The sequence below is a fragment of the Streptomyces sp. NPDC028991 genome, assembly GCF_055564775.1.
Map to the genome: position 1 here is coordinate 339380 of NZ_JBVHVP010000003.1, position 56027 is coordinate 395406.

Genomic DNA, 56027 nt, shown 5'->3' on the forward strand with positions numbered 1-56027 from the left:
CCGCCTCCGTTCACCGTGCGGTGGCCCGCGTCGCACTGACCGGACGCATCGGCAAGCCGCTGATCACGCTGCACGGCGATCTGGACGCGCTGCTGCCGCAGGCCGCCGACTCCGACGTGTACGCGCGCATGATCGACGCCAGGGGGCGAGGCAAGCTGCACCGCTACTACACGGTCGAGGGCGGCACGCACGTCGACGGGCTGTACGACACCTATCCCGACAGGCTGCGGCCGATCCTGCCCTGCTTCCGATCAGCCTTCGACGCACTGACCGCGTGGGTGGAGCGGGACACCCCGCCACCCGCGGACCACACGATCGGCAGGCCCGCGGACGGCGACGTGGTCGGCTCCTGCGCCCTTACGGAGGCGGCCGAAACGCGGCGTCAGCTCCTCAACGGCCGATCTCCTTGCGTGTCACTCGGCGCAGCTTGCGCCGCTGTGCCGGGTCGAGGGTGAGATACGCGGCGGCCGGGACTCCCAGAACTATCAGCAGGGCGGCCCACCAGGGCAGCCAGATCAGCAGGATGAGCCCGGCCGCCACTCCCCCCGCTGCGACTTTCGCGTTCTTCGACATGGTGTCGCCTCCTTCGCGGCCACTGCCGCTCTCTGTCCTGAAAACGGACCCGCGCTCCCGACGGTTCCGTACCGCGACCCTGAGACGTCCCTGAGGCCGGACCCTTACGCACCCCTGAGAGACCGTCGGCGCCCCCGTCCGCAGAGAGCACCTCCTCATCTGAATAGTGACCCACACCACGCCTCGGCCACACCCCGCGGCCTTGGGAATCATGTACAGTCAGCGACCGCATCCCTGGCTAGTCAAATTTGAGGAATACGTCATCGCTGCGCAGACCACCCTTCCGGCCACACCCTCCGAGATTGCCGAACTCTCCCGCTGCTGTGCCGTTTTCCTGCCCGGCGATCCCGCCCGCAGCGGCAGAGTCGCGTTCTGGCGGCCCGACGGCGAGGCTCCCGTGACCGTCTCCTCGGCGACCATGGAAAATCTGACGGTCGCGCTGCCCGACGCTGACGGCGTGCGTACGGCCGCCGTGCCCGCGGCGCTGCTGCCGGTGCGGGCGGCGCTGCCGATTCTCACGCGCGCGCGTGAGAACGCGGACGGCCACCGGGCGACCGTCTTCTGGGGCGCGGTCGCCGTGGAGGCGCTGCACCTCGTGGCCCGTGGCCTGCTGCTGCCCGGCCTGTCCGCGACCGACCACGACGCCTGGCGCGCGGGTCCGCTGGGCGCGGAGGAAACCGAACGGGTCCGTCATCTCGCCGCCGCCACGCCGCCCGAGGCGCACGCGGTCCCGTTCGACGACGCCGAACCCCTGCGGCTGCCCGACCCTGAGCGGCTGGTCCGCGCCTTCCTGGACGCGGTCGCCGACACGCTGCCCCGTTCCCCCGCCGCCGAACTCGTCACGGCCGCGCCCGCCTACGCCGCGCGGAAGCCGCAGCGGCTGCCCGAGCTGCGCGAGTGGGCGGCCGATGTCGCCGCGGGACACGACACGGGAGTACGGCTGTCGCTGCGGGTCGAGGTGCGGGGCCTGTCGGACGTGGCTTCCCAGGAGGCTCGACCCGCGTTCCGGGCCGTGCTCCAGGTGCACGATGTGCACGATCCCGCACTCGTCGCGGACGCCGCCGAGGTGTGGGCCGGGACCGTGGGAGACGCGTTCGGCACGCGCGCGCGGATGGACGCCCTGCTCGCGCTCCGCCGGGCGGCGCGGGCCTGGCCCGCGCTCACGCCGCTGCTGTCGGCCGCGGTGCCGGACGCCGTCGAGCTCGCCGACGAAGAGGTCACCGAGCTCCTCGGAGCGGGCGCCCTGGCCCTCTCCGGCGCCGGAGTCGACGTGCACTGGCCCAGGGAGCTGGCCCGTGACCTGACCTCCCGTGCGGAGGTCGGACCGCCCGACGACGAGCCGTCGCCGCGCACGGCCTCGTCGGACACCGGTCCGTCGTTCCTGTCCGCCGACGCGCTGCTCGCCTTCAACTGGTCGTTCGCCCTGGGCGAGCACCGGCTCACGCGCGAGGAGCTGGATCTGCTCGCCGAGGCCAACCGCCCCGTGGTGCGCCTGCGCGACCAGTGGGTGCTCGTCGACCCCGAGGAGGTCCACCGCGCCCGCAGCCGGCAGGACCGCAAGGTCACGCCCGTCGACGCCCTCGCCGCGGCCCTGACGGGTTCGACGGAGGTCGACGGGCGTCGTGTCGACGTGCGTCCCACGGGTTGGCTGGCGTCCCTGCGAGAACGACTCGCCGACCCCGAGGCGCAGGATGCCGTCGCGCAGCCCGCCGCCCTCGACGCCACGCTGCGCGACTACCAGCGGCGGGGACTGAGCTGGCTGGCGCGCATGACGTCGTTGGGTCTGGGCTGCTGCCTCGCCGACGACATGGGCCTGGGCAAGACCATCACGCTGATCGCCCTGCATCTGCACCGGCAGACCGACGAGTCCGCGGCCGGACCCACCCTGGTCGTCTGCCCGACCTCCCTCATGGGCAACTGGCAGCGCGAGATCGAGCGGTTCGCACCCGGCACCCCCGTACGCCGCTTCCACGGCACCCGGCGCGACCTGGAGGACCTCGCCGACGGCGAGTTCGTGCTCACCACCTACGGCACCATGCGGCTGGACACCGACCGGCTCTCCGCCGTGCCGTGGGGCATGGTCGTGGCGGACGAGGCCCAGCACGTGAAGAACCCGTACTCGGAGACCGCGCGGCAACTGCGTGCCATCGGCGCACGCGCGCGCGTGGCGCTCACCGGCACCCCGGTGGAGAACAACCTCTCGGAACTGTGGGCCATCCTCGACTGGGCCACCCCAGGGCTGCTGGGGCGGCTCGGCACCTTCCGCCGGCACTACGCAGAGGCCGTCGAGGGCGGTCAGGATCCGGCGGCAGCGGAGCGGCTGACGCGGCTGGTACGGCCGTTCCTGCTGCGACGCCGCAAGTCGGACCCCGGAATCGCGCCCGAGCTGCCGCCGAAGACCGAGACCGACCATCCGGTGTCGCTGACCGCGGAACAGACGGGGCTGTACGAGGCGGTGGTGCGCGAGGCGCTCACGGAGATCGCCGGAACCGGCAGCATGGCGCGACGCGGCATGATCGTGAAACTCCTGACGAACCTCAAGCAGATCTGCAACCACCCGTCGCAGTTCCTCAAGGAGGACCGGCCGGCCATCACCGGCCGGTCGGGGAAGCTGGAGCTGCTGGACGAGCTGCTCGACACCATCCTCGCCGAGCAGGCGAGCGTGCTGGTCTTCACGCAGTACGTGCAGATGGCACGGCTCCTGGAACAGCACCTGGCCGCCCGCGGCGTGCCCTCGCTCTTCCTGCACGGCGGCACGTCCGTCACGGCGCGGGAGTCCATGGTGCGGCGGTTCCAGGACGGTGAGGTCCCGGTCTTCCTGCTGTCGTTGAAGGCGGCGGGCACCGGACTCAACCTCACGCGCGCGGAGCACGTCGTGCACTACGACCGATGGTGGAATCCGGCCGTCGAGGCGCAGGCCACGGACCGTGCCTACCGCATCGGCCAGACCCGCCCCGTGCAGGTGCACCGGCTGATCGCCGAGGGAACCATCGAGGACCGCATCGCGGCACTGCTGAACCGCAAGCAGGACCTGGCCGACGCGGTGCTGGGAGCGGGCGAGGCGGCGCTCACGGAGCTGACGGACGAGGAACTGGCCGACCTGGTCGGGCTGCGAGGAGGTACCCGATGACCCGGTACGACGACGACACGGAGCGGACGTTCGCCGCGCTGCCGCCCGCGCACGGGCAGGGCTTCGCCCAGACCTGGTGGGGCCGGGCCTGGTTGAAGGCGCTCGAGGACGCGGCCATGGACGCGGCGCAGGTGAAGACGGGCCGTCGGCTCGCGCGCGCGGGAGCGGTCGGCGCGGTGTCCGTACGCCCGGGACGCATCACCGCGGTCGTGCACGACCGGGACCGCACGGCGCATCGGGCCGATGTCCTGCTGGAGCAGTTGTCCGACGCGCAGTGGGACCGTTTCGCCGACATGGCGATCGAGCGGTCCGGGCACGTCGCGGCGCTGCTGGACCGCGACATGCCGCCGCACCTCGTGGAGGACGCCGCGAGCGCCGGCATCGATCTGCTGCCGGGCCTCGGCGACTTGGAACCGGAGTGCGACTGCGGCGCCTGGGACCACTGCGGGCACACCGCGGCGCTCTGCTACCAGGTCGCCAGGCTGCTGGACCAGGACCCCTTCGTCCTGCTGCTGATGCGCGGACGGGCGGAGGACACCGTACTCGACGCCCTTCAGGCGCGCGGCGAGACGGCCGCAGAGGACGCCGTCTCCCGTCCGGAGGGGGTGGACGCCGCCGAGGCGTACGCGGCGGGGCACGTGCTCCCTCCGCTGCCCACCCTGCCCGGCCTCCGGGAGGGACCGGGTGCACCGCCCTCACTGGACACCGAGGGCGCACCGCCTACGGGCGTCGACCCGTCCGCTCTGGCCTTCCTCGCCTCCCGGGCCGCGGCGGAGGCGCATCGCCTGCTCGCCGAGGCCTTGCGGAGCGGACACGGCCGGCAGGCACTGTGCGTGGAACCGACCGCCTCGCAGGACGCGGTGCGCCTGGCCGCGGGCGACCCCGGAGCGGACGTGTTGCACCGCCTCGGCGACGGCTCGGGGCGCACCCGGGAGGCGCTGGCCACCGCCGTACGCGCGTGGCGGCTCGGGGGCGGAGTCGCTCTGTCGGTGCTCGAGGAGGAATGGACCGTGGAAGGCGACACGCTCGCACGCGCGCGTGCGGCACTCGAATCGGCCTGGGACGAGGACGAACGGCCGTCACTGCGCGCGCGGGCCAACCGGTGGTCCGTCGTCGGCGCGCCGCACCAGCTCCGTCTGGACCGCGACGGCCGGTGGTGGCCGTACCGCGAGGAACACGGTCGTTGGGTCCCGGCGGGCGGCGCCGCGCAGGACCCGGCGACGGCTCTGGCCACGGCGGCACTTGCGGCCGACGACGAGCCCTGACACCGTCCCGGCGCCGGCGTGACGTCGACGTGCCGTCGACGTGCCGTCGGCGGCGCGGACGCCGGGAGCCCGGCGAGGGACGACCAGCCCCCGCGGGCGCCGGTGCCGGGACTGGGCGAGGAACGGTGCCGACGGCCCGCGCGGATGCCGAGCCGTCCCGGCCTCGGGGAGATGCCTGACGGGGCGAGGCCACACGGCGAGGCCGGAGCAACGCCCCGACGGCGACAGCAACAGCAACAGCAACAAGATCACTTGCAGCACAGCAACAGCGACCGCAACCGCAACCGCAACCGCAACCGCAACCGCAACAACCGAACGCCCGGTGGTGCGGACTGTCTGGTGAAAGTCCCGCGGCCAGGACGAACGCCCACGGCCCCTCCCCGTCGGCCGCGGTGACGGACTCGCGGCCGCCACGGGGCCCGACGGCCCGACGGGCTCCGGCCTCACCCGTGAACCGGAGGGGGCCGGAGCCTTCGCACAGAGGAGGACCGCTCAGCGGGCGCCGACGAGGTGGTCCATGGCGAGCTGGTCGAGGTACTCGAAGGCCATGCCCCGGGCGGCGGCTGCGTCCACGTCGAAGGTGTCGTAGGCGGTCGGGTCGGCCAGCAGCGCCGCCAGGCCGTCCTCGGCGGTCGGCCGGGCCAGCTCGTCGAGCCGGGCCGCGGCCAGGGCCTCCCGCACCTGCGGGTCGGCACGGAAGGCGGCTGCCCGGTCCTTGAGGATCAGGTAGTTGCGCATGCAGCCGGCCGCCGAAGCCCATACCCCGTCGAGGTCCTCGGTCCGCGGCGGCTTGAAGTCGAAGTGCCGCGGGCCGGCGTACCCGGCGCTCTCCAGCAGGTCGACAAGCCAGAACGCGGCTCGCAGATCGCCCGCACCGAAGCGCAGGTCCTGGTCGTACTTGATACCCGACTGGCCGTTGAGGTCGATGTGGAACAGCTTGCCGGCCCACAGTGCCTGCGCGATCCCGTGCGGGAAGTTCAGCCCCGCCATCTGCTCGTGCCCGACCTCCGGGTTCACCCCGTACAGCTCCGGCCGCTCAAGCCGCTCGATGAACGCCAGCGCGTGCCCCACCGTCGGCAGCAGGATGTCACCGCGCGGCTCGTTCGGCTTGGGCTCGATCGCGAACTTGAGGTCGTAGCCCTGCTCGGTGACGTACTCCCCCAGCAGGTCGAAGGCCTCCTTCATCCGGTCCAGCGCGTCCCGCACGTCCTTGGCCGCACCGGACTCCGCGCCCTCGCGGCCGCCCCAGGCGACGTACACACTCGCGCCCAGCTCCACCGCGAGGTCGATGTTGCGGATGGTCTTGCGCAGCGCGTACCGGCGCACGTCACGGTCGTTCGCCGTGAACGCGCCGTCCTTGAACACCGGGTGTGTGAACAGGTTCGTCGTCGCCATCGGCACCTTCATGCCGGTCGCATCCAACGCCTGCCGGAACCGCTTGACGTGCTCCTCGCGCTCGGTGTCGCTCGACCCGAACGGGATCAGGTCGTCGTCGTGGAACGTGACCCCGTACGCGCCCAGCTCGGCCAGGCGCCGCACCGACTCCGCCGGGTCCAGCGCCCGCCGGGTGGCATCACCGAAGGGATCCCGGCCCTGCCAGCCGACCGTCCACAAACCGAACGTGAACCTGTCCTCGGGAGTGGGCTGGTAGTTCATTCCGTGACTCCTCACTCGCTGCCGATCGCTCGCCGCCGACTATTTCGTCATGGCGCTTTACAAATTAGTATGCACACACGTTCCTGGGAAGGGACAAGGTGTCCCCGAAGGAGTGGCATCCGCGTCACGAGTACCCCAGGAACCGCGAAACCCCTGTTCAGCGCAGGTCCCGTCCAGGCAGTCCAGTCAGATCCCGCAGAGCCGCGGAAGAGGGAGAGCCCGATGTCAGCAGCCGAGGGTCCGCTCGTCGTCGGCGTGGACACGTCCACCCAGTCCACGAAGGCGCTGGTCGTCGACGCGGCCACCGGCCAGGTCGTCGCGAGTGGCCAGGCCCCCCACACCGTGTCCTCCGGGGCCGGCCGCGAGAGCGATCCACGCCAGTGGTGGGACGCGCTGCGCGAGGCCCTTCACCAGTGCGGTGACGCCGCGCGGGAGGCCGCCGCGGTGTCCGTCGGCGGGCAGCAGCACGGTCTCGTCACCCTGGACGCCCAGGGCCACCCGGTGCGCCCGGCCCTGCTGTGGAACGACGTGCGCTCGGCCCCGCAGGCCCGCCGCCTGATCGATGAACTGGGCGGCCCCAAGGCCTGGGCGGAACGCACCGGCAGCGTGCCCAGTGCCTCCTTCACGGTCACCAAGTGGGCCTGGCTGGCCGAGCACGAGCCGGAGGCGGCCCGCGCGGCGAAGGCCGTACGACTCCCCCACGACTACCTCACCGAGCGCCTCACCGGTGAAGGGACCACCGACCGCGGCGACGCGTCCGGCACCGGCTGGTGGACGTCCGGCACGGAGGCGTACGACGAGGACACCCTCGCGCGCGTGGGGCTCGATCCGGCGTTGCTGCCCCGGGTGGTCCGGCCCGGCGAGGTGGCCGGCACCGTGCGCGACGGCCACGACCTGCCGTTCTCCAGGGGCACCCTGGTCGCCGCCGGCACCGGCGACAACGCGGCCGCCGCACTGGGCCTCGGACTGCGCCCCGGTGTACCCGTGATGAGCCTCGGCACGTCCGGCACCGTGTACGCCGTGTCGCGCCGACGGCCCGCCGACCCGACCGGCACGGTGGCGGGCTTCGCCGACGCGCGCGGCGACTGGCTGCCGCTCGCCTGCACCCTCAACTGCACCCTCGCCGTCGACCGGATCGCGACCCTGCTGGGCCTCGACCGGGAGGCCGTCGAACCCGGCACCGACGTCACGCTCCTGCCCTACCTGGACGGCGAGCGCACACCGAACCTGCCCCACTCCTCGGGTCTCCTGCACGGGCTGCGCCACGACACGACCGCCGGTCAGCTGCTCCAGGCCGCGTACGACGGTGCCGTGCACTCGCTGCTCGGTGCGCTGGACCTGGTTCTGGACACCGACGCGGACCCCTCGGCGCCGCTGCTGCTGATCGGCGGCGGGGCTCGCGGGAGCGCCTGGCAGCAGACCGTACGGCGGTTGTCGGGGCGTCCCGTCCAGATTCCCGATGCCAGGGAACTGGTCGCACTCGGCGCCGCGGCGCAGGCCGCCGGCCTGCTGACCGGCGAGGACGCGGCAGCGGTCGCCCGGCGCTGGAACACGGCCGCCGGACCGGTGCTGGACACGGTGGAACGGGACGAGACGGCGCTGGCCCGGATCACCGGGGTACTCTCCGACGCGGCACCGCTGCTGGAGCGGGAACACTGACTCGCGCTGAGGACACGTTCACGCGGCGGCGCCACCGACGGGCACCGTCACGGGCCGTTCCTGCGGTACGCCGCCGGCACGGGGCCGAAGTCGGTGGCGCGCCGGCGTGGATCTCGAACGACACACTGTCGGAGGGCCTGCCCATGGACCGCGACGGCGCTCGCCGCAGGAAGGCGTCCCCCGTCAGTCCGTGACCGACGCTCGCCGACGGAAGGAGTGCCTGTCCGTGGGACACGACTCGACGGCCACCGCCGAAGGGTGTTCCGAGGCGGGCCTCCGAGGGCCGTCGCCCACGGGCGCCCCGGCGCCGCCTCCGGGAGCGCTTGCGGGCACCCCCGTCGGCCACGTGGGCGAGGGACGGGATCGACCGACGACCGACCGAAGACGGACCGAAGACGGACCGAAGACCAACCGACGACCGACCGACAACCGACCGACGACCGACCGACGACCGACCGAGGACTGACGGAGGCATGACCGCACCGCCGAACGGAACAGACCCGGCCCGCCCCGGGCGTGCGCTGCCGGACACCCAGCAGGGGATGCGCCGCCGCAACCTCGCCAGGGTGATGCACACCGTCAGTGCCGAGGGTCCGTTGTCCCGGGCCGCCGTCGCCTCACGGATCGGCCTGACACGTGCGGCGGTGTCGACCCTCGTGGACGAGCTCATCCGCTCGGGCCTGCTGGAGGAGTTGGGTCCCGAGCGTCCCGGCCGGGTGGGACGACCCGGGTCGGCGCTGGCCGTCAGCCCGCAGGGCCCGGCCGGCATCGGAGCGGAGGTAGGCGTCGACCACCTCGCGGTCTGCGCGGTCGACCTGCGCGGCCGGGTGCGGTCGCGTGTCGTACGGTACGGCAGCAACAGGGGCCGCTCGCCGGAGCCGGTACTCGAGCAGCTCACCGACCTGGTGCGCCAGGTCGTTTCGGACGCGGAAACCGAGGGACTGTGGCCGGCCGGGCTCGCGGTGGCCGTGCCGGGTCTCGTCGCCCGGGACGCCGGCACCGTCGTGCGCGCTCCGAATCTGGACTGGCACGACGCTGACCTCGGCGCGCTGCTGCCGGGGGACCTGCCGCTGACCGTGGACAACGAAGCCAACTTCGGCGCGCTCGCCGAGCTCTGGCTGGGCGACGGCACCCCACGCGATTTCCTGCACGTTTCGGCCGAGATCGGCATCGGCGCGGCCGTGGTCGTCGACGGGCGGCTGCTGCGCGGTACCCGCGGATTCGCCGGCGAGCTGGGCCATGTGCCGGTCCGTCCGGACGGGCCGGAGTGCGCCTGTGGCGGGCGAGGATGCCTGGAGCAGTACGCCGGCGAGAAGGCGGTACTGCGCGCGGCCGGTGTGGAGCCGGGCGAGGATCGCGTCGGACTGCTCGCGGGGCGTGCCGCGGAGGGCGACGAGGCCGTGCGGCGCGCCCTGCGCGAAGCGGGCACCGCACTCGGTATCGCGCTGACCGGAGCCGTCAACCTGCTCGACCCCGAGAGTGTCGTGCTGGGCGGCGCACTCGCCGGACTCGCGCCCTGGCTGCTGCCGTCGCTGCGGGACGAACTGGCCCGGCGCACGGCTGGTCCGGTCTGCCCGGTCACGGTGTCGGAGCTGGGCCCGCAGGGGCCACTGCTCGGCGCCGCTCACTCGGTGGTGCGGGCCGTGCTGGACGACCCGGCAGTGGTGGCGGAACGCGCCTGAAACCGATCCGGTGCCGGACGCTGCGCGGACAACGGCGCACCGGTGCCGGCACCGACAGCCACAGCCACAGCCACAGCCACAGCCACAGCCACAGCCACAGCCATCAACAGCGTGACCATGGCGGCACCACTCCGTCGCGCGAAGCGGTCCGGTGCCCCCATTCCCCTCTCTCGTCACTCGTTCGAGTGAGCGCGTTGTCCACAAGGGCGGGGCCGTCCACGGAACGGCGCGGCGCCCTACTGCGCAACCCTCCCTGGCCGTACGGTGATTCGCGCGGACGCACCTGGCCAGACGGCGCAGACGTCCGCGTCAGCTCCGTCAGCGTTCCCTTCTCAGCCACGCACGTCGCACGGCTGATCCCCCACACCCAGGGGCCCGAGGGCCCCATCGACGAAAGGGCAGTTCCATGGAAAGGGAGAGGACAGCACCGGTTCCGACCAGGCGGCGGCTCCTGATGGGCGCCGCGCTCGCCACCGTCCCGTACGCCCTGCTCTCCGGCACGGGGGCCGCCGCGCGGCCCCGGGCCGTCGACCACCCCTCCGCCGAGTGGCAGCCGGCGAGCACGTCCAACTACACCCGTTCGAGCCGTCCCACGGCCTATCCCGTCGACTACGTGGTCGTCCACGTGACGCAGGAGACGTACGCCGACACCCTCTCCATCTTCCGCAATCCCGAGAAGCAGGTGTCCGCACACTACGTCGTCCGGTCGTCCGACGGTCACGTGGCGCAGTGTGTCCGAGAGGCGGACATCGCCTGGCACGCGGGGAACTGGGACTACAACACCCGCAGCATCGGCATCGAACACGAGGGGTGGGTGGACCGGCCCGAGTACTTCACACACGCCCTGTACGAACAGTCGGCTCGGCTCACCGCGGCGATCTGCACCAGATACGGCATCCCCAAGGACCGCACGCACATCATCGCGCACCACGAGGTACCAGGGAGTGATCACACGGATCCGGGACCTCTGTGGGACTGGACCCGCTACATCAGACTGGTCAACTTCGCCTGACTCGGGACGGGCCACCAGATCCCGGTGCTCCGGCTGGTCGAAGTGGTTGTCCGCGCGTATCCGCGGAGTGACGATGTCCCCCATCGCTTCTTCATCAGCATGAACGTCCATCACCGTCCGGGGAGGCCGAGTTGACTGATTCATGGCTGGCTCTGGAACCGGGGGCCGACCCCGTCGAGCGTGCGCGGACGCTGCGCCGGGCACACGAGACGTTCACCGAGGCGGGGACGGTGCAGCGGCCCGTACGCGCCGTGGTGGCGGAGTCGTGGCGGCGGTCGGTCCGGGCGGGCGTCGGCCCGGACGGCACGGCGAGTGTGGAGCTCATGGACGGTGACCTCGGCGCCTACCGGGCCGAGCATCCACTGGCGAGGGTGATGCCGGTGGTCCGGGAACTCCTGGGCACCTTCGCCGCCGACGGCGAGCATCTGCTCGCCGTGTGCGACGCGCACGGCAGGCTGCTGTGGGTGGAGGGGCATCCGGCCACCCGGCGCCGGGCTGGACGGATGAACTTCGTGCCGGGTGCCAGGTGGGCGGAGTCCGCGGTCGGGACGAACGCGCCGGGCACGGCGGTGGCCGTCGGCCGGCCTGTCCAGGTCTTCGCGGCCGAGCACTTCATACGGCGGGTCCAGCCGTGGACCTGTGCGGCGGCTCCGGTGCACGACCCCCGCACCGGGCGGGTGCTCGGCGCCGTGGACATCACCGGCGGGGACGGGCTGGCGCATCCGCACAGTCTGGGATTCGTCCAGGCGGTCGCGCGTGCGGCCGAGTCGCAGCTCGCGCTGCTCAGCCCGGGGCAGCCGCCGGCCGAGTCGGCCGAGCTGACCGCGTTGGGCCGTGACGAGGCGCTGCTGAGCGTGGACGGCCGCAGAGCCCGGCTGAGCCGGCGGCACAGCGAGATCGTCGTGCTGCTTGCCCACCATCCGGAAGGACTGACCGGGGACGAGCTGCTGTGCGCGCTGTACGAGGACGAGAGGGTGCCCCCGGTGACCCTGCGTGCCGAACTGGCCCGGTTGCGCGGAATTCTGGGGCACGGCCGGCTGGTGTCCCGGCCCTACCGGCTCGCGATGCCCGTCGAGTCCGACGCCACCGTGGTCGAGCGTCGTCTGCGGTCCGGTTCGGTCACGGCGGCCGCGACGGCGTACGCCGGTCCGCTGCTGCCCGGCTCCCAGGCTCCGGCGGTGGTGCGGCTCAGGCGCCGGCTGGCCGACGGTGTGCGTGCCGCGCTGATCTCCCGTCGCGATCCCGACCTGCTGGCCGACTGGGCGCACTCGCCATGGGGCGAGGACGATCTGGACGTGTGGCGTGCTCTGACCGCGATCCGGCCCACGGCGGCGGCCCGGTCCCGGCTCGCCGCGCTGGAGGCCGAACTGGCGGCGCCGAACGCGTGTGACCGCACGCCCGTGAGTGACGGCCGGAGACCGGGCTTCGGCCACCCGCGCGCAACGTCTCTGCAACGTCCCGCTCCATAGCGTCACGCGCAGAGCTGTCCAAGGGCGGGCAGCACTCGAAGAGGGAGGCAGACAGGATGACCCGTTACGCGGCGCCCGGCACCGAGGGCGCGATCGTCTCCTACCAGTCGCGCTACGACCACTTCATCGGCGGCGAGTACGTACCGCCGTTGCGCGGGCAGTACTTCGAGAACCCGTCACCGGTGAACGGTCAGCCGTTCACGGAGGTCGCGCGCGGTACGGCGGAGGACGTGGAGCGGGCGCTCGACGCCGCGCACGAGGCCGCCCCGGGCTGGGGCCGCACATCGGTGACCGAGCGTTCCGACATCCTGCTGAAGATCGCCGCTCGCATGGAGGCGAACGTGGAGCGGCTGGCGGTCGCCGAGAGCTGGGAGAACGGAAAGCCGGTGCGCGAGACGCTGGCGGCCGACATCCCGCTCGCCATCGACCACTTCCGCTACTTCGCGGGCGCGATCCGCGCCCAGGAGGGCTCGCTGGGCGAGGTCGACGACGACACCGTGGCATACCACTTCCACGAGCCGCTGGGAGTCGTCGCGCAGATCATCCCGTGGAACTTCCCGATCCTGATGGCGACGTGGAAGCTGGCCCCCGCCCTCGCCGCGGGCAACGCGGTCGTCCTCAAGCCCGCCGAGCAGACGCCTGCGTCGATCCACTACTGGCTCAGCCTGGTCGCCGACCTGCTGCCGCCCGGCGTCCTGAACGTCGTCAACGGCTTCGGCGCGGAGGCGGGAAAGCCGCTCGCGTCCAGCCCGCGGGTGGCGAAGGTGGCGTTCACGGGAGAGACCACCACCGGGCGGCTGATCATGCAGTACGCCTCGGAGAACATCAAGCCGGTCACGCTGGAGCTGGGCGGCAAGTCACCGAACATCTTCTTCGACGACGTCTGGTCCCGGGACGACGACTTCCGCGACAAGGCGCTCGAAGGCTTCACGATGTTCGCGCTCAACCAGGGTGAGGTGTGCACCTGCCCCTCCCGGGCGCTGGTCCAGCGCGGCTCCTACGCCGAGTTCATGGAGGCCGCCGTCGCCCGCACCGAGCTGATCAAGCCGGGCCACCCTCTGGACACCGACACGATGATCGGCGCGCAGGCGTCCAACGACCAGCTGGAGAAGATCCTGTCCTACCTGGACATCGGGCGGCAGGAGGGTGCCAAGATACTCACCGGCGGTGAACGCATCGAACACGACGGTGAGCTGAAGGGCGGCTACTACGTCCAGCCGACGATCTTCGAAGGTCACAACCGCATGCGGATCTTCCAGGAGGAGATCTTCGGCCCGGTCGTCTCGGTCACGCCCTTCAACGACTTCGACGACGCGATCAAGACCGCCAACGACACCCTGTACGGTCTCGGCGCCGGGGTGTGGACCCGCGACATGAACACCGCCTACCGCGCGGGCCGCGCGATCCAGGCGGGCCGTGTCTGGACGAACTGCTATCACGCCTACCCGGCGCACGCCGCCTTCGGCGGCTACAAGCAGTCGGGGATCGGCCGTGAGAACCACAAGATGATGCTGGAGCACTACCAGCAGACGAAGAACCTCCTGGTGTCGTACTCGCCGAAGAAGCTGGGCTTCTTCTAGACGCCGGCAACGGGCGCCTGGCCAGGGAAGATGCCCGGCAGGCGCCCTTCTCGGCACACATCCAGGGTCTGAGACGGACCTGCTTGTCGTCCCGTTACTCGCCCACGGTCCGTCGGCTTGACGACTGCGTCTGTTCGTCGAGGTTCTGGGCGAACTGCATCCAAGTTTCCGCGTACCGACGGGCCAGGCTCGCCACCAGGGCAGCGCAGTGCGGTGGGACCGCCGCGGTGAGGTCGGACCGCTGCTGCACACCGACGGCGTTCTGGTGCAGCAGCCGCAGCAGGTTTCGTCCCTCCTCCTTGTGGCGCAGGGACGGGTCGCGCCACAGCTTCTCCAGCACGTCGCGGGGATCGCGATCACCGAGATCACCGAGTGGGAACAACGCGCCCTCACGACGGTGTTGGAACGACTCGGCATCCGCCGCCGCCTGCCCGGACGTCGGCGCGCCCCGGCCGATGCCATTTACTGGACAGACGCCCGCGGCCGGCCGGCCCCACCAAGACTTCCCGCAGTCTTCTAGGCGCCCCCGCCCGGGGCGATCAGACCCGTCTCATAGGCGAAGACGACGGCCTGGACGCGATCGCGCAGATCCAGCTTGGACAGGATGCGGCCGACGTGGCTCTTGACCGTGGTCGGGCTCAGGAAGAGCCGGGAGGCCAATTCGGCGTTGCTGAGGCCGGTGGCGAGCAGGCGGAGCACCTCCAGTTCGCGCGGGGTCAGGCCGGAGAGGTCGCGGTGCCGCGCGACGGTCTGGGATTCGTCGTCGTCGGGCACGGCGAAGCGCTCGATCAGCCGACGGGTGATCGTGGGCGCGAGGAGAGCGTCGCCGGACTGCACCATACGCAAGGCGGACACCAGGCGTTCAGGGGTGACGTCCTTGAGCAGGAAGCCGCTGGCGCCGGCCGTTAGCGCGGCTTAGACGTACTGGTCGAGGTCGTACGTGGTGAGGATGATGACCCGGGTCTCCGACGGCCCGTCACCGCCGAGGATGCGCCGGGTGGCCTCGATGCCGTCCATCACCGGCATCCGGATGTCCATGAGGACGACGTCGGGCCGCGTGCGGCGCACCGCTGCGACGGCCTCGGCCCCGTCAGCCGCCTCGGCCGCCACCTCGATGCCGTCCGCAGCCAGAATCATCTGAAACCGGTGCGCACGAGGGCCTGGTCGTCGGCGATGACGGCGCGCAGCGGCGGCCGGTCCCCGGTCATGCCGCGCTCCGCGGGATGCGGGCGGTGACCCGGTAGCCGCCGTTCGGCGTCGGACCGGCCGGCAGTTCCCCGTCGTACACGGCCAGTCGCTCCCGCAGCCCCAGGTGGCCGCGACCGTTGCTCTCCACTGGCGGGGCGTCCTTCACGCCTCCTGTGTCTGTGATCTCGATGTCCAGGCAGTCGTCGGTGTATCCGATGGCGACGGACGCCTCCGCGCCGCGTGCGTGCTTGATCGTGTTGGTCAGTGCCTCCTGCACGACCCGGTACGCCGCGAGGTCCACCCCCGACGGCAGCGGTTCCGACGGCAGCGACACCCCGACGCTCACGGGCGTCCCGGTGGCCCGTACCCGGGCGACCAGCGCGTCGAGCTGCGCCAGCCCCGGCTGCGGCTCCAGTCCGTCGGGTCTCTCGTGATCCGGAGCCGCCAACAGGCCCATCACGTGCCGCAGTTCGGCCATGGCCGCCCTGCCGCCCGCCTCGACGGCCAACAACGCCTCCTTGGACTGCTCGGGCACTACGTCCATCACTTTGCGGGCCGCACCCGCCTGGATCACCATCACGCTGACATTGTGGGTCACGACGTCGTGCAGTTCGGCGGCAATGCGCGCACGCTCCTCCGCGACGGCCCGGCGCGTGGCCTCCTCCTGCGCCTGCTGCAGCTCGGTGACCCGGTCCCGGCTGGACGCCAGCCGCAGTTGCAGGAACCGGACGAGGCTGGCCAGCATCCCGGCCACCAGCAGCACGAATCCCGGGCTGGACCAGCCCGGGAGCAGGGGATCGGCGTTGCGGAACGCGTAACCGGAGAGCGCGGCGGCCATCACCAGGACGGCGATCGCCAGTATCCGGTAACGGCTGTACACGACCGCGCTGTAGGCGCCGACGACACAGGCCAGGACGGTGATCCAGGAGGCGGAGCCGCCGATGGCCAGCGCCGTGCCCAGCACCGTCACGAACGTGGCCAGCGGGAACCGGCGCCTCAGTCCGAGCGGCAGTGTCGACAGAATGACCATGGTCCAGGGGACGGGCGGAGCGTCTTCCTCCACGGGCGCCTGATCGGGGCCGGGCAAGGGCGGCGCCGGCACGCCGGTTCCGACGTCGATCCTGGGAGGGTTCACATCCACCGGCCCGTTACCGGGGTACCGCACCGCCACGTACAGGGCGACGGCGGTCAGCACGACCGCCACCACCACGTCCACGCGCACCGCCCGCTTCGACTGCGGGGCGGACTTCGCCTCGGGACGCAGCGCGTCGATGAGCTGGTGAAGCCGGCGGCGCCGGTCTTGCGTGTCCATCCGTGCATTGTGAGCCGCTCGCTGCCCGGTCCGCGTCCACCTGTCTGATCAGGGCATTGTCTCCGAGGCCTACTCCTCAGGTAGGACTCCCCGGCCGAATCATCCGCTGGGAGGGTCCGAGGTTGGTTCCGCGGCCGACGCGCCGCGCGGACGACAGCTTCTAAGTTCACAGGGTCGGCAACGGCATGTGTCTCTCGCGAGCGTAAGGACGGACAACCCGCATGGATCAAGTGATCGAGCTGGAAGGTGTGGCGAAGCGCTACGACGCCGCCGGTGCGCCGGCGCTCGGACCGCTCACGCTCAGCGTCGCCAGGGGCGAGGCCCTTGCCGTGACGGGCCCTTCCGGCAGCGGCAAGTCCACGCTGCTGAACCTCATCGCCGGCCTGGACAAGCCGACCGAGGGCTCCGTGCTCGTCGCGGGGCGGCGGATCGACCAGTTGAGCGAGCACGCCCTCGCCAAGTTCCGTCGCGAGCACATCGGCATCGCCTTCCAGTTCTTCAATCTCCTGGACGACCTCACCGTCATCGACAACATCCAGCTCCCGGCCCAGCTGACCGGGACGAATCGGCGCGCGGCCGCGGCCCGCGCGGGTGAGCTCATGGAGATGCTGGGCATCCAGAAGCACGCACGCGCCTACCCGGGCCGGCTGTCCGGAGGCGAGCGCCAACGGGTCGGCGTCGCCCGGGCGTTGGTCAACCGTCCCGAGTTGTTGCTGGCCGACGAGCCCACGGGTGCGCTGGACTCCGCCTCGGGCGCGGAAGTCCGCAAGCTGCTGAACGATCTTCACCGCGGTGGCCAGACCATCGTGCTGGTGACGCATGACCTGGCGCTGGCGGAGGCGTGTGCGAGCCGCACGATCCACCTGGTGGACGGTCACCTCGCCCTCGACACGTATGCGCAGGCCGTCCGATGAGCCTCTTCGGTAGTGGAGCGCTGGGCCGAGTCGTACGCTCCGGGGTCGGCCGGCGGCGGGTCCAGACTCTGGTGATCGCCGTGGCCACGATGATGGCCGTGGCCTCGGCCGTGGTGGCCGGGGCCCTGATGGTCGCCGCGGCCGCTCCCTTCGACGACGCCTTCAAGAAGCAGCAGGGCGCGCACATCACCGCGCAGTTCGATCCGGCCAGGACGAGTGCGGCGCAGTTGGAGCGCACCAAGAAGCTGGCCGGCGTCACGGCGAGCGCGGGGCCCTACGCGTCCACGGCGTTCCGCCCGGTGGACCAGTCGGGCTTCCGGATGCCGACGCTGACCGTGGTCGGGCGGTCCGGCGGGGACGCCGATGTCGACCGCGTGGAACTGAAGTCCGGCCGGTGGGCGCAGAAGCCCGGCGAGATCGTGATCGACGCGTCCTTCCAAGGCCCCTCCGTCGACATCGGCTCGACCCTCAGGGCGTCGGACACCCCGAACACCCCGCCCCTGTCGGTCGTCGGGTTCGCCGTGTCGGTCGGCAAGTCCGCCGACGCATGGGCGACCTCAGCGCAGGTCGACGCCCTGGCGGCGCTGGGCAACCCCCTCACGACGCAGATGCTCTACCGCTTCGACTCCGCGAGCACGAAGCAGCAGATCCTCGCCGACCGGGCAAAGCTCGCCTCCTCCGTGGGCTCCGGGGCGCTGCTGGGTACGCAGTCGTGGCTGGACACCAAGCGCGCCGCAGATCAGGGCGCGGCGGCGACCGTCCCGTTCGTGATGGCCTTCGGCGTGCTCGGCATCGCCATGTCGGTGATCATCGTCAGCAGTGTGATCAGCGGTGCGGTCGGCACCAGTCTGCGCAGGATCGGCATCCTCAAGGCCATCGGTTTCACTCCCCGCGAGGTCATCCGCGCGTATGTGACCCAAGCGCTGATCCCTGCCACGGTCGGCATCGCCCTGGGTGTCGTGCTGGGCAACCTGTTGGCGGTGCCGCTGCTGGCGGACACGGAGTCGGTGTACGGCAACGTCTCGCTGTCGGTGGCCTGGTGGGTGGATGTCGCGGTGCCGGCCGCCGCACTGCTCCTGGTGGGGCTCGCGGCGCTGATTCCCGCACGGCGCGCCGGACGGCTGAACACGGTCGAGGCCATCGCGGTCGGCCGGGCGCCGCGCCCGGGGCGCGGTCAGTGGGCGCATCGGGCCATGGGACGGCTGCCGCTGCCCCGGCCGGTGACGTATGGGCTCGCCACTCCCTTCACGCACCCGGTACGCGCCCTCGCGATGCTGCTCGCGGTGGCGTTCGGCACGGTCGCGGCGACCTTCGCGGTGGGACTGACCGCGTCCCTCAACGAGGTCGGCAAGTCGCAGGATCCCGAGAGCCGTGCCGCAGTCACGGTCACGACGGTCAAGCTGAACAACATCGCTCCCCCGCCCCCACCGCCTCCCGCGGGGGGTGGCGCCCCGGCAAGCCCGTCTCCCGTCGCCCCCAGCCCGGCCGGCACGTCCAAGCCCAAGGTGGCCGACCCGGCGAAGGTGCGGGCCGCCGTCAAGTCCGAGGCGGGGCTGGAGTCGTACTACGGCAAGCTCCAGACCGAAGTCGCCGTGGCCGGGGTCTCCGGCGCGGTGGAGGCCAGCCTCTACGAAGGCGACTCGCGCTCCGGCAGCTACGAGATGCTCTCGGGACACTGGATCACCGGGACGGGCCAGGTCGTCGTGCCCACGCGCTTCATGGAACGGACCAGCACCAAGGTCGGGGACACGGTGCGGATGACCTTCGAGAAGGAGAGCGCCGACCTGCGGATCGTGGGTGAGTCCTTCGACACCTCCGGCAATGAGCTGGAGGTCCACGCGGACTTGGCCAACTTCCCGTCGGCCCAGCCCGACACGTTCCTCGTCGACGTGAAGTCCGGTGTGTCGGCTGACGAGTTCGCCCGGAAGCTCGCGGCGGTGGTACAGCCGATGGGCGGTGACGCCACGACCGTCGGGGAATCGGAGCAGAGCGGCGTCATCCTCATCATGGACGCGATGGCGGTGCTGCTCACCCTCATGCTCATCGCCGTGGCCGGTCTCGGCGTGCTCAACTCCGTCGTCCTGGACACCCGCGAACGCGTCCACGACCTGGGCGTCTGCAAGGCGATCGGCATGTCGCCGCGGCAGACGGTGAGCCTCGTGCTCGCCTCGGTGTCCGCGATCGGCGTGGTCGGCGGGCTGCTGGGCGTGCCGGCGGGGTACCTGCTGCACGGCGTCGTCATGCCCGTGATGGGGCGCGCCGTGGGCACCGGTATGCCGTCCCCGGTCCTCGATGTGTACGGGCCGGTCGAACTGCTCCTGCTGGGGCTGGGCGGCGTCGTGCTGGCGATGCTGGGTGCGATGATCCCGGCCGGATGGGCGGCCAGGACCCGCACGGCCACGGCCCTGCGCACCGAGTGACGCCGGGCCCGACAGAGACAGCGTGGAAGGACAGCCCGGCCCAGGAAGGGCCGGGCTGTCCCCGTGCGTACCACTCGGAGCCGCGCGCAGAGTCACTCGGACTGCGCCGCCGGACGGGCCGGGCCTCTGCTCATCGGCAGAGGCCCGGGCGTCACCGAGCGGCCGTACGACGGCTCACGCGCGTCCTGCCCGCGCATACGCCGCAGCACGGGCCTGCCCTTCGGCCGCTGGTCGCTCTGGTCGCCCTGGTCGGCGAGCCAGCCCGCGAGTGCGGCCGGCGTGGGCGAGGTGAAGACCGTACGGATCGGCAGCTCCTCGCCCAGCACCGTACGCACTCGGCTGACCAGGCGCGTGGCCAGCAGCGAATGACCGCCGAGGGCGAAGAAGTCGTCGTCCACACCGACCGTCGGCAGGCCCAGCACCCGTGCGAACGCCTCGCAGAGGATCCGCTCCTGTTCCGTGGCCGGTTCCCGGCCGGCCCCCGCAGACGCCGCGACATCCGGCTCCGGCAGCGCCGCGCGGTCCAGCTTGCCGTTGACCGTCAGCGGAAGCGCGTCAAGGACCACGACCGCCGACGGCACCATGTACTGCGGCAGAGCCTGCGCGACGTGATCGCGCACCGTCCGGCCGAGCGCGCTGTCACCGGCATCCGACCGGTCGCCCGCGGGCACGACGTAGGCCACCAGACGCCCCTCGCCCGACGTGAGCGGAGTGACATCGCGGTCGTGCACGCCATCCGGGCCCATGACGACCCGCACAGTCCGTACGCCGCGCTGGCCGGGGGCGTCGGCCGCGGCGGACGCCCTGGGCCGGGTACAGCTGAAGCCGGCCGTGCTGTACCTGCAGCTCTGTCTGTACGGCCCGACGGAGCGGCAGGCGTCACGGAACGGCCGGCCCCTGGTCTCCGACCGGCATCCGCTGATCGATCCGCTCGCGTATCTGCCGATGTTCGCCTGCGCGGAACGGGAGGACGATCCCGGCGCGGACGTCGAAGCTTGGTGGCGCGGGCAGGAGCCCCGGGGCGCCCGCGCTGTACGCGACTGGCTCGTCGCCCGTACGGCCGGCGCCGACCCATGGCCGCTGGGCACCGACCTCCTGTACCGGGCGACGAGGCCGCCGCAGGACGTACTCGACCATTTGAGCCGCTCGTTCGGCGTGACGCTGCCCAACGCCGTGGTGTTGCTCGACCTGCCCGTCGAGGACGCCCTGGAACGGACCAGGGACCGGAAGAGCGGGGGCGAGTTGCACGAGACGGCGGACCTGTTGTCGCTGGCCCGGCAGCACTACGACACCGCTCTGGCCTGGCTGTCGCGAGCCCGGCCCGAGGTGTCCGTGCACCGTGTCGACTGCCGCGGCCGCACCGCCGCCGAGGTGACCGAGGCGGTTCACGCAGTGGTCACCCGTGAGGGAAAGGACAGAGCACGGCGCTGAGACCTCCGCCGCGGTTCGGGCACTCACACAGTCAAGATCCGGTTCTTCTGATGCCGCACGGGCGGGGTGCCGCGGCAGGAGACAGGCGTGCAGCAGCCCCCTCCCGTCGTCCTGCTTGGATGTGTACGGCGACGGAGGTTCGGCGGTGGCGCGCGAACGCCGACAGGGGGCGACCGCGGCCGGGATTGACCCTCGACCTGGTCAAGGGCTCAGGGTTGCGGACGTGGAGAGTGAGATGCGCAGCATTGGGGAGATGGCCCGCGACAGCGGACTGGGCGTGAGCGCCCTTCGGTTCTACGACCGTGCCGGTGTGCTGGTCCCCGCCTGGGTGGACCCGGTGAGCGGCTACCGCTGGTATGCCGCCGAGCAGCTCGACGAGGCTCGGCTGCTGGCCCGGCTGCGGCGGGCGGGCATGCCGTTGGCGGATATCCGGCTGGTGCTGGCCGGCTGGTCCAGTGCGGACACCGACCTGGTGCGCGGGCTTCTCCGGGCGCACCTGCGCCGCCTCGAGGCGGGGCTGGCCGATGCCCGCGGCGAGTTCTCCACGCTCCGAGCAGCACTCGATCGCAGGGAGAAGCCCATGGCTGTTTCGCCGTCCACCGCCACCGCCACCGCCACCGTCCGCCTGTCCGTCCCCGCGTCCGAGTTGGCCGCCGCGCTGGACGCGGTCCGTTTCGCGGCCGGTGCCGATCCCGAACTCCCGATGCTCGGCGGGGTCCTGTTCGACGTGGAGGGCGACGCGCTCCACCTCGTGGCCACCGACCGGTACCGGATGGCCGTCGCGCGCGCGAGTGCCGCCGGACACGACGGGGCGCGGGCGCAGGTCATCGTGCCCGCCCCGCTCGCCGACGCGATGCGCCCGCTGCTGAGCGGTGACGAGCCCGTCGGCTTCACCGTGGACGTGACCGTGGACGGTGACCGGGTGACGCTGGAGGCCGGGGACCGCCAGGCGGCCGGGCAGTGCCTCGCGTACGACTTCCCCGACTACCGTCGGCTCGTCCACCTTCCCTCCGGGCGACGTGCCCTCATCGACGTGTCCGCCTTCCGTGAGGCGCTGGAGACCGGCCCCGTCCGCGCGAGCGACATGCGCGAGGGGGAAGACGCGGCGCACGGCCTCAGCGTGCTCCGGGTCGTCGACGACGGCACGGTGACCGTCTGCGAGGACGGTGACGACGATCCGGACAACGTCGCCGTCAACCGCGGGTTCCTGCTGGACGCGCTCGCCGCCGGGGGCCGGGACCGGCTGGTCCTGGAGTTCGGCGCCCCGACGGCGCCCCTGGCGATCCGCCGGACGGACGACGAGACGACGTTCTCACTGCTGATGCCGGTCCGCCTGGACGGCTGACGGCCGGGTGCCTGTCCCGACGGGGCGGGCACCCCGAGTACCGCCCCCGCCTCACCGGCCTCGCCACCGCCCTCCGCGAGGTCCTGGTCCTCGCCCCCGTCTCCACCCGTACGGGCTCTTCGCCGAGCCGGTCCTCACGGCGACCGGGCAAGGAGCGCCCTTCGAACCCCGCAGAGCCCGGCCGAACCCGACCATGCCCCGCCAGCCCCATCGAACCCCGTCGGCTCCGCCAAGCCCCCACCGCCCCACCGAGCCCCACCGCCCCACCAAGCCCGCCGATCCCTACCGAGCCCCGCCAAGCGCGCCGATCTCGAACGCCATGGCGATCTGCCCGCCGAGCCGAGCAGATCACCGTAGTATCGGATGATCTCGTGGTGGGGGGAGGCGGGCATGGGCAGGCAGCGTCCCGGTACGCCGACGCTGGAGGAGGTGGCCGCCCTCGCCGGTGTGGGACGGGGCACCGTCTCGAGGGTCATCAACAACGCGGACGGCGTGCGGGACTCGACGCGCCGTGCGGTGCAGCAGGCCATCGCCGAACTGGGGTACGTCCCGAATCTCGCGGCGCGTTCCCTGGCCGGGCACCGCGCGGACGCCATCGCACTGGTCATGACGGAGCCGGACTGGCGGCTGTTCGGGGAGCCGTTCTTCACCGAGATCGTCCATGCGGTCGGCGACGCCCTCACGGACACCCCGGTGCAGTTGCTGCTCACCCTGGTCCGTACGGACGCCGAGCGGCAGCGCTTCGTGGAGTACGCACGCGGCGGACGGGTGGACGGCGTGCTGTTGATGTCCGTGCACGCCGAGGATCCGCTGCCGGACATGCTCGCCAAGGCGGGCCTGCCCACCGTCATGCTGGGGCGGCGTTCCGGCGACGAAAGCGTCACGTACGTCGACGCCGACAACGCCGGCGGCGCGCGCGGCGCCGTCACACACCTGCTGGACGGCGGCAGGATCACGATCGGGGCCATCGGCGGCCCGCCCGACATGTACGTCGCCCAGTGCCGGTTGCGCGGATACCGCGAGGCCCTGGAGCTGGCGGGCGTCGAGGCCAGGCCGTCGCTGGTCGTCGAGGGCGGCGACTTCACGGAGGAGAGCGGGCACCGGGCGGCGGCCGAACTGCTCGCCCGCCATCCGGATCTCGACGCGGTGTTCGCCGCCTCGGACACCATGGCCGCCGGGGCGCTGAACGCGCTGCGCGCGGCGGGCCGACGGGTGCCGCAGGACGTCGCGGTGATCGGTTTCGACGACTTCCAGCCGGCCCGGCCCACGGATCCGCCGCTGACCACCGTCCGGCAGCCGTTGGAGGAGATCGGCCGCACGATGGTGCGGCTCCTGCTCGAGGAAATGGAGGACTCCCCCGTCGCCTGGCGGCACGTCATCCTCCGCACGGAACTGGTGCTCAGGGACTCCGCCTGAGCAACCCGCCCGAGGAGCCGCCCGAGGAGCCGGCCGGGAGCGCTCCCGGCACCCACGGCTCTCACCTGGGGCTTCGAGATTCCTTCGACAACACCCGCACGCACAGTCTTGTCAGGAACATGCGCCGCTTCTAAAGTCACCGGCAACCGGTAAGTGGGAGCGCTCCCATCAGTGGGGAGTTGGGAGCGCTCCCGCACCGGCCCCTCCTTCCCCCGCACCCTCAGGAGAGGCCCCCATGCGACCGTTACGCCCCCAAGCCCGCACCCCGATAGGCCTCTTGGGCGCACTGCTCGCGACCTTCGCCGTCGTCGCGTCGCTCCTGACCGCGGCGGCGCCGGCCCAGGCGGACACGACGATCTGCGAACCGTTCGGAACGACGACGATCCAGGGACGCTACGTCGTCCAGAACAACCGCTGGGGTTCCAGCGCCACCCAGTGCGTCACCGCCACCGACGCCGGCTTCCGGGTCAGCCAGGCCGACGGCTCGGTGCCCACCAACGGGGCGCCGAAATCGTACCCGTCGGTCTTCAACGGCTGTCACTACACGACCTGTTCGCCGGGCACCAACCTCCCCGCCCGCCTCGACACCATCTCCGAGGCGCCCTCCGGCATCTCGTACAGCTATGTCGGCGACGCCGTCTACAACGCCTCGTACGACATATGGCTGGACCCGACTCCCCGCACCGACGGGGTGAACCGGACCGAGATCATGATCTGGTTCAACCGGGTGGGTCCGATCCAGCCCATCGGCTCCCCGGTCGGCACGGCCACCGTGGGCGGGCGGGCCTGGGAGCTGTGGACCGGCAGCAACGGCGCCAACGACGTGCTGTCCTTCGTGGCCCCGTCGGCGATCACCGACTGGAGCTTCGACGTCATGGACTTCGTCCGGGCGACCGTCGCACGCGGACTGGCCGAGGACGACTGGTACCTGACGAGCGTCCAGGCCGGTTTCGAGCCGTGGCAGAACGGCGCCGGACTGACCGTGAACTCCTTCTCCTCGACCGTCGAGACCGGCGGCGACCCCGGCACCCCCGACCCCGGAGGCCCCGGCGACCCAGCGGCGTGCGAGGTGACGTACGGCACGAACGTCTGGCAGAACGGCTTCACCGCGGACGTCACCGTCACCAACACGGGCACAGCCCCCGTCGACGGCTGGCGGCTCGCCTTCACCCTGCCCACCGGCCAGCGGATCACCAACGCCTGGAACGCCTCCCTCAACCCGTCCACGGGCGCCGTCACGGCGACCGGCATGGGACACAACGCACGGATCGCTCCGGGCGGCAGCCTGACGTTCGGCTTCCAGGGCACCCACAGCGGCGCGTTCGCCGAGCCGGACGGCTTCGCCCTGAACGACGCCTCCTGCACCACGGCATAGCGGCCGCGCACCACCCACCGCCCCCCTCGCCCGTCCGGTCGACGCACCCTCCCCGGACGGGCGAGGGTTCCACCTGACTGTCATGAACGGACCGCTCACCGAACGGACCGCTCACCGAACGGGCCACTCACGATCGGAAGACCCGGCACGCGGAAACCGGAAGACCCAGCACCCGGAAACAGGAGACCCCCTATGGCTCGACGCAGCAGACATCTCCCCGGATACATCTCCCTCGCGGCGGTACTGGCCACCCTGCTCAGCGCACTCGGCGTGACCTTCCTGCTCGGACAGGGGCGGGCGGACGCGCACGGCGTGGCGATGATGCCGGGCTCGCGCACCTATCTCTGCCAGTTGGACGCCAAGACCGGCACCGGTGCCCTTGACCCGTCGAACCCGGCGTGTCAGAGCGCCCTCGACCAGAGCGGTGCGACGGCGCTGTACAACTGGTTCGCCGTGCTCGACTCCAACGCGGGCGGACGCGGCGCCGGTTACGTGCCGGACGGCACTCTGTGCAGCGCCGGCGACCGGTCACCGTACGACTTCTCCGCCTACAACGCCGCCCGCGCCGACTGGCCCCGGACGCACCTGACGTCCGGCTCGACGATCCAGGTGAACTACAGCAACTGGGCCGCCCACCCGGGTGACTTCCGGGTCTACCTCACCAAGCCCGGCTGGTCGCCCACGTCCGAGCTGGGCTGGGGCGACCTGGAGCTGATACAGACGGTGACCGACCCGCCCCAGCAGGGCTCGGCGGGCGCCGACGGAGGCCACTACTACTGGGACCTGGCGCTGCCCTCGGGCCGCTCGGGTGACGCGCTGATCTTCATGCAGTGGGTGCGTTCGGACAGCCAGGAGAACTTCTTCTCCTGCTCGGACATCGTCTTCGACGGCGGCAACGGCGAAGTGACCGGCATCGGCGACTCGGGCGGCACCCCGACGACCCCGCCGCCCACGACCCAGCCTCCTACGACGCCGCCGCCCACCCACTCCGGTTCCTGCATGGCGGTCTACAACGTGGAGAACTCCTGGAGCGGCGGCTTCCAGGGCTCCGTCGAGGTGATGAACCACGGCACGGAGCCGCTGAACGGCTGGGCCGTGCAGTGGCGGCCGGGCGGCGGGACCACGCTCGGCGGTGTGTGGAACGGCTCGCTGTCCAGCGGTGACGATGGCACGGTCACGGTCCGGAACGTGGACCACAACCGGGTCGTGCCACCGGACGGCAGCGTGTCCTTCGGCTTCACCGCCACGTCCACGGGCAACGACTTCCCCGTGGGAACGATCGGCTGCGTGGCGCCGTAACGCGACCGGGGGAGGTGCCGCGCCCGGTCGCGCGGCGCCTCCCCCGGGCCTCCGGTGCGGGCTCCGACCTCACGTGCCGGTTACGAATCGCTCAACCTCTGGTTGCGGCGCGGTGATCGGGCGACGATGGTGCCATGACTCTGGCCCAGCACGCCTTTGAGCGGCTGCATGCCTGGCCCGACCTCGCCTCGGGTCCGGCCAGTTGCGGAACCGGACGGGCGCTGCGCTCCGTCCGCGAAGAGATCGTCCACTTCCACTCGGAGCGGGACGTGGACCTCCACCTCACCCAGCAGGCCATCCAGCGCTTCCAGTACGACCTCGGCGGCTCCAGCGCCATCCGCCTGGTCCCCGGCTCCCGGTGGGTGACCGTGCACCTGGACTGCGACGCGGACGTGGACCTGCTGCTGAGCCTGGTGAGCATCGCGCTGAAAGCACATCAGACCCGGCCCTCGACGGATCTGCCGTCGATGTGCAACTTCCACCGCGTCACCGTGCTCCCCCGCTCCACGGCCGGGGAGACCTGAGGGACTCCGACGGCGGCGCCCGCGCCGGAGGGGCACCGCCGCTCCCGGCCTCAGTGGTCCGCCGGCCGCTCCGCGCCGCGCCGCATGCCGGCCGCGGCGAGCACCGCGCCGAGCACGCACAGGACGCCGGTGACGATCACGGCCAGATGGACGCCGTTCAGGAAGGCCTGCCCGCTGCCCTCCACCACGGCGGCCCGCAGGCCGGCCGGCATGTCGCCGGAGACCGGTGCCACGCCCATCGCCACGGCGTCCTCGGCCTCCATCAGGCCGTGGGCCACGGCCGGGGGGACACCCGCGCCGGTCAGCTCCCCGGTGAGCGTGGCACCCACCCTGGCGCTGATCAGGGAGATCAGCACGGACGTGCCGAGCGCGCCACCGATCTGCAGGGTCGTGGCCTGCAGACCGCCGGCCACGCCGCCGTCCCGCACGGGGGCGTTGCCGACGATGGCGTCGGAGGAGGCGGCCATCACCATGCCGACGCCGAGGCCGAGCGCGATGAACGGCGGCCACATGGTGGCGTAGGGGGAGTCGGTCTGCCAGGTGAGCATGCCGAAGCAGGAGGCCGCCTGGAGGAGCATGCCCAGCGGCATGGTCAGCCGGGGCCCGAAACGCTGGGTGAGGGCCGCGCCCAGCGGTGAGGCGACCAGCGAGGCGAGGCTGAGCGGGAGTGTCCGCACGCCCGCCTCGACCGGCGTGAAGCCGCGCACGTTCTGCAGGTACAGCATGACGAAGAAGATCACGCCGAGCATGACGAAGAAGTTCAGCGCGGTGATGACCGCGCCGATCGTCAACGCACGGCTGCGGAACAGGCGCATCGGCAGCAGCGGGTGCTCGACGCGGGTCTCGTACCAGCCGAAGACGACCAGGAGCACGAGCCCGGCGGCGACGGCGCCCAGGGTGCCGGCGGAGGTCCAGCCCCAGGTCTCGCCCTTGACGACGCCGAAGACCACGGCGGGCAGGCCGAGGGCCAGCAGCACCAGGCCGGGAATGTCGAAGCGTTCCCGGCCGCCCGCCGCGTTGCGGCTCTCGGGCAGGACGAGGACGCCGAAGGCGATGGCGAGGACTCCGATGGGAGCGTTGACGTAGAAGACCGACTCCCAGTTGACGTGCTCCACGAGGAGACCGCCGACGATGGGGCCGAGGGCCGTCGCGACGGCGGAGACCATGGCCCATACGCCCACGGCCATGCCGAACTTCCCGGGCGGGAACACGGAGCGCAGCAGGCCGAGGGTGTTGGGCATCAGCAGTCCGCCGAAGGCGCCCTGGAGGGCGCGGAAGGCGACGACGCCCTCGATCGAGTCGGACAGGCCGATGGCGACGGAGGCGAGGGTGAAGCCGGCGACGCCCACGAGGTAGTGGGTGCGCCGGCCGAACCGGTCGCCGAGCTTGCCGCCCAGGATGAGGGTGGCGGCGAGCGCGAGCAGATAGGAGTTGGTCACCCACTGCAGCTGCGCGGTCGACGCGTGCAGGTCGCGGCCGATCTCGGGGTTGGCTATGGCGACCACGGAGCCGTCGAGCTGGACCATGAACAGTCCGAACGCGACGGCGAGGAGGGTCAGCCAGGGGTTTGACCGCAGCCGGCCGGCCACCGGCGGGGCGGGCTCGGCCGCGGGCATGACGGGGTGATCCACGGACGTGGACGGCATGGATGAGCCTTCTCTTCAGGTTCAGGGGGTGGTGCGCGGGAGGCTGGACGGCCCACCGGAGCGCGCGGCGGAGCGGCCCCCAGGAGCGCGTCAGGCCGGCCCGGGGCGCGACGGTGTGCCCCGGGCCGGCGGAGAGTGCGCGGGCCTCGCCCGGTCAGCGGGCGGCGGGGTGGAGGTGTCGCGTCAGTGCGTCGAGCGCGTCCAGGGCGGAGCCGAGCGCGCCCTGCTGGCCCTCGGTGAGGGAGGTCAGGGCGTGGCGGATGAACACGGTCTCCAGTTCCCGCACCTCGGACAGCCGCTCACGGGCCGTGGCGGTGAGGTGGAGGTGGGCGACCCGCTTGTCGGCGCTGTCCTGCCTGCGCTCCAGGTCACCCTGCTCGGTGAGCTGGGAGACCAGGGCGCTGACGTTGTTCGGCTTCATCAGCAGGGCCTCGGCGGCCTCGCGCACCGTGGCGCCCTCGCGCTGGGCGACGAACCGCAGCAGCGCGAGCCGGCCCTCCGGGGGCTTGGGGTGCGGGTACCGGGCGGCGACCTGTCGGTCCAGCGCCCTGTGCAGCGCGGGAAGGCATGCCGCGAGCCCGGAGGCCACACGGTCGATGTCCCGGCGAGGGGTGCTGGAGTCGGTCACCCGGACATGATAGGTATGAGCGGATAGGTATGTCAAAAGATATACGTCGCCCGCATGTCGGCAGAGGCGCAGGCCGGAAGGGGTGGAGCCGGGTGTGCAACCCACTCGCAACCTTCCCCGTGATGCCATGCAAGGCATGCGCGACACATACGAGGAGACGCCCCGCGTCGAGCTCACCGCCGAGGCGGCCCTGCTGCTGCGGCGGCTCCGCGAGGCGCACGGACCGCTGATGTTCCACCAGTCCGGCGGATGCTGCGACGGCAGCGCCCCCATGTGCTACCCGGCCGGCGAGTTCCGTACCGGCGGTGCGGACGTCCTGCTCGGGGAGCTGGTCGTCGAGGGCGTCGAGGAGCCGGTGGAGTTCTGGATGTCGCGCATCCAGTACGAGGCGTGGAGCCACACCCGGCTGACCGTCGACGTCGTCGCGGGCCGGGGCAGCGGCTTCTCACTGGAGGCGCCGGAGGGCGTGCGTTTCCTCATCCGATCCCGCGTCGTCGACGCATAGGCCGTCCCCCGGACCGCCAGGGCCTGGCGCGCTGCCCCCGAGGCGTACGTCATGTGACGGGACATCAGGGGGCGTGTGACCGATCGCTGGAGTTCCTCCTCACCACGACAGGACAGCACCGGCGACACTCGCCCCTGTCACGGTCTGAGACTGCCGACGATTTCCGCCGTCGCGGTCAGACCGCTGCTGATGGTCGGGGCGATGCTCGTGCTCGCCAGGTAGAAGCCGAGCAGCAGGCACACCAGTGCGTGCGAGACCTTCAGCCCTCCGTTGCGCAGGAAGATCACCGCCAGGACGGACAGCAACAGCACCACTGAGATGGAAACGGCCATCGTCAACCTCCTCCGCCACGTCCGCTTCGCGGCGTTCGGCCGCAAGTGTGGCGTAGCGGAGGGTTCGTCCGGGCGGCTGACCTGTCCTCCGAACGAGTGGTGTCCCGCCGGTCCTACGCGTCCCGGTGGGCGTCGAGGAACGTCTCGAGGCCGGCTAGGTCGTCGGTGTTGAGGTGGTCGACCCCGGCGGCGAGCAGTTCCGTCCACACGGCGTCCCGTGCGGGGCCCGCCACGTCGGGCGTGGCCCAGAACCGCACCCGCTGTCCGCGGGCGTGCGCCGCGCCGACGATGTCCCGCAGCTTGCGCCGCTCCGCCGCCGGAAAGGCGCCCACTCCCCGCCAGGTGAAGTTGAGCGTCCAGTTGTCGCTGATCAGCGGGATCAAGGAGGCCGGAGCCGAGCCGCCGAGGTCGGTGAGACGGCCGTCGTAGAAGGCGCGGCGCGTGCGCTGGGCCGCCATGGGCGCACGGGCCGCCCGGTCACCGGAGACCACCGCGGTGACCGCGCCGGGGAACACCCTTCCGTGGGCGTAGGTGGTGAACAGATGCCTGTAGCGGCGCAGATGCCGGTCGAGTTCGAGGTACGTCGACGATCCCTCGGTCTTGATGTCGATCAGGAGCTGCAGGGCGCGGCGGTCCCGCCGGTACACCCTGCCGTGGTGGGCGCGGACGCGGGCGGCGAGGGGGTCGAGGTAGAGGGACTCCAGAGTGCGGGACGGGTCGAGGCCCTCCGGGTCGTGGGCGACCAGGAGTTGGCCGTCGACCAGGTGGATGTCGGCCTCGACGCTGCCGAAACGGTGGTCGAGGGCGTCGAGCAGGGGACGGGGGTGCTCGTAGTCGTTGTGGGCGTGGGCTCGCCACAACGGGCGCGGCCCGTGCCTGCCCTCGTTCGCCAGCGCGGTGCCGGCAGGCAGGGCGACCGCGCCCGCGAGGGCGGCGCCGAGGGTGGTGAGGGCTCTGCGTCGGGTGGTGAGGGCCATGCTCTGCCTCCCTGGAAGTGCCGTACGGGACGCCTGTGAGTATGGAGTCCCGATGCCTTCAGGGAGCAGAGCCGTGCGGGGAGTTGGCCGGACCGCCGCCGGTCGTTCACTTCGCCGGGCCGGCGGGACAGGTGCCGGACACGGAAGTGCCCGCCCCGGGTGGGGCGGGCACTTCGCTTGTCGGGGGGGACGGGTCAGGGGGCCCGCAGGTCGACCAGTTCGGCCAGCGCCGCCCGGTGGGTGCCCGCCGCGCCGTAGGCGATCGAGTCGGCCTTGGCCCGCTTCAGGTACAGGTGGACCGGGTGCTCCCACGTCATGCCGATGCCGCCGTGCAGTTGCAGCGCCTCCTCGCCGGCGTGGACGGCGACCCGGCCCGCGTACGCCTGGGCCACGGCGACGGCCACGTCGGTGTCCTCGCCGGTCGCCAGCGCGTCGGCCGCGTTGCGGGCGGCGGCACGCAGGCCCGCGACCTCGAGCCACAGCCCGGCGAGCCGGTGCTTGAGTGCCTGGAACCCGCCGACCTGGCGATTGAACTGCCTGCGCTCCTTGAGATAGCGGACCGTCTCGGTCAGCAGCCAGTCGGCGAGGCCCAGTTGCTCGGAGGCGAGCAGACCGGCACCGGCCCGCAGGGCGCGCCGTACGGCGGGTCCGGCCTCGCCGAGCCGTCGCCCGGGCGCGCCGTCGAGAGTCACGCGTGCCACCGGCCGGGTCAGGTCCAGGGACACCTGCGGGGTGACGGTCACGTCGGCGGCGCGGACCGCGTACAGCCCCCCGTCGTCCGCGGGCACCAGCAGCACGTCGGCGACGGCCGCGTCGGCGATACCGGTCAACTCCCCGTGCAGGCGTCCCTCTTCGAGGCGCACGTGCGGTACGGCGGCGCCCGGTGCGACGTGCAGCCCGACGGCGAGCGCGGCGACGGTCGTCGCGGACGCCAGCTCGGTGAGCAGGTCGTCGGGCCCGCAGGCCAGCAGCGCCTCGGTGGCGACGACGGCACTCGTCAGATACGGCACCGGCGCGACCGCGCGCCCCAGTTCCTCGAGGACCACGGCGGTTTCCCGGTGGGTGGCACCCTGGCCGCCCAGCTCCTCGGGGATCAGCAGGCCCGCGAGGCCCATCGAGTCGGAGAGGGCCTTCCAGAGCGCCACGTCGTGCGCGGTGGCGGACTCGGTGCGGGCGATGACGCCCGCCGGGTCGCAGTGATCGGTGAGCAGGTCCCGGACGGCGGCGCGCAGCGCCTCTTCCTCCTCCGAGTAGAGCAGACCGGGTTCCGACTGTGCGCTCATCGGGCGAGGTCCTTCCATGCGACGTCCTTGTCGGTGCGCGGCTCGGCGGGCAGGCCCAGGACGCGCTCGGCGACGATGTTCAGCAGGACCTCGCTGGTCCCGCCCTCGATGCTGTTGCCCTTGGAGCGCAGGTAGCGGTACCCGGCGTCGCGGCCGGTGAAGTCCACGTGTTCGGGGCGGCGCATGGTCCAGTCGTCGTACAGCAGGCCCTCCTCGGCGAGGAGTTCGACCTCCAGCCCGCTGATCTCCTGGTTGAGGCGGGCGAAGTTCAGCTTCATGCCGGCGCCCTCGGGGCCCGGCTGGCCGGCCACCAGCTGCTGGCGCAGGCGTACGCCGGTGAGGCGGGCGACCTCGGCCTCGACCCACAGGCCGAGCAGCCGCTGGTGCAGGTCGTGGGTGCGCAGTTCGGGGCGTTCCCGCCAGGTCGCGGCGATCTTGCCGATCATGCCGCCCTCGCGGGGGATCGGGGTGCCGCCGATGGCGACGCGCTCGTTGTTCAGCGTGGTCTGCGCGACCCGCCAGCCGTCGCCGGTCTCGCCCAGGCGGCGGGAGTCGGGGATGCGGACGCCGCTGAGGAACACCTCGTTGAACTCGGCCTCACCGGTGATCTGGCGCAGCGGCCGGACCTCGACACCGGGGTCGGTCATGTCGCACACGAAGTACGTGATGCCCCGGTGCTTGGGCACGTCCGGGTCGGTGCGGGCGATGAGGATGGCCCAGCGGGCGAGGTGCGCGCTGGAGGTCCACACCTTCTGCCCGTTGACGACCCAGTCCTCGCCCTCACGGACCGCCCGCGTGCCGAGGGCGGCGAGGTCGGAACCGGCGCCCGGCTCGCTGAACAGCTGGCACCAGACCTCCTCGCCGGTCCACAGCGGGCGCAGAAGACGCTGCTTCTGCTCCTGGGTGCCGTACTGGAGGATGGTCGGGGCGGCCATCCCGAGGCCGATGCCGATGCGCCGGGGGTCGTTGTCGGGGGCGCCCGCGGCCGTCAGTTCGGCGTCCACGACGGCCTGGAGGGAGCGGGGGACGCCGAGCCCGCCGAGTCCCTCCGGGTAGTGCACCCAGGCCAGTCCGGCGTCGAAGCGGGCCCGGAGGAAGTCCAGGCGGTCGGTGGTGGCCGGTGGATGCGCGGCCAGCAGTTCCTTCGTACGGTGGCGCAGTTCCGCTGCGTCGGTCATGCGGCGGCTCCCTTCTCCAGCTTCTCCGGTACGACGGCCACCCGGCCGGTCGTCCTGCCGTCGGCGACGCGCTGCACGGCGTCGGCGGCCCCGCCGAGCGGTACCCGCTCGCTCACCAGCGGCTTGATCGCGCCCCGTGCGGCCAGCCCGGTGAGCTGTTCGTGGCAGTGCTGGACCAGCTCGGGGTTCTTGGTGTTGTACAGGCCCCAGTGCAGGCCGAGGACGGCGTAGTTCTTCACCAGGGCGTGGTTCAGCGCGGGGCTGGGGATGGTGCCGCTCGCGAAGCCGACGACCACGATCCGGCCCTCGAAGGCGACGACCTTGGCGGACTGGGCGTAGGCCTGGCCGCCCACCGGGTCGTAGACCACGTCGGCGCCCCGGCCGCCGGTGGCCTCCTTCACGGCGGCGACGACGTCCTCGCCGCGCCGGTCGACGACCACGTCGCAGCCCAGCTCGCGCGCGACGGCCGCCTTCTCGGGGCCGCCGACGACACCGATGACGGTGGCACCGGCGGCCTTGCCGAGCTGCACGGCCGCGCTGCCGACCCCTCCGGCGGCGGCGTGGACGAGCAGCGTCTCGCCGGCCTCCAGCCGGGCCCGGCGGTGCAGGCCGAACCAGCCGGTCTGGTAGCCGATGTGCAGGGCGGCGGCCTCGGCGTCGTCGAGGGCGTCCGGGGCGGGCAGCAGGGCGCGGGCGTCCGCGAGGGCGTACTCGGCGAAGCCGCCGTGCGGCAGCGCGGGGTTGGCGATGACGCGGCGCCCGTTCTCGGTCTCGCCGCAGATCTCCACGCCCGGTGTGAACGGCAGCGGCGGCCTGACCTGGTACTGGCCCCGGCACAGCAGGGCGTCCGGGAAGTTGATGTTCGCGGCGCGGACCCTGAGCAGGACCTGGCCGTCGCCGGGCGTCGGCGGTGCCACGTCCCCGAGGCGCATCACCTCGCCCGGCTCGCCGTTCTCGTGCACCTGCCATGCCTGCATGCGGGGCCTCCACCGACTGCGTCGTCCGACCGGGTCTCTCGCATACTAAGCGGTCGCTTGCCGATCAGGGAACAGGTCGCGGGCAGTCGCCGGGTCACAGCCGGTGAGCCGTCGCGCGGGCGGGGGCGAGCGGGCACGCGACTGCACCCGGCGGCCGGCCGGCCGTCACGACCGCGCCGCGGGCCGCGCCCGTACGTGCATGCGCTCCCCCTGCGGGCCGAACAGGCTGAGGAACTCCGCCGGCCCCTCCCCCGTCGACCCGAACCAGTGCGGCACCCGGGTGTCGAACTCGGCGGCCTCCCCCGCCGACAGCACCACGTCGTGGTCGCCGAGCACGAGCCGCAGCCTGCCGGAGAGGACGTACAGCCACTCGTACCCCTCGTGGGTCCGCGGGTCCGGCTCCTCCTGGCGCCGGGGCTCCAGCACCTTGAACGCCTGAAGCCCACCCGGCTGCCGGGTGAGGGGCCAGTGGGTGCGGCCGTGACGCACGATCGGCTCGGCACGCACCCGGGGGTCGCCGACCGGCGGGGCGCCGACGAGTTCGTCCAGCGGCACCTGGTGGGCCTGGGCGATCGGGAGCAGCAGTTCGAGACTCGGCTTGCGCAGGCCCGACTCCAGCCGCGACAGGGTGCTCACCGAGATGCCGGTCGCCTCGGACAGCGCGGCGAGGGTCACCTCCCGCTCCTTGCGCACCTGGCGGAGCCTTGGTCCGACACCGGCGAGAACGTCGTCTGCAGTCATGCCCTTATTGCAGTTCCGGCAAATGTATTTGTCAATCCCGTACCCTCCGAGAGACCTTCTACGTGGAGGTGGTCACCGTGACCCAGAACCTGAATTTGACCGACAAGTACGACGTGGTGGTGGTCGGCGGTGGTGCGGCCGGCCTGTCCGCCGCGCTCGTCCTGGGGCGCGCGCGGCTGCGCACCCTGGTCGTCGACGCCGGTGAGCCGCGCAACGCGCCCTCGGACCACATGCAGGGCTACCTGACCCGGGACGGCATGTCACCGGCCGAGTTCCTGGCGCTCGGCCGGGAGGAGATCGCGCGGTACGGCGTGGAACTCGTCCGCGACCGGGCGGTGGACGTGGAGCGGGGCGAGGACTTCGCCGTGGAGCTGGCCGGCGGTCGGACCGTGCACGCCCGGCGGCTGATCGTCACGACCGGGCTCCGGGACGAACTGCCGGTGGTAGCCGGTGTCGCCGAGCGGTTCGGCCGGGACGTGCTGCACTGCCCGTTCTGCCACGGCTGGGAGGTGCGCGACGAGCGCTTCGGCGTCCTCGCCACCAGCCCGCTCAGCGTGCACCAGGCGCTGATGGTGTCCCACTGGTCGCACGACGTGACGCTCTTCCTGCACACGGTCGCCGAGGAGGAGCTGGCCGACGACGATCTGCGCCGGCTGGCCGCGGCAGGTGTCAAGGTGGTTCCCGGCGAGGTCGCGGCCCTGCGGGTCGAGGACGACCGGCTGACCGGGGTCGGGTTGGCGGACGGCACGGTGCACGACCGCTCGGTGGTGTTCGTCGGCCCCAGGGCCGTACCCCGGACGGACCTGATGGAGCGGCTGGGCGCCGAGTTGCAGGAGACCCCGTTCGGGTCGTACCCCGTGGTGGACCCGACGGGCCGGACCAGCGTGCCCGGCGTGTGGACCGCCGGCAACGCCATGGGGTTCGGCGAGCAGGTCGTCCACGCGGCGAGCGGCGGCTACCGCGCGGCGGCGGCGATCGTCGGCGACCTGATCATGTCGGACCTGGACGCGGCCATCGCGGACTAGGTCCGTCGTTCGGATCAGGTCGCAGGAGTCGCAGGAGGGTGACGCAGCTGGTCGACGCAGCTCTCTTTGCCCTGATCGGCCCCCGCCGGCGTTGCCGACGTTCGTGATCAGCACACCTGGGCAGGGGACCGGGCACGCCCGACGCCGAGGTCCGGCACGGCCCGCCACGAGGACGCCGCCGACACCCCGGCAGCCGGGGGATGCCGGCACCGCGGCCTCGGTGCCCGTCCGCCGCGCCGCCGGGGTCAGCCCGGGGGCCGTCCGCCGCCCGGACGACGTGGGCGCTCGGCCGCGGGCCGCCCGGGGGTGCGGGCCGGCCCCGGCGGGCGTGTCGCGTCGGGCACCGCACCGGCGGACGCGGCGTACGGGCCGCGGGGGTGTGTCCCCGCCCTGCCCGGTGCACCATGGCTGCATGCTGCTCGCCCGGTTGGCCCAGGTGTCCCGGGAGGTCGCCGCCACCTCGGCGCGGTCCCGGAAGACCGCCCTGCTCGCGGAGCTGTTCCGGGAGGCGGAGGCGGCGGACGTGCCGATCGTCATCCCCTACCTGGCGGGGCGGCTCCCCCAGGGCCGGATCGGCGTCGGCTGGAAGGTGCTCGGCCGCCCGGTCGCGCCCGCCGCGGAGCCGACCCTGACCGTGCGTGAGGTGGACGCCCTGCTCACGCGGCTCGGTGCGGTGTCCGGCACCGGTTCGCAGGCCGAGCGGTCGCGTCTGGTCGGCGAGCTGATGGGCGCGGCCACCGAGGACGAGCAGCGCTTCCTGGTCGGGCTGCTCACCGGCGAGGTCCGGCAGGGCGCCCTGGACGCGGCCGCCGTCGAAGGCCTCGCCGCGGCGACCGACGCGCCCCCGGCGGACGTACGGCGGGCCGTGATGCTCGCCGGCTCGCTGCAGACGGTGGCCGAGGCCCTGCTCTCCGACGGGCCGGGCGCCCTGGAAGGGTTCCGGCTCACCGTCGGCCGGCCGGTCCTGCCGATGCTCGCCCACAGCGCCTCCTCGGTCGCCGAGGCGGTCGGCAAGCTCGGCCCAGCGGCCGTCGAGGAGAAACTGGACGGCATCCGCGTCCAGGTACACCGGGACGGCGACACCGTACGGCTCTACACCCGCACCCTGGACGACATCACGGACCGGCTCCCCGAGGTCACCGCCGCCGCCCTCGCACTGCCCGGCGAGCGGTTCATCCTGGACGGCGAGGTGATCTCCTTCGACGAGGGAGGCCGCCCCCGCTCCTTCCAGGAGACGGCCGGACGGGTCGGCTCCCGCACGGACGTGACCACGGCCGCGCGGGCGGTGCCCGTCTCCGTCGTGTTCTTCGACGCGTTGTCCGTCGACGGCCACGACCTGCTCGACCTGCCGCTGGCCGAGCGGCACGCGGAGCTGGCCCGGCTGGTCCCCGAACCGGCCCGGGTGCGGCGCACCCTGGTGCCCGGGCCCGAGGCGACGGGGGCCGCCGAGGAGTTCCTCGCCGAGACACTGAAGCGCGGTCACGAGGGCGTCGTGGTCAAGGGGCTCGACGCCTCCTACAGCGCGGGGCGGCGCGGCGCGTCCTGGCTGAAGGTCAAGCCCGTCCACACGCTCGACCTGGTCGTGCTGGCCGCCGAGTGGGGCCACGGCCGCCGCACCGGCAAGCTCTCCAACCTGCACCTCGGCGCCCGCGCCGCCGACGGCTCCTTCACCATGCTCGGCAAGACCTTCAAGGGCATGACCGACGCCCTGTTGACCTGGCAGACGGACCGCCTGAGCCGACTGGCCGTCGAGGAGCACGGCTGGGGCGTGACCGTACGCCCCGAACTCGTCGTGGAGATCGCCTACGACGGTCTCCAGCGCTCCACCCGCTATCCGGCCGGCGTCACCCTCCGCTTCGCCCGCGTGGTCCGCTACCGCGAGGACAAGCGCCCCGAGGAGGCGGACACGGTGGACACCCTGCTCGCCGCGCACCCCGAGGCGGCCCCGTGAGGCGCAGCGCGGGCCTCCTGCTGTACCGGCGCGCCCCCGGCCGGGGACTTCAGGTGCTCCTCGGCCACATGGGAGGCCCCTTCCACGCCCGCCGGGACGCCGGCGCGTGGACCGTCCCGAAGGGCGAGTACGAGCCCGCCGAGCCCGCCTGGGAGGCGGCGCGGCGGGAGTTCGAGGAGGAGCTGGGGCTGCCGCCGCCCGACGGCGAGGCCGTTGCGCTCGGGGAGGTCCGGCAGGCGGGCGGGAAGGTCGTCACGGCCTGGGCGGTCGAGGCGGATCTCGATCCGGCGACGGTCGTCCCCGGCACGTTCCGCATGGAGTGGCCGCCGAGGTCGGGGCGGACCGAGGAGTTCCCCGAGCTGGACCGGGTGGCGTGGTTCACCGTGGACCGGGCGCGTGAGGTGATCGTGAAGGCCCAGACCGCGTTTCTCGACCGGCTGGCTGAGCACTCGCCCTGACGGGCCCCGTCCGCGTTGCGGCACCCACCACGGCGGGTCAGGGTCGGAAGCACGAAAGCGCACCCAGGGAGGTCGGCCATGCCCATCGCGACGGTGAACCCGGCGAACGGCGAGACGCTCAGGACGTACGAGGCCATGGGCGAGGAGGAGATCGAGCGCCGGCTCCAGCTCGCGGAGGCCACCTTCCGCACGTACCGGACGACGGGGTTCTACGAACGGGCCGGGCTCATGCGCCGGGCCGCCGATCTTCTGGAGGCGGACCGGAAGGAGATCGGGAAAGTCATCACCACGGAGATGGGCAAACCGGTCAAGCAGGCCCGCGCGGAGGCCGCCAAGTGCGCCAAGGCCATGCGCTGGTACGCCGATCACGCGGCGGAGCTGCTGGCCGACGAGGAGCCCGCCGAGGCGGACGTGAAGGACTCCGGCGCCTCCCGCGCCCTGGTCCGCTACCGGCCGCTGGGCCCGGTGCTCGCGGTGATGCCGTGGAACTTCCCGCTGTGGCAGGTGATCCGGTTCGCGGCGCCCGCGCTGATGGCGGGCAACGTCGGGCTGCTCAAGCACGCCTCGAACGTGCCGCAGACCGCCCTCTACCTGGAGGACCTGTTCCACCGGGCGGGCTTCCCCGAGGGCTGCTTCCAGACGCTGCTCATCGGCTCGGCCGCCGTCGACGACATCCTGCGGGACGAGCGGGTGCGCGCCGCCACCCTCACCGGAAGCGAACCCGCCGGCCGCGCGGTCGCCTCCACCGCCGGGGAGATGATCAAGAAGACGGTGCTGGAGCTGGGCGGCAGCGACCCGTTCGTGGTCATGCCGTCCGCCGACGTGGACCGGGCCGCCCAGGTGGCGGTGAACGCGCGCACGCAGAACGCCGGGCAGTCGTGCATCGCCGCCAAGCGGTTCATCGTGCACACGGACGTGTACGACGCCTTCGTCGCACGCTTCACCGAGGGCATGAAGGCGCTGACGGTCGGCGACCCGATGGACGAGGGGACCGAGGTCGGCCCGCTCTCCAGCGAGCAGGGCGTGAACGACCTCGTCGAACTGGTCGACGACGCGGTGCGCGGCGGCGCGAGTGTGCTGTGCGGAGGCGAACGCCCCGACGGCCCCGGCTGGTACTACCCGCCGACCGTGCTGGCCGGCGTGACCCGCGACATGCGCATCCACCGCGAGGAGGCCTTCGGCCCGGTCGCCACGCTGTACCGGGCGGCCGATCTGGACGAGGCGGTGCTGATCGCCAACGACACGGACTTCGGGCTCAGTTCCAACGTCTGGACCCGCGACGACACCGACGTGGACCGCTTCGTACGGGACCTGGAGGCGGGCGGCGTGTACGTCAACGGGATGACCGCGTCCCACCCGGCGTTCCCGTTCGGCGGGGTCAAGCGCTCGGGCTACGGGCGTGAGCTGTCCGGGCACGGAATCCGGGAGTTCTGCAACATCACCACCGTATGGCACGGAGCGTGAGCCTTCCGCGACTACGATCCCCATTGTGAACCGCGAAGTGACCCTGCCTCTGATCGTCGACGACCGCGGTACTTTGCAGGTCGCCGCGTCCGACGTGAGCAAACTGCTGCGTACGGTGGGCGGGCGATGGCTGCGGCTGGTGGAGGCCGGCGAGGTGAGTCTGGACGAGGACACGGTCGCGGCCCTCACCATCGAGCTCGCCAAGCTGGCCGACCGGATCGACGTGGCGTGCATCGCCCACAGCAGCGGCCAGTCCTCCTGACGTCCGTCGTGCCTTCCCGGGCCCGCCCGGTCCCCGGGACGGAGTAGTCCGGCGAGAGATCGCCGCCCCCCTGAGTGATCGTGGGTGAGTACCCCGCAAGGGCGACATCGCCGGCGCCGTCGTCCTGGACGCGCCGCGCAGGCTCTTCGACGAAGGCGGCGTCCACGACCGGGCGCGCGGGCTGCCGGCCGGCTCCGGCCCCGGCGTCACCGCCGGAGATGTCCCTGGGTCGCTGGCGGACCGCCGACGAGATGCGAGGCGTGAGGCAAGCGTGAGTGAAGAGACCGTCGACCGTGCCGAAACCGCCCCGCCCCTGCGGGACTGGCCGGCGCACGACCTTCCCGGCACCGACTTCGACCCCGTCCTGGCCGAGCTGATGCGCGAAGGGCCCGTCACCCGTGTCTCGTTGCCCAACGGCGAGGGCTGGGCGTGGCTGGTGACGCGGCACGACGACGTCCGCATGGTCGCCAACGATCCCCGGTTCGGCCGCGAGGCCGTCATGGACCGGCAGGTCACCCGGTTCGCCCCGCACTTCGTTCCGGCGCGCGGCGCGGTCGGCTTCCTCGACCCGCCCGACCACACCCGGCTGCGCCGCTCGGTCGCCGCCGCGTTCACGGCCCGGGGCGTGGAGCGCGTGCGCCGGCAGTCCCGCGGCATGCTCGAGGAACTCGTCGACGCCATGCTGAAGGCCGGTCCGCCCGCCGACCTCACCGAGGCCGTGCTGAGCCCCTTCCCGATCGCGGTGATCTGCGAGCTGATGGGCGTCCCGGCCACCGACCGGCACAGCATGCGCACCTGGACCCGGCTCATCCTCTCCTCGTCGCACGGCGCGGAGGTCAGTGAGCGTGCCAAGCACGAGATGAGCGCCTACTTCGCCGATCTCGTCGGGCTTCGGTCGGACAGCACCGGCGAGGACGTCGCCTCGCTGCTGGGTGCCGCCGTGGGCCGGGACGAGATCACCCTCGAGGAGGCCGTCGGGCTCGCCGTCCTGCTGCAGATCGGCGGCGAGGCCGTCACCAACAACAGCGGGCAGATGTTCTACCTGCTGCTGACCCGCCCCGAACTCGCCGAACGGCTGCGCTCCGAACCGGAGATCCGCCCCCGGGCCATCGACGAGCTGCTGCGCTGGATTCCCCATCGCAACGCGGTCGGACTGTCCCGCATCGCCTTGGAGGACGTCGAGATCAAGGGTGTGCGGATCCGGGCGGGTGACGCGGTCTACGTGTCGTACCTGGCCGCGAACCGCGACCCGGAGGTCTTCCCCGACCCGGACACGATCGACTTCGCCCGCGCCCCCAACCCGCACCTGTCCTTCGGTTTCGGTCCGCACTACTGCCCCGGCGGCATGCTGGCCCGGCTGGAGTCCGAGCTGCTCGTCGATGCCGTCCTGGACCGGGTGCCGGGGCTGATGCTCGCGGTGCCGCCCGAGGACGTGCCCTTCAAGAAGGGCGCGCTGATCCGCGGGCCCGAGGCCCTGCCGGTGACCTGGTGAGCGGCCCGGCGGCGGTGTCGGAGGGGCTGCCGGTGCCGCCGGGGCACGGCAGGGTCGTGCGGGCCCCCGCCCAGCACGTGACCTTCAAGGTGACCGGTTCGCATTCGCGCATTGGCCTCCACCTTCGAGGTGATCGTGCCCACCGGGTTTCGGTGTCGGCGCCCACGTGCACACCCGCGGCGAGGAGCTGTTCTGCGTGCTCGAAGGCGAGCTGGACGCGCTCGCCTTCGAACCAAGGTACGACATCGAGCAGCTGACGCCGCTCAGGCACCGGCAGGGCCCGGCCCGGCCAGTCCCCCTAGCGGATCGGCATCCCCGCCAGGGTCCGCGCGATCACCAGTCGCTGGATCTCGCTGGTGCCCTCGAAAATGGTGTAGATCGCGGAGTCGCGGTGCATCCGCTCCACCGGGTACTCCCGGGTGTAGCCGTTGCCGCCCAGGATCTGGATCGCCTGGGCGGTCACCTTCTTCGCCGTCTCACTCGCGAACAGCTTGGACATCGATCCCTCGGCCGCCGTGAACGGCTTGCCGTTGATCGCCATCCAGGAGGCCCGCCACACCAGCAGCCGCGCCGCGTCGATGGACGTCCGCATGTCCGCGAGCTGGAAGGCGACGCCCTGGTTGTCGATGATCGGCCGCCCGAACTGCTCCCGGGTCTGCGCGTACTCGAGGGCCACCTCGTACGCGGCCCGGGCGGTGCCCACCGCCATGGCGCCGACCGCCGGGCGCGACGCCTCGAAGGTGGCCATCGCCGCGTTCTTCACCCGCTCCCCGCCCTTCCTGGCCTTCTCCCGGGCGCGGGCCAGGCGGGCGTCCAGCTTCTCCTTGCCGCCGAGCAGGCAGGAGCCGGGTACGCGCACGTTGTCGAGGATCACCTCGGCGGTGTGCGAGGCGCGGATGCCGTGCTTCTTGAACTTCTGGCCCTGGGACAGCCCCGGCGTGTTCGGCGGGACGATGAAGGAGGCGTGGCCCTTGGACCCCAGCTCCGTGTCGACGACGGCGACCACGACGTGGACGTTGGCGATGCCGCCGTTGGTCGCCCAGGTCTTGGTGCCGTTGAGCACCCACTCGTCCTTGGCCTCGTCGTACACGGCACGCGTGCGCATGGAGGCCACGTCGGAGCCGGCGTCGGGCTCGGAGGAGCAGAACGCGGCGACCTTGACGTCGTTCGCGTCGCCGTACATCTGGGGGATCCAGGTGCCGATCTGCTCCTCGGTGCCGTTGGCGAGGACGCCGACGGCGGCCAGGCCGGTGCCGACGATGGACAGGGCGATGCCGGCGTCGCCCCAGAACAGCTCCTCCATCGCCATCGGGATGCCGAGGCCGGTGGAGTCGAAGTACTGCTGGGCGTAGAAGTCGAGGGAGTAGATGCCGACCTTGGCGGCCTCCTGGATGACCGGCCAGGGAGTCTCCTCACGCTCGTCCCATTCGGCGGCCGCGGGGCGGATGACGTCGGCCGCGAAGCCGTGCAGCCAGTCCCGGACCTCCTTCTGTTCGTCGTTGAGCTCCATGGTGAACTCGGCCATGTCCCCTCCAGTGACGCACGTGCATGTTACTTGCGGTAACCCGAGTCTGTTACCGGTGGGTAGGAAAAGTCAACTCCCGAGGCCCCGTCGCCCTCCCGTTCGATGGGCGATGCCCGGCGGGTGTTAGTTTGCCCAGGCGTCACCGAACCAGCACGGGTGGGGAGAGCACATGGACACCACGCAGCGGACCGAGCAGCAGCGGTCCGCCGACCGCAGACGGCGCGAGTTGCTGGAGGCCGCCGACCGGGTGGTGTTGCGCGACGGCCCACAGGCCTCGATGAACGCCATCGCCGCCGAGGCCGGCATCACCAAGCCGATCCTCTACCGCCACTTCGGCGACAAGAGCGGACTGTACGCCGCCCTGGCCCGGCGGCACACGGATGCCCTCCTCGCCTCGCTGCGGGCCGCCCTGGACGCTCCGGCGGAGCGGCGGGAACGCGTCGAGGCCACCCTGGACACCTATTTGGCGGCGATCGAGGCCCGCCCGCAGGTGTACCGCTTCCTGATGCATCCGGCGGAGGGCACCGTCGCACCGGGCGATCAGGCCGATCAGGGCTTCGACGTCGGCAAGCACTCGGCCCCCCTGCTGCGCCGCATGGGCGAGGAACTGGCCCAGGTCATCGAGGAGCGCCTCGACGTCGGCCCGGGGACCCAGCAGCTGGCCCGGGTGTGGGGACACGGGATCGTCGGCATGATGCACGCCGCCGGAGACTGGTGGCTGGGCGAACGCCCGTGCTCCCGCGCGGAGTTGGTGCGCATCCTGGCCGACCTGCTGTGGGGCCGCCTCGCCGCGGCCGGCGACAAGGCGGGCGGCCCGGGCTTCTGACGGCCGCGGGGCCGGCCGCGCCCGACGATCGGGAGCGCGCTCAGCGGTGCCAGGACGCCCGCGCCACCTGCCGCATCAGCTTCCGGTGACGGCGGCCGGCCAGGCGGTCGGCGTACACCCGTCCCTCCAGGTGATCGCACTCGTGCTGGAGGCACCGGGCGAAGAACCCCGTCCCGCGCACGGAGACCGGCTCCCCGGTCACCGTGAAGCCCGCCACGACCGCCTCGTCGTGACGCTCGGTCCCGGCTTCCAGGCCCGGCAGCGACAGACAGCCCTCCGGCCCGCGCACCACCACCCCGTCCGTCTCCACGAGCCGCGGGTTCACCAGGTGGCCGAGATGGCGCTCGTCCTCGTCGTCCGGGCAGTCGTACACGAAGACGCGTACCGGCTCGCCGATCTGGTTCGCGGCCAGGCCCACACCGTGGGCGGCGTACATGGTCGCGAACAAGTCCTCCACGAGTGCCGCGAGTTCCGGACCGAAGTCCGTCACCTCGTCGCAGGGCGCGTGCAGGACGGGGTCACCGAGGAGACTGAGGGGCCGGACGCGCCCGTGGGCGCCCGGGATGGAGCCGTGTCGCATGGCGGCAAGAGTAAGGTCCCTGTGTCCCCCGGCGGCCCGCGCCCACCGCCGGAACGCCGTGGCCGGTGCCGCGATTCGGGAGTGCGAACGGATCTCGATAGGCTGAGGTCCACACCACGTGGCCGGCAGGCTTCAGGCGCGGCGCGTACGCAAGGAGGATCGAGAACTGATGGCAGGCAACTCGGACCCGCTCACGCCCCGGGCCAAGATCGCCGTGACCGCGGGCAAGGCGGTCGCGGCGGCATCTCGAGCCGCGGGGCGCGGCAGCGGTTCGGTGATCGGCGGCAAGGTCGCGCTGCGACTCGATCCCGACCTCCTCGCCAGGCTCGCCCAGCATCTGGACGTGACCCTCGTCTCGGCGACCAACGGCAAGACCACCACCACCCGGCTCATCGCGGAGGCGCTCAAGGCGGCCGGGCCGGTCGTGTCCAACGCGCTCGGCGCCAACATGCCGGCCGGCATCACCTCGGCGCTCGCCGCCGGCGCCGAGTCCCGGTACGGCGTCATCGAGGTCGACGAGAAGTACCTCGTCGGCGTCGCCCAGGCCACCGAGCCGAAGTGCATCGCGCTGCTCAACCTCTCCCGCGACCAGCTCGACCGCGCCGCCGAGACCCGGATGCTCGCCGAGAACTGGCGCGAGGGCCTGACCGGCTCGAAGTCCGTGATCGTCGCCAACGCCGACGACCCGCTGGTGGTGTGGGCCGCGTCCTCCTCCCCCAACGTGATCTGGGTCGCCGCCGGGCAGATGTGGAAGGACGACGCCTGGTCCTGCCCGTCCTGCGGCGGTGTCATGCAGCGTCCGGGCGACGACTGGTTCTGCGGCGAGTGCGGTTTCCGCCGTCCCACGCCGAGCTGGGCGCTGTCCGGCGACCACGTCCTCGACCCGCACGGCTCCGCCTGGCCGATCCACCTCCAGCTGCCGGGCCGCGCCAACAAGGCCAACGCGGCCTCCTCGGCCGCCGTCGCCGCCGTCTTCGGAGTGCCGCCACAGGTCGCCCTGGAGCGCATGTACCAGGTGCAGGCGGTCGCCGGGCGCTACGACGTCGTACAGTTCCAGGGCCGTGACCTGCGTCTGCTGCTCGCCAAGAACCCGGCGGGCTGGCTGGAGACCTTCTCCCTGATCGACCCGCCGCCGGCCCCGGTGATCCTCTCGGTGAACGCGCGCGGCGCCGACGGCACCGACACCTCCTGGCTGTGGGACGTGGACTACACCCGGCTGACCGGCCACCCGATCTGCCTGATCGGCGACCGGAAGCTGGACCTCGCGGTGCGCCTGGAGGTCGCGAACCAGCAGTTCCAGGTGTGCGAGGACCTCGACCAGGCGGTGCAGCTGTGCCCGCCGGGACGCGTCGAGGTCATCGCGAACTACACCGCCTTCCAGGACCTGCGCCGCCGCGTCGGCAACTGACCGCGAGACTTCAGGGGACTTTCGTGAGCGACAACCAACTGCGGATCGTCTGGATCTACCCGGACCTGCTCAGCACGTACGGCGACCAGGGCAACGCTCTCGTCGTGGAACGCCGGGCCCGCCAGCGCGGCCTCGACGTGGCCCGGCTCGACGTGCGCAGCGACCAGCCGATCCCGACCTCCGGCGACATCTACCTGATCGGCGGCGGCGAGGACCGCCCGCAGCGGCTCGCGGCGGAGCGGCTGCGCCGCGACGGCGGCCTGCAGCGGGCGGTGGAGAACGGCGCGATCGTCTTCTCCGTCTGCGCCGGCTACCAGATCCTGGGCCACGAGTTCATCAACGACCTGGGCCAGCGCGAGCCGGGCCTCGGCCTGCTCGACGTGGTCTCCACGCGCGGCGAGGGCGCCCGGTGTGTCGGCGACGTCCTCGGCGACATCGACCCGCGCCTGGGTCTGCCGCCGCTGACCGGTTTCGAGAACCACCAGGGCGTCACCCACCTCGGCCCCGGTTCCCGCCCGCTCGCCCAGGTCCGCTTCGGCAACGGCAACGGCACGGGTGACGGCACGGAGGGCGCGTACAACGACACGGTCTTCGGCACGTACATGCACGGCCCGGTGCTGGCACGCAATCCGCTGATCGCGGACCTGCTGCTGAAGCTCGCCCTCGACGTGAACGCGCTGCCGCCGACCGACGACCGCTGGTACGAGGCGCTGCGCAACGAGCGCATCGCGGCCGCGCAGCAGCCTGCGTAGACACAGCCGCGCAGCAGCCTGCGTGGACACAGCCGCCCGGCGACCTGCCCGACGCCTGTCCGACAACCGCGTGGACGGCCCGTCTGATGACTCGTCCGCACAGGTGAGCGGGCACGTCCAGTAGGCGGACGCACGGTTCGGTCCCGCCCCCCGATGCCGCTAGGGTGGCGGGGATCGAGCCGGACAGCGCGGTCCGGACCCGTGCCACGTTGAGAAGGTATTTCGGGCTATGCGCATTGGTGTCCTCACGTCCGGCGGCGACTGCCCCGGCCTGAACGCCGTCATCCGGTCCGTCGTGCACCGCGCCGTCGTCGACCACGGCGACGAGGTCATCGGCTTCCGGGACGGCTGGAAGGGCCTCCTGGAGTGCGACTACCTCAAGCTCGACCTGGACGCGGTCGGCGGCATCCTGGCCCGCGGCGGCACCATCCTCGGCTCCTCCCGGGTCCGCCCCGAGCATCTGCGCGACGGCGTCGAACGCGCCCGCGGACACGTCGGGGAACTCGGCCTGGACGCGATCATCCCGATCGGCGGCGAGGGCACGCTGAAGGCGGCCCGGCTGCTGTCCGACAGCGGCCTGCCCATCGTGGGCGTGCCGAAGACCATCGACAACGACATAGCGGTCACCGACGTCACCTTCGGCTTCGACACGGCCGTCACCGTCGCCACCGAGGCCCTGGACCGGCTGAAGACCACCGCCGAGTCCCACCAGCGGGTGCTGATCGTCGAGGTCATGGGCCGTCACACCGGCTGGATCGCGCTGCACTCGGGCATGGCGGCCGGCGCCCACGCCGTGGTCGTCCCGGAGCGGCCCTTCGACATCGACGAGTTGACCGCCAAGGTCGGCGAGCGTTTCTCGGCGGGCAAGCGGTTCGCGATCGTGGTGGCCGCGGAGGGCGCCAAGCCGAAGGCCGGCACGATGGACTTCGACGAGGGCGGCAAGGACGTCTACGGCCACGAGCGCTTCGCCGGGATCGCCCGCCAGCTCTCCATCGAGCTGGAGGAGCGGCTCGGCAAGGAGGCCCGGCCGGTGATCCTCGGACACGTGCAGCGCGGTGGGACGCCGACGGCGTACGACCGGGTGCTGGCGACGCGGTTCGGGTGGCATGCGGTGGAGGCCGTGCATCGCGGTGAGTTCGGGAAGATGACGGCGCTGCGGGGGACGGACATCGTGACGGTGCCGCTCGCCGACGCGGTGGAGTCGTTGAAGACGGTGCCGGATGCGCGGTACGCGGAGGCGGAGTGCGTTCTTTGACGCACTCCGGCCGCAGTGCCGCCCCCGGTGACCGATGTCGCCGGGGGCGGTTCTAGTCTGGCTTCGGACAGACGGCGCTCAACCGCGCTCAACCCCCACGAAACAGGAGCCGGCGGATGGATCACAGCGGGCACGGCATGACGATGGATCTGCCGCCGTTCACGCTGGGGCGTGGGCTCGCGTGGTCCGCGGACCCCTTCTTCCTCGTCGCCTGTCTTCTGGGTCTGGGACTGTACGGCTGGGGCGTCGTCCGGCTGACCCGGCGCGGTGACAAGTGGCCGGTGGGCCGGACCGTGTCCTTCGTCGTCGGTGTGCTGAGCATCGGGCTGGTGATGTGCACCAGGCTCAACGACTACGGCATGGTCATGTTCAGCGTGCACATGGTGCAGCACATGATCATCAGCATGGTGTCGCCGATTTTGCTGCTGCTCGGCGCCCCGATCACCCTGGCCCTGCGTGCGCTGCCCACGGCGGGCCGTGGCCGCAAGGGTCCGCGCGAGCTGCTGCTCATGCTGCTGCACAGCCGCTACATGCGGATCGTCACCCACCCCGCGTTCACGATCCCGCTGTTCATCGCGAGCCTCTACGCGCTGTACTTCACCCCCCTCTTCGACTTCCTGATGGGGTCCAAGGTCGGGCACATCGGGATGATGGTGCACTTCCTCGCCGTCGGCCTGGTGTTCTTCTGGCCGATCATGGGCATCGACCCGGGGCCGCACCGGCCGGGCTACCTGATGCGGATGCTGGAGCTGTTCGCGGGCATGCCGTTCCACGCGTTCTTCGGCATCGCGCTGATGATGGCGTCCTCCCCCATGGTCGAGACGTTCAGGAACCCGCCCGCGTCCCTCGGCATCGACGCGCTCTCCGACCAGAACGCGGCCGGTGGCATCGCCTGGGCCTTCAGCGAGGTCCCGTCCGTGCTCGTGCTGCTGGCGCTGCTGTTCCAGTGGTACGCCTCGGAGGAGCGGCAGGCCCGGCGTACCGACCGGGCCGCCGACCGCGACGGCGACAAGGAACTCGCGGCATACAACGCCTATCTGGCCTCACTGAACACACGCGGCGGCTGACCCGCGGTTCCGTTCAGTAGCATGTGACGCGTCGGGGGAACCGCCCGGGGGGAGCGGTATGACACGTCACGTGGGCCGGGTCGTCGCCGGCCGTTATCTGCTGCTGCGCCCGCTCGGCGACGGCGGGTCGGACCGGGTGTGGCTCGCGCACGATCAGCGGCTGGGCTGCAAGGTGGCGCTCAGTGCCGCCCGTATCGCGGCCCGGGACCTGCCACGGCCGCGCGGCCATCCGCACGTGGTGGCCGTTCACGACGTGGTGGAGCACGAGGGTGTGCGCTGGACCGTCATGGAGTACGTGGCGGGCGCCGTCGACCTGAGGCGGCTGGTGGCCCGGCGCGGTCCGCTGGCGCCGGCCGACTGTGCCCGGATCGGGCTCGCCGTGCTCTCGGTGCTCGGCGCGCCGGCGGCTCGGCACGAGCGGGGTGTGCCGCACCGGCGGGTGGGGCCGGCCGACATCCTGCTGGCGCCGGACCGCGACGGCGCGCCGTACGGCAGGATCCTGCTCCTGGACCACCTCGTCGCCGGACCCGGGGACGGTGACGGTCTCCTCGCGCTGGGCCACACGCTCCACTACGCCGTCGAGGGCCGCGAGCCCTCCCACCGGGAGGCGCCGGTACGCGCCGGCGCGCTGGGCCCCCTGCTGGCGAGGCTGCTCGGCGGGGCCCCTGGCCCGCGTGTCACGGCGGCGGAGGCGGAGGCGGAACTGGCGTGGATCGTGACGCCGCAGACCGACACGTACGTCCGGTGGCGGACCGACCCGGGATCGCAGCCGCCCTGGTCCGCGGCGCCCCCGCCGGTGCCCCGCCCGGCTGCCTCCGCCGATCGGCGGGCCACCACCACCGTCCCCGCCGGGCACCGGCGCCCGCGTCCACGGGCCCTGCGTGCCGCCCTGGCCGGCGGGCTCGGTCTGGTCCTCGCCCTGGGCGGCGTCTGGTACGCCCTCGCCGACCGGGCGGCCGACGGGACCGGGACGCCGTACGGCGACACCGTGGGGCTCGCGGCGCCGCTGGCGGACGGGGACTGTGTGCGCGCCCACTGGCCGGGCGGCAGGCGGTTCGCGGGGACGCCGCGCCTCACCGTGGACCCGGCCTGCCGGGGCGGGGCACCCGACGGCCAGGTGATGGCGTTCGTGCCCGCCTCGACCGCCGAGGAGGCCCGCGAGCTGGGGGCGGCGCGGTGCGAGGAGCGGACGCGGGAGGTCCGGGCCCGGCTGGCCGGAGTGCGCAGTGTGGCGGTCGTGCCGGCCGACGGCGGTTTCGAGACCGCCCGAGGGCGCACCGCGTGCCTGGTGCTGGGTGCGCACGGACCGGTGTACGGGCCGCTCGGGCGGCATCGCGAGGCGGGGTCGGTGTTCGCGGACACCGCGACCATGCAGCGCCGGGACTGCCTGGACGTGCGCTCCGCGCGGGAGACCCGGCTGGTGCCGTGCGCGGGCCGGTACGACGCCCAGGTGCTCGGATTCACCCGACTGGCCGCCGACGTCACGCTCGCCGAGGCGCCCGCGGCGGCGGACCGGGCGTGTGCGCGGAAGGTACCTCCGCGCGACTACGGATTCGACCCCTCCCTGTACGAGGCCGGGTCCCGGACGGCCGCGGGGGCCTGGAAATCCGGCTCACATCTCGCCGTCTGCACCGTACGAAGGCAGAACGGGGGCACCATGGAGGGGAACGGACCATGAGGAGGGTGTTGCGATGCCCGGTTCCACGGACAGTTCCACGAAGACGATGGGAGCGCTCACCATCGGCGGCCTGGTCGCGGTGACGGCCTACACGGTGGCGCTCGGGAGCAACGGCTGGCTGTGGTTCGGCTGGGTCGTGCTGGGTCTGATCACGCTGGGGCTGGTGGCCACGCGCAGCGCCTGAGCCCCACACCGGGGCGCACCAGAGTTCACTCGCGGCCGAGCCGGCCCGCCGAGTGCACGCCCGGCTGGTACTTCGGCAGCCGGACCGTGATCTTCATGCCCGCGCCGACGGCCGTCTCTATGACGAGGCCGTGGTCGTCTCCGTAGACCTGGCGGAGGCGGTCGTCGACGTTGGACAGCCCGATGCCGCCCGACGGGCTGACCTCGCGCGCGAGGATGCGCCGCAGCAGGCCGGGGTCCATTCCGGCGCCGTCGTCCTCGATCACGACCAGCGCCTCGGCGCCCGCGTCCTGCGCGGTGATCTGGATGCGGCACCGGTCGGCCTTGCCCTCCAGGCCGTGCTTGACGGCGTTCTCCACGAGCGGCTGGAGGCAGAGGAAGGGCAGGGCGACGGGCAGCACCTCGGGGGCGACCTGGAGGGTGACGGCGAGGCGGTCGCCGAAGCGGGCCCGCACCAGCGCCAGGTAGTGGTCGATGGCGTGCAGCTCGTCGGCGAGGGTGGTGAAGTCGCCGTGCCTTCGGAACGAGTAGCGGGTGAAGTCGGCGAACTCCAGCAGCAGCTCGCGGGCGCGCTCGGGGTCGGTGCGCACGAAGGACGCGATCACCGCGAGCGAGTTGAAGATGAAGTGCGGGGAGATCTGGGCGCGCAGCGCCTTGATCTCGGCCTCGATGAGCCGGGTGCGGGACTGGTCGAGGTCGGCCAGCTCCAGTTGGACGGAGACCCAGCGGGCGACCTCGCCGGCGGCCCTGACCAGCACGGCGGACTCGCGGGGCGCGCAGGCGACGAGGGCACCGTGCACCCGGTCGTCGACGGTGAGCGGGGCGACGACCGCCCAGCGCACCGCGCAGTCGGGAGTGTCGCAGGTCAGCGGGAAGGCCTCGCCGCGGCCGGTCTCCAGGGGGCCGGCGAGGCGTTCCATGATCTCCGAGCGGTGGTGGGCGCCCACGCCGTCCCAGACCAGGACCTCCTTGCGGTCGGTCAGGCACAGCGCGTCCGTGCCGAGCAGGGAGCGCAGTTTGCGGGCCGACTTGCCGGCGGTCTCCTCGGTCAGGCCCGCCCGCAGCGGGGGCGTCGCCAGGGACGCGGTGTGCAGGGTCTGGAAGGTGGCGTGCTCGACCGGGGTGCCGAGCCCGCCGAGGCTCTGCGGGCGGGCCGTGCGGCGCCCCAGCCAGAAGCCCGCGGCCAGCAGAGGGAGCACGGCGACGACCAGACCCGCCAGGAAACCGCCCATCGAGCCGCTCATCCGGTCGCCTCCTCGCGCACGTCCCGCGCCGCGCGCAGTTCGTCCCTGCGCAGGTCCTCCGTACGCAGTTCCTCCGCGCGCAGCTCCTCCGGCAGGTGGAAGCGGGCCAGGATCGCCGCCGTCCCGGCCGGCACCCGGCCCGGGGTGGCCAGGGAGACCAGCACCATGGTGAGGAAGGCCAGCGGCACCGACCAGAGCGCGGGCCAGGCCAGCAGCGCGTGCAGCGCACCGCCGCCACCCGGGAAGCCGCCCATGGTGGCGGCGACGGCGACCAGAGCGGAGCCGCCGCCCACCAGCATCCCGGCCGCGGCGCCGGGCGGGGTCAGCCGCCGCCACCAGATGCCGAGGACGAGCAGCGGGCAGAAGGAGGAGGCCGACACGGCGAAGGCGAGACCGACCGCGTCGGCGACCGGCAGCCCGCCGACCAGCGCGCTCGCCGCCAGCGGCACGGCCATGGCGAGGACGGTGCCGAGCCGGAAGTGCGGTACGCCCCGGGACGGCAGCACGTCCTGGGTGAGGACGCCCGCGACGGCCATGGTCAGCCCCGACGCGGTGGACAGGAACGCGGCGAAGGCGCCGCCCGCGACCAGGGCGCCGAGCAGGTCGCCGCCCACTCCCCCGATCACCCGGTCCGGGAGGAGCAGGACGGCGGCGTCGGCGTCGCCGGTGAGGGTCAGCTCGGGGGCGTACAGGCGGCCGAGGGCGCCGTAGACGGGCGGCAGCAGGTAGAAGGCGCCGATCAGACCGAGTACGGCGACGGTGGTGCGGCGGGCGGCGACGCCGTGCGGGCTGGTGTAGAAGCGGACCACGACGTGCGGCAGGCCCATGGTGCCGAGGAAGGTGGCGAGGATCAGTCCGTACGTGGCGTACAGCGGGCGTTCGGTGCGGCTCTCGGCCCGGGAGGGTGACAGGGCGTCGTCGGCGCCGCGTCCGGCGGCCGGGACGGGGGTGTCCTTGGCGAAGGTGAGCCGGGTGCCGGCCTCGATGCGGTGGGTGCCGGTGGGGAGGTCGAGGCGGGTGCCGTCGTGGGCGCGGCCGTCCACGGTGCCGTCGACGGTGACGGTCAGGGGCTTGTCGAGCTTGAGGGTGAGGCTTTCGTCGACCCGGACGGAGCGCTGCTCGCGGAAGGTGGCGGGTTCGTCGAAGGGGCGGCCGGGCGCGCCGTCGCCCTGCCAGGCGAGCACCAGGAAGAGGGCGGGGACGAGCAGGGCGGTGAGCTTCAGCCAGTACTGGAAGGCCTGGACGAAGGTGATGCTGCGCATGCCCCCGGCGGCGACGATGGCGGTGACGACGACGGCGACGATCACTCCGCCCAGCCAGTCGGGGGCCCCGCTCAGCACGGTCAGGGTCAGTCCGGCGCCCTGGAGCTGGGGCAGCAGGTACAGCCAGCCCACGCCGACGACGAAGGCCCCCGCGAGCCGCCGTACGGCCTGGGAGGCGAGCCGGGCCTCGGCGAAGTCGGGCAGCGTGTAGGCGCCGGAGCGGCGCAGCGGGGCGGCGACGAAGAGCAGCAGGACCAGGTAGCCGGCGGTGTAGCCGACCGGGTACCAGAGCATGTCGGGACCCTGGACCAGGACCAGGCCCGCGATCCCCAGGAAGGACGCGGCGGAGAGGTACTCGCCGCTGATGGCGGCGGCGTTGAGGCGGGGGCCGACGGTGCGGGAGGCGACGTAGAAGTCGGAGGTGGTGCGGGAGATGCGCAGGCCGAAGGCGCCGACGAGAACGGTGGCGACGACGACGAGGGCGACGGCGGGTATGGCGTAGTTGGAGTTCATGGTGTCTTTCCGGCCTCGTCCGGCAAGGTCATCGGTCCTCGACCAGGCGGACGAAGTCGCGTTCGTTGCGCTCGGCGCGGCGCACGTACCAGCGGGCGAGGAGGACCAGCGGGACGTACAGGCCGAAGCCGAGGACGGCCCATTCCAGGCGGCGGGCGTCGGGCATCGCGGCGAACAGCAGCGGCAGCGGCCCGACGAGGAGTCCGAGGACCGCGAAGGCGGTGAGGCCGGCGCGCAGCTGGCTGCGCATGAGGGAGCGGACGTAGGTGTGCCCGAGGGTGGTCTGCTCGTCGATCTCGGTGCGCGGGCGGTAGTAGCCGGAGGCCCGTCGGGTGCGCCTGGGCGGGCCGGTGACGGTGACGCGGCGTTCGGTGGGGTCCTGGGGCATGGCTCACGGCCTCCGCATGAGCAGGTCCCGCAGTTCGCGGGCGTGGCGCCGGCTGACCTGGAGTTCCTCGGCGCCGACCAGGACGCTGACGGTACCGGCGTCCAGACGGAGTTCGCCGATGTGGCGCAGGGCGACGAGGTGCCGGCGGTGGATGCGGACGAAGCCGCGGGCGCGCCAGCGCTCCTCCAGGGTGGACAGGGGGATGCGGACGAGGTGGCTGCCCCGGTCGGTGTGCAGGCGGGCGTAGTCGCCCTGGGCCTCGACGTGGGTGATCTCGTCGACGGGGACGAAGCGGGTGACGCCGCCGAGTTCCACGGTGATGTGGTCGGGGTCGGGTTCGTGCACGGGTATGCGCGGGGCCGGGGTGGTCGCGGTGCCGCGGCGTTCGACGGCGCGGCGGACCGCCTCGGCGAGCCGTTCCCTGCGGACGGGTTTGAGGACGTAGTCGACGGCCTTGAGGTCGAAGGCCTGGACGGCGAAGTCCTCGTGCGCGGTGACGAACACGACCAGCGGGGGCCGGGCGAACCCGTTCAGCAGCCGGGCGAGGTCGAGTCCGTCCAGACCGGGCATCTGGATGTCGAGGAAGACGACGTCGATGGCGTCCGGCCCGTCGGGGCCCGACTCCAGGGCCCGGTTGATGCGGCGCAGCGCCCCGGTCGCGTCGCCCGCGCCCTCCGCCGTGCCGATGCGGGGATCGGCGTTCAGCAGGTACACGAGTTCCTCGAGTGTGGGGCGTTCGTCGTCGACAGCCAGGGCGCGCAGCATGAAGGTGGAGTGTAGGAGTAATCCGTGCGCCTGCACACGTGCCCGACGACGACGTATCCGCTGGATACAGTGCCCGCATGAACAGCAGGCCCACCCCGTTCGACGAACTCGACCGGAAGATCGTCACCGCCCTGATGGCGAACGCCAGGACGTCCTTCGCCGAGATCGGCGCGGAGGTCGGGCTGTCCTCGACGGCGGTCAAGCGCCGGGTGGACCGGCTGCGCGAGACCGGAGTGATCACCGGGTTCACGGCGACGGTGCGGCCCTCCGCGCTGGGCTGGCGCACCGAGGCGTACGTGGAGGTGTACTGCGAGGGGGCGGCCCCGCCGAGGCGGCTGGCTCAGGTCGCGCGCGGCTACCCGGAGATCACGGCGGCGATGACGGTGACCGGCGGGGCGGACGCGTTGCTGCA

General features: G+C 72.4%; 49 protein-coding genes and 3 pseudogenes (2 of these 52 running past the window's edge). 32 read left to right on the plus strand and 20 right to left on the minus strand.

Annotated elements, in window-relative coordinates; genetic code table 11:
• On the plus strand, window positions 1-455 hold the end of the coding sequence (locus ACZ4V1_RS09150) for a tannase/feruloyl esterase family alpha/beta hydrolase (RefSeq protein WP_468331732.1). It extends 1021 nt beyond the left edge of the window; only the last 455 of its 1476 coding nucleotides appear in the window; the start codon falls outside the window, past its left edge; its stop codon occupies window positions 453-455.
• On the opposite strand, the gene ACZ4V1_RS09155 is transcribed toward ACZ4V1_RS09150, so the two are convergent.
• Window positions 391-573 carry a hypothetical protein gene (locus tag ACZ4V1_RS09155; RefSeq protein WP_468331735.1) on the minus strand — a complete coding sequence of 61 codons (183 nt, stop codon included), beginning with the start codon at window positions 571-573 and terminating at the stop codon, window positions 391-393. The genes ACZ4V1_RS09150 and ACZ4V1_RS09155 overlap by 65 nt on opposite strands.
• 211 nt (window positions 574-784) lie before the next feature.
• On the opposite strand from ACZ4V1_RS09155, the gene ACZ4V1_RS09160 reads away from it, so the two are divergent.
• Together ACZ4V1_RS09160 and ACZ4V1_RS09165 are read left to right on the plus strand one after the other, a co-directional pair.
• Window positions 785-3703 carry a DEAD/DEAH box helicase gene (locus tag ACZ4V1_RS09160; RefSeq protein WP_468331738.1) on the plus strand — a complete coding sequence of 973 codons (2919 nt, stop codon included), beginning with the start codon at window positions 785-787 and terminating at the stop codon, window positions 3701-3703.
• Window positions 3700-4968 carry an SWF or SNF family helicase gene (locus ACZ4V1_RS09165; protein WP_468331740.1) on the plus strand — a complete coding sequence of 423 codons (1269 nt, stop codon included), beginning with the start codon at window positions 3700-3702 and terminating at the stop codon, window positions 4966-4968. The genes ACZ4V1_RS09160 and ACZ4V1_RS09165 overlap by 4 nt, the downstream gene beginning before the upstream one ends.
• 492 nt (window positions 4969-5460) lie before the next feature.
• Here ACZ4V1_RS09165 and xylA read toward each other — a convergent pair whose 3' ends face one another.
• A complete protein-coding gene (xylA, locus tag ACZ4V1_RS09170; RefSeq protein WP_468331743.1) occupies window positions 5461-6624 on the minus strand; it encodes a xylose isomerase in 1164 nt (387 codons plus the stop codon).
• Between the two features lie 222 nt (window positions 6625-6846).
• On the opposite strand from xylA, the gene xylB reads away from it, so the two are divergent.
• The 5 genes from xylB to exaC all read left to right on the plus strand — a co-directional run bounded on the left by xylB (window position 6847) and on the right by exaC (window position 14026).
• Window positions 6847-8283 carry a xylulokinase gene (gene xylB, locus ACZ4V1_RS09175; protein WP_468331746.1) on the plus strand — a complete coding sequence of 479 codons (1437 nt, stop codon included), beginning with the start codon at window positions 6847-6849 and terminating at the stop codon, window positions 8281-8283.
• Between the two features lie 473 nt (window positions 8284-8756).
• Window positions 8757-9965: an ROK family protein gene (locus ACZ4V1_RS09180; RefSeq protein ID WP_468331749.1), complete on the plus strand. Its 1209-nt coding sequence runs from the start codon at window positions 8757-8759 to the stop codon at window positions 9963-9965.
• Between the two features lie 406 nt (window positions 9966-10371).
• Entirely contained in the window at window positions 10372-10977 is a 606-nt protein-coding gene (locus tag ACZ4V1_RS09185) for an N-acetylmuramoyl-L-alanine amidase (RefSeq protein WP_468331752.1), read from the plus strand.
• A 131-nt stretch (window positions 10978-11108) separates the two neighbouring features.
• On the plus strand, window positions 11109-12446 hold the full coding sequence (locus ACZ4V1_RS09190) for a GAF domain-containing protein (RefSeq protein ID WP_468331755.1): 1338 nt from the start codon (window positions 11109-11111) through the stop codon (window positions 12444-12446).
• Window positions 12447-12502: 56 nt separating this feature from the next.
• On the plus strand, window positions 12503-14026 hold the full coding sequence (exaC, locus tag ACZ4V1_RS09195; RefSeq protein ID WP_468331758.1) for an acetaldehyde dehydrogenase ExaC: 1524 nt from the start codon (window positions 12503-12505) through the stop codon (window positions 14024-14026).
• Window positions 14027-14120: 94 nt separating this feature from the next.
• On the opposite strand, the gene ACZ4V1_RS09200 is transcribed toward exaC, so the two are convergent.
• The 3 genes and pseudogenes from ACZ4V1_RS09200 to ACZ4V1_RS09210 all read right to left on the minus strand — a co-directional run bounded on the left by ACZ4V1_RS09200 (window position 14121) and on the right by ACZ4V1_RS09210 (window position 16526).
• Entirely contained in the window at window positions 14121-14366 is a 246-nt protein-coding gene (locus ACZ4V1_RS09200; RefSeq protein WP_468331761.1) for a hypothetical protein, read from the minus strand.
• Between the two features lie 176 nt (window positions 14367-14542).
• Window positions 14543-15234: pseudogene (locus ACZ4V1_RS09205) on the minus strand (response regulator).
• Window positions 15231-16526, minus strand: coding sequence for a sensor histidine kinase (locus ACZ4V1_RS09210; RefSeq protein WP_468331764.1), 1296 nt, complete (start codon window positions 16524-16526; stop codon window positions 15231-15233). The pseudogene ACZ4V1_RS09205 and the gene ACZ4V1_RS09210 overlap by 4 nt, the downstream one beginning before the upstream one ends.
• A 221-nt stretch (window positions 16527-16747) precedes the next feature.
• On the opposite strand from ACZ4V1_RS09210, the gene ACZ4V1_RS09215 reads away from it, so the two are divergent.
• Window positions 16748-17440 (plus strand): ABC transporter ATP-binding protein, encoded by a 693-nt coding sequence (locus ACZ4V1_RS09215; RefSeq protein WP_468331767.1) that lies wholly within the window; start codon window positions 16748-16750, stop codon window positions 17438-17440.
• Window positions 17437-19860: an ABC transporter permease gene (locus tag ACZ4V1_RS09220; RefSeq protein ID WP_468331770.1), complete on the plus strand. Its 2424-nt coding sequence runs from the start codon at window positions 17437-17439 to the stop codon at window positions 19858-19860. Before ACZ4V1_RS09215 ends, ACZ4V1_RS09220 begins: the two co-directional genes overlap by 4 nt.
• Before the next feature lie 251 nt (window positions 19861-20111).
• On the opposite strand, the pseudogene ACZ4V1_RS09225 reads toward ACZ4V1_RS09220, so the two are convergent.
• A pseudogene (locus ACZ4V1_RS09225) lies at window positions 20112-20555 on the minus strand (phosphopantetheine-binding protein); the annotation flags it as partial.
• A gap of 49 nt (window positions 20556-20604) precedes the next feature.
• On the opposite strand from ACZ4V1_RS09225, the gene ACZ4V1_RS09230 reads away from it, so the two are divergent.
• The 6 genes from ACZ4V1_RS09230 to ACZ4V1_RS09255 all read left to right on the plus strand — a co-directional run bounded on the left by ACZ4V1_RS09230 (window position 20605) and on the right by ACZ4V1_RS09255 (window position 27250).
• Window positions 20605-21291, plus strand: coding sequence for a hypothetical protein (locus ACZ4V1_RS09230; RefSeq protein WP_468331773.1), 687 nt, complete (start codon window positions 20605-20607; stop codon window positions 21289-21291).
• Window positions 21292-21526: 235 nt separating this feature from the next.
• Window positions 21527-22636: a DNA polymerase III subunit beta family protein gene (locus ACZ4V1_RS09235; protein WP_468331776.1), complete on the plus strand. Its 1110-nt coding sequence runs from the start codon at window positions 21527-21529 to the stop codon at window positions 22634-22636.
• Between the two features lie 390 nt (window positions 22637-23026).
• Window positions 23027-24052, plus strand: coding sequence for a LacI family DNA-binding transcriptional regulator (locus tag ACZ4V1_RS09240; RefSeq protein ID WP_468331779.1), 1026 nt, complete (start codon window positions 23027-23029; stop codon window positions 24050-24052).
• A gap of 235 nt (window positions 24053-24287) precedes the next feature.
• Window positions 24288-25427: a glycoside hydrolase family 12 protein gene (locus tag ACZ4V1_RS09245; RefSeq protein ID WP_468331782.1), complete on the plus strand. Its 1140-nt coding sequence runs from the start codon at window positions 24288-24290 to the stop codon at window positions 25425-25427.
• A 192-nt stretch (window positions 25428-25619) separates the two neighbouring features.
• Window positions 25620-26726 (plus strand): lytic polysaccharide monooxygenase, encoded by a 1107-nt coding sequence (locus tag ACZ4V1_RS09250; protein WP_468331785.1) that lies wholly within the window; start codon window positions 25620-25622, stop codon window positions 26724-26726.
• A 134-nt stretch (window positions 26727-26860) separates the two neighbouring features.
• Window positions 26861-27250, plus strand: coding sequence for a luciferase domain-containing protein (locus ACZ4V1_RS09255; RefSeq protein WP_468331788.1), 390 nt, complete (start codon window positions 26861-26863; stop codon window positions 27248-27250).
• A 50-nt stretch (window positions 27251-27300) separates the two neighbouring features.
• On the opposite strand, the gene ACZ4V1_RS09260 is transcribed toward ACZ4V1_RS09255, so the two are convergent.
• Both ACZ4V1_RS09260 and ACZ4V1_RS09265 read right to left on the minus strand, forming a co-directional pair.
• The gene (locus tag ACZ4V1_RS09260) at window positions 27301-28896 is read right to left on the minus strand and encodes a DHA2 family efflux MFS transporter permease subunit (protein WP_468331791.1); all 1596 of its coding nucleotides are present in this window, start codon (window positions 28894-28896) and stop codon (window positions 27301-27303) included.
• A 154-nt stretch (window positions 28897-29050) separates the two neighbouring features.
• Entirely contained in the window at window positions 29051-29524 is a 474-nt protein-coding gene (locus ACZ4V1_RS09265; protein WP_468331794.1) for a MarR family winged helix-turn-helix transcriptional regulator, read from the minus strand.
• A gap of 136 nt (window positions 29525-29660) precedes the next feature.
• Here ACZ4V1_RS09265 and ACZ4V1_RS09270 point away from each other — a divergent pair, with 136 nt between their 5' ends.
• Window positions 29661-30029, plus strand: coding sequence for a DUF779 domain-containing protein (locus ACZ4V1_RS09270; RefSeq protein ID WP_468331797.1), 369 nt, complete (start codon window positions 29661-29663; stop codon window positions 30027-30029).
• 137 nt (window positions 30030-30166) lie between these two features.
• Here ACZ4V1_RS09270 and ACZ4V1_RS09275 read toward each other — a convergent pair whose 3' ends face one another.
• From ACZ4V1_RS09275 to ACZ4V1_RS09300, 6 genes are all read right to left on the minus strand, one after another.
• Window positions 30167-30361, minus strand: coding sequence for a hypothetical protein (locus ACZ4V1_RS09275; RefSeq protein ID WP_395572319.1), 195 nt, complete (start codon window positions 30359-30361; stop codon window positions 30167-30169).
• Between the two features lie 113 nt (window positions 30362-30474).
• Entirely contained in the window at window positions 30475-31338 is an 864-nt protein-coding gene (locus ACZ4V1_RS09280; protein WP_468331802.1) for a phosphatidylinositol-specific phospholipase C/glycerophosphodiester phosphodiesterase family protein, read from the minus strand.
• 194 nt (window positions 31339-31532) lie between these two features.
• Complete coding sequence (locus tag ACZ4V1_RS09285; protein WP_468331805.1) at window positions 31533-32621, minus strand: acyl-CoA dehydrogenase family protein; 1089 nt, start codon at window positions 32619-32621, stop codon at window positions 31533-31535.
• A complete protein-coding gene (locus ACZ4V1_RS09290) occupies window positions 32618-33799 on the minus strand; it encodes an acyl-CoA dehydrogenase family protein (RefSeq protein WP_468331807.1) in 1182 nt (393 codons plus the stop codon). Before ACZ4V1_RS09290 ends, ACZ4V1_RS09285 begins: the two co-directional genes overlap by 4 nt.
• The gene (locus tag ACZ4V1_RS09295) at window positions 33796-34776 is read right to left on the minus strand and encodes an NADPH:quinone oxidoreductase family protein (protein WP_468331810.1); all 981 of its coding nucleotides are present in this window, start codon (window positions 34774-34776) and stop codon (window positions 33796-33798) included. The genes ACZ4V1_RS09290 and ACZ4V1_RS09295 overlap by 4 nt, the downstream gene beginning before the upstream one ends.
• 165 nt (window positions 34777-34941) lie before the next feature.
• Window positions 34942-35517, minus strand: a complete 576-nt coding sequence (locus ACZ4V1_RS09300) for a helix-turn-helix domain-containing protein (protein ID WP_468331813.1) — start codon at window positions 35515-35517, stop codon at window positions 34942-34944.
• Window positions 35518-35594: 77 nt separating this feature from the next.
• Between ACZ4V1_RS09300 and ACZ4V1_RS09305 the strand changes: the two genes are divergently transcribed.
• The 7 genes and pseudogenes from ACZ4V1_RS09305 to ACZ4V1_RS09335 form a co-directional block, all read left to right on the plus strand.
• Window positions 35595-36542, plus strand: a complete 948-nt coding sequence (locus ACZ4V1_RS09305) for an NAD(P)/FAD-dependent oxidoreductase (protein WP_468331816.1) — start codon at window positions 35595-35597, stop codon at window positions 36540-36542.
• 412 nt (window positions 36543-36954) lie between these two features.
• Window positions 36955-38493 carry an ATP-dependent DNA ligase gene (locus ACZ4V1_RS09310; RefSeq protein ID WP_468331819.1) on the plus strand — a complete coding sequence of 513 codons (1539 nt, stop codon included), beginning with the start codon at window positions 36955-36957 and terminating at the stop codon, window positions 38491-38493.
• A complete protein-coding gene (locus ACZ4V1_RS09315) occupies window positions 38490-38951 on the plus strand; it encodes an NUDIX hydrolase (RefSeq protein WP_468331822.1) in 462 nt (153 codons plus the stop codon). Before ACZ4V1_RS09310 ends, ACZ4V1_RS09315 begins: the two co-directional genes overlap by 4 nt.
• A gap of 78 nt (window positions 38952-39029) precedes the next feature.
• The gene (locus ACZ4V1_RS09320; RefSeq protein ID WP_468331825.1) at window positions 39030-40415 is read left to right on the plus strand and encodes an NADP-dependent succinic semialdehyde dehydrogenase; all 1386 of its coding nucleotides are present in this window, start codon (window positions 39030-39032) and stop codon (window positions 40413-40415) included.
• Between the two features lie 25 nt (window positions 40416-40440).
• A complete protein-coding gene (locus tag ACZ4V1_RS09325; protein WP_193776641.1) occupies window positions 40441-40677 on the plus strand; it encodes a DUF6213 family protein in 237 nt (78 codons plus the stop codon).
• A 271-nt stretch (window positions 40678-40948) separates the two neighbouring features.
• Window positions 40949-42169 carry a cytochrome P450 gene (locus ACZ4V1_RS09330; RefSeq protein WP_468331829.1) on the plus strand — a complete coding sequence of 407 codons (1221 nt, stop codon included), beginning with the start codon at window positions 40949-40951 and terminating at the stop codon, window positions 42167-42169.
• Window positions 42166-42407, plus strand: a pseudogene (locus ACZ4V1_RS09335) (cupin domain-containing protein); the annotation flags it as partial. The gene ACZ4V1_RS09330 and the pseudogene ACZ4V1_RS09335, both read left to right, overlap by 4 nt.
• Before the next feature lie 60 nt (window positions 42408-42467).
• On the opposite strand, the gene ACZ4V1_RS09340 reads toward ACZ4V1_RS09335, so the two are convergent.
• Window positions 42468-43694 carry an acyl-CoA dehydrogenase family protein gene (locus tag ACZ4V1_RS09340; RefSeq protein WP_468331832.1) on the minus strand — a complete coding sequence of 409 codons (1227 nt, stop codon included), beginning with the start codon at window positions 43692-43694 and terminating at the stop codon, window positions 42468-42470.
• Window positions 43695-43863: 169 nt separating this feature from the next.
• On the opposite strand from ACZ4V1_RS09340, the gene ACZ4V1_RS09345 reads away from it, so the two are divergent.
• Window positions 43864-44520: a TetR/AcrR family transcriptional regulator gene (locus tag ACZ4V1_RS09345; protein WP_468331835.1), complete on the plus strand. Its 657-nt coding sequence runs from the start codon at window positions 43864-43866 to the stop codon at window positions 44518-44520.
• A 40-nt stretch (window positions 44521-44560) separates the two neighbouring features.
• On the opposite strand, the gene def is transcribed toward ACZ4V1_RS09345, so the two are convergent.
• The gene (def, locus tag ACZ4V1_RS09350) at window positions 44561-45100 is read right to left on the minus strand and encodes a peptide deformylase (protein ID WP_468331838.1); all 540 of its coding nucleotides are present in this window, start codon (window positions 45098-45100) and stop codon (window positions 44561-44563) included.
• 169 nt (window positions 45101-45269) lie between these two features.
• Between def and ACZ4V1_RS09355 the strand changes: the two genes are divergently transcribed.
• The 6 genes from ACZ4V1_RS09355 (at window position 45270) to ACZ4V1_RS09380 (ending at window position 51444) form a co-directional block, all read left to right on the plus strand.
• The gene (locus ACZ4V1_RS09355) at window positions 45270-46508 is read left to right on the plus strand and encodes a MurT ligase domain-containing protein (protein WP_468331841.1); all 1239 of its coding nucleotides are present in this window, start codon (window positions 45270-45272) and stop codon (window positions 46506-46508) included.
• A gap of 23 nt (window positions 46509-46531) precedes the next feature.
• Window positions 46532-47260 carry a type 1 glutamine amidotransferase gene (locus ACZ4V1_RS09360; RefSeq protein WP_468331844.1) on the plus strand — a complete coding sequence of 243 codons (729 nt, stop codon included), beginning with the start codon at window positions 46532-46534 and terminating at the stop codon, window positions 47258-47260.
• A gap of 229 nt (window positions 47261-47489) precedes the next feature.
• The gene (locus tag ACZ4V1_RS09365) at window positions 47490-48515 is read left to right on the plus strand and encodes a 6-phosphofructokinase (protein WP_468331847.1); all 1026 of its coding nucleotides are present in this window, start codon (window positions 47490-47492) and stop codon (window positions 48513-48515) included.
• A 116-nt stretch (window positions 48516-48631) separates the two neighbouring features.
• A complete protein-coding gene (locus ACZ4V1_RS09370) occupies window positions 48632-49582 on the plus strand; it encodes a cytochrome c oxidase assembly protein (RefSeq protein WP_468331850.1) in 951 nt (316 codons plus the stop codon).
• Between the two features lie 58 nt (window positions 49583-49640).
• Window positions 49641-51260, plus strand: a complete 1620-nt coding sequence (locus ACZ4V1_RS09375) for a septum formation family protein (protein WP_468331852.1) — start codon at window positions 49641-49643, stop codon at window positions 51258-51260.
• A 13-nt stretch (window positions 51261-51273) separates the two neighbouring features.
• Window positions 51274-51444: a hypothetical protein gene (locus tag ACZ4V1_RS09380; protein ID WP_016325678.1), complete on the plus strand. Its 171-nt coding sequence runs from the start codon at window positions 51274-51276 to the stop codon at window positions 51442-51444.
• A 25-nt stretch (window positions 51445-51469) separates the two neighbouring features.
• Here the strand turns inward: ACZ4V1_RS09380 and ACZ4V1_RS09385 are convergent, their stop codons facing one another.
• Genes ACZ4V1_RS09385 through ACZ4V1_RS09400 form a run of 4 tightly spaced genes read right to left on the minus strand, consistent with a single transcriptional unit; the run spans window position 51470 to window position 55615 of the window.
• Window positions 51470-52675, minus strand: coding sequence for a sensor histidine kinase (locus ACZ4V1_RS09385; RefSeq protein WP_468332321.1), 1206 nt, complete (start codon window positions 52673-52675; stop codon window positions 51470-51472).
• Between the two features lie 8 nt (window positions 52676-52683).
• Complete coding sequence (locus tag ACZ4V1_RS09390; RefSeq protein WP_468331855.1) at window positions 52684-54462, minus strand: sodium/solute symporter; 1779 nt, start codon at window positions 54460-54462, stop codon at window positions 52684-52686.
• A 28-nt stretch (window positions 54463-54490) separates the two neighbouring features.
• A complete protein-coding gene (locus ACZ4V1_RS09395; RefSeq protein ID WP_468331858.1) occupies window positions 54491-54850 on the minus strand; it encodes a hypothetical protein in 360 nt (119 codons plus the stop codon).
• Window positions 54851-54853: 3 nt separating this feature from the next.
• Window positions 54854-55615, minus strand: coding sequence for a LytR/AlgR family response regulator transcription factor (locus tag ACZ4V1_RS09400; protein WP_468331861.1), 762 nt, complete (start codon window positions 55613-55615; stop codon window positions 54854-54856).
• 77 nt (window positions 55616-55692) lie between these two features.
• Between ACZ4V1_RS09400 and ACZ4V1_RS09405 the strand changes: the two genes are divergently transcribed.
• A protein-coding gene (locus tag ACZ4V1_RS09405; protein WP_468331864.1) for an Lrp/AsnC family transcriptional regulator crosses the window boundary here: on the plus strand, window positions 55693-56027 show its 5' portion. It continues 193 nt past the right edge of the window; only the first 335 of its 528 coding nucleotides appear in the window; it begins with the start codon at window positions 55693-55695; the stop codon falls past the right edge of the window.

Coding starts and splice junctions, on each gene's coding strand:
- ACZ4V1_RS09355 (WP_468331841.1), top strand. CDS start 45,270: ATGGCAGGCAACTCGGACCCGCTCACGCCCCGGGCCAAGATCGCCGTG.
- ACZ4V1_RS09340 (WP_468331832.1), bottom strand. CDS start 43,694: ATGGCCGAGTTCACCATGGAGCTCAACGACGAACAGAAGGAGGTCCGG.
- exaC (WP_468331758.1), top strand. CDS start 12,503: ATGACCCGTTACGCGGCGCCCGGCACCGAGGGCGCGATCGTCTCCTAC.
- ACZ4V1_RS09385 (WP_468332321.1), bottom strand. CDS start 52,675: ATGGGCGGTTTCCTGGCGGGTCTGGTCGTCGCCGTGCTCCCTCTGCTG.
- xylA (WP_468331743.1), bottom strand. CDS start 6,624: ATGAACTACCAGCCCACTCCCGAGGACAGGTTCACGTTCGGTTTGTGG.
- ACZ4V1_RS09295 (WP_468331810.1), bottom strand. CDS start 34,776: ATGCAGGCATGGCAGGTGCACGAGAACGGCGAGCCGGGCGAGGTGATG.
- ACZ4V1_RS09185 (WP_468331752.1), top strand. CDS start 10,372: ATGGAAAGGGAGAGGACAGCACCGGTTCCGACCAGGCGGCGGCTCCTG.
- ACZ4V1_RS09235 (WP_468331776.1), top strand. CDS start 21,527: ATGCGCAGCATTGGGGAGATGGCCCGCGACAGCGGACTGGGCGTGAGC.
- ACZ4V1_RS09345 (WP_468331835.1), top strand. CDS start 43,864: ATGGACACCACGCAGCGGACCGAGCAGCAGCGGTCCGCCGACCGCAGA.
- ACZ4V1_RS09300 (WP_468331813.1), bottom strand. CDS start 35,517: ATGACTGCAGACGACGTTCTCGCCGGTGTCGGACCAAGGCTCCGCCAG.
- ACZ4V1_RS09270 (WP_468331797.1), top strand. CDS start 29,661: ATGCGCGACACATACGAGGAGACGCCCCGCGTCGAGCTCACCGCCGAG.
- ACZ4V1_RS09310 (WP_468331819.1), top strand. CDS start 36,955: ATGCTGCTCGCCCGGTTGGCCCAGGTGTCCCGGGAGGTCGCCGCCACC.
- ACZ4V1_RS09370 (WP_468331850.1), top strand. CDS start 48,632: ATGGATCACAGCGGGCACGGCATGACGATGGATCTGCCGCCGTTCACG.
- ACZ4V1_RS09285 (WP_468331805.1), bottom strand. CDS start 32,621: ATGAGCGCACAGTCGGAACCCGGTCTGCTCTACTCGGAGGAGGAAGAG.
- ACZ4V1_RS09290 (WP_468331807.1), bottom strand. CDS start 33,799: ATGACCGACGCAGCGGAACTGCGCCACCGTACGAAGGAACTGCTGGCC.
- ACZ4V1_RS09230 (WP_468331773.1), top strand. CDS start 20,605: ATGACGACCCGCACAGTCCGTACGCCGCGCTGGCCGGGGGCGTCGGCC.
- def (WP_468331838.1), bottom strand. CDS start 45,100: ATGCGACACGGCTCCATCCCGGGCGCCCACGGGCGCGTCCGGCCCCTC.
- xylB (WP_468331746.1), top strand. CDS start 6,847: ATGTCAGCAGCCGAGGGTCCGCTCGTCGTCGGCGTGGACACGTCCACC.
- ACZ4V1_RS09160 (WP_468331738.1), top strand. CDS start 785: ATGTACAGTCAGCGACCGCATCCCTGGCTAGTCAAATTTGAGGAATAC.
- ACZ4V1_RS09365 (WP_468331847.1), top strand. CDS start 47,490: ATGCGCATTGGTGTCCTCACGTCCGGCGGCGACTGCCCCGGCCTGAAC.
- ACZ4V1_RS09375 (WP_468331852.1), top strand. CDS start 49,641: ATGACACGTCACGTGGGCCGGGTCGTCGCCGGCCGTTATCTGCTGCTG.
- ACZ4V1_RS09280 (WP_468331802.1), bottom strand. CDS start 31,338: ATGGCCCTCACCACCCGACGCAGAGCCCTCACCACCCTCGGCGCCGCC.
- ACZ4V1_RS09215 (WP_468331767.1), top strand. CDS start 16,748: ATGGATCAAGTGATCGAGCTGGAAGGTGTGGCGAAGCGCTACGACGCC.
- ACZ4V1_RS09245 (WP_468331782.1), top strand. CDS start 24,288: ATGCGACCGTTACGCCCCCAAGCCCGCACCCCGATAGGCCTCTTGGGC.
- ACZ4V1_RS09255 (WP_468331788.1), top strand. CDS start 26,861: ATGACTCTGGCCCAGCACGCCTTTGAGCGGCTGCATGCCTGGCCCGAC.
- ACZ4V1_RS09390 (WP_468331855.1), bottom strand. CDS start 54,462: ATGAACTCCAACTACGCCATACCCGCCGTCGCCCTCGTCGTCGTCGCC.
- ACZ4V1_RS09380 (WP_016325678.1), top strand. CDS start 51,274: ATGCCCGGTTCCACGGACAGTTCCACGAAGACGATGGGAGCGCTCACC.
- ACZ4V1_RS09260 (WP_468331791.1), bottom strand. CDS start 28,896: ATGCCGTCCACGTCCGTGGATCACCCCGTCATGCCCGCGGCCGAGCCC.
- ACZ4V1_RS09275 (WP_395572319.1), bottom strand. CDS start 30,361: ATGGCCGTTTCCATCTCAGTGGTGCTGTTGCTGTCCGTCCTGGCGGTG.
- ACZ4V1_RS09180 (WP_468331749.1), top strand. CDS start 8,757: ATGACCGCACCGCCGAACGGAACAGACCCGGCCCGCCCCGGGCGTGCG.
- ACZ4V1_RS09250 (WP_468331785.1), top strand. CDS start 25,620: ATGGCTCGACGCAGCAGACATCTCCCCGGATACATCTCCCTCGCGGCG.
- ACZ4V1_RS09210 (WP_468331764.1), bottom strand. CDS start 16,526: ATGGACACGCAAGACCGGCGCCGCCGGCTTCACCAGCTCATCGACGCG.
- ACZ4V1_RS09395 (WP_468331858.1), bottom strand. CDS start 54,850: ATGCCCCAGGACCCCACCGAACGCCGCGTCACCGTCACCGGCCCGCCC.
- ACZ4V1_RS09165 (WP_468331740.1), top strand. CDS start 3,700: ATGACCCGGTACGACGACGACACGGAGCGGACGTTCGCCGCGCTGCCG.
- ACZ4V1_RS09400 (WP_468331861.1), bottom strand. CDS start 55,615: ATGCTGCGCGCCCTGGCTGTCGACGACGAACGCCCCACACTCGAGGAA.
- ACZ4V1_RS09240 (WP_468331779.1), top strand. CDS start 23,027: ATGGGCAGGCAGCGTCCCGGTACGCCGACGCTGGAGGAGGTGGCCGCC.
- ACZ4V1_RS09220 (WP_468331770.1), top strand. CDS start 17,437: ATGAGCCTCTTCGGTAGTGGAGCGCTGGGCCGAGTCGTACGCTCCGGG.
- ACZ4V1_RS09155 (WP_468331735.1), bottom strand. CDS start 573: ATGTCGAAGAACGCGAAAGTCGCAGCGGGGGGAGTGGCGGCCGGGCTC.
- ACZ4V1_RS09320 (WP_468331825.1), top strand. CDS start 39,030: ATGCCCATCGCGACGGTGAACCCGGCGAACGGCGAGACGCTCAGGACG.